Origin of the sequence: uncultured Microbacterium sp., from assembly GCF_964244775.1 — a bacterium.
Lineage (GTDB): Bacteria > Actinomycetota > Actinomycetes > Actinomycetales > Microbacteriaceae > Microbacterium.
This window is the reverse complement of record NZ_CAXTJR010000005.1, coordinates 1-57,036: the sequence shown is the minus strand read 5'-3', so window position 1 is coordinate 57,036 and position 57,036 is coordinate 1. Positions and strand designations below refer to the sequence as shown.

Sequence of the window (57,036 nt, the reverse complement as noted above, 5' to 3'; positions counted from 1 at the left end):
CGATCGCGATGAGCGAGCCGGCCGCGAACCACACCAGCCCGGCGGGCAGCCCGGTCGCGAGCAGGATCGCGCCGACGAGATAGGCCGCAGGCGCCGCGAAGCATACGAGCGACTTCACGAGCTTGAGCCGGTTGTCGGGATGCTGGTTCGCAAAGATCTGCTTCGTGGCCTCCACCGCGAACAACGCGGCCAGCAGCGAGATGACGATCATGGTGATGCCGTAGGCGCTGATCGTGAGGTCGGGGATGAGCCCGATCGCGGACGCGACCAGCGCCAGGACAAGGCCGGCGACGCCGGCCGCGAGGCGTGCGGTCAGCGACTTCTCCTTGACGATGTCGGCGATGTTGACACTCGCCGCGACGATCATGAGGCCCGCGAGGGCCGCCGTTGCTCCTGCCATGGCGACGTTGAACTCCGACCATCTCTCGATCGCTTCGCCCATGGGTCGCACTTTATCGCCCTCACCGGCCGTTGCTGGGTGTCGATGTCGGGAAGATGGTCGGCGTCGACGGACATGTCCGCCTTCTTGCGGACATGCGCATGCCGGGTCCGCCTTCTTGCGGACATGCGCATGCCAGGTCGCTGGCATCGACTCACTGCACGCGTCACATGATCGGCGAGGAATGACGGCGTCCGTAAGATTGAGCGTCGGGCGCAGCATCCGCCCGAGAACCCGATATCTCTCTGGAGTCATCACGTGGCGCTGATCGTGCAGAAGTACGGCGGCTCATCCGTCGCCGACGCGGAGAGCATCAAGCGCGTCGCCAAGCGCGTCGTCGACAACCGCCGGGCCGGGCACGAGGTCGTGGTCGCAGTCAGCGCAATGGGCGACACCACCGACGAGCTGCTCGACCTCGCGAACCAGGTGTCGCCCATCCCGGCGCCGCGCGAACTCGACATGCTCCTGTCCAGCGGCGAGCGCATCTCGATGGCGCTGCTGGCGATGGCCATCCACTCGATGGGCTTCGAGGCGCGCTCGTTCACCGGTAGCCAGGCGGGCATGATCACGGATGCCACGCACGGCGCCGCCCGCATCGTCGATGTCACCCCCATCCGCCTGCGCGAGGCGCTCGATGAGGGCGCGATCGTGATCGTCGCCGGATTCCAGGGGTTCAACCGCGACACCCGCGACATCACCACGCTCGGACGCGGGGGGTCCGACACGACCGCCGTCGCGCTCGCCGCCGCGCTGAACGCCGACGTGTGCGAGATCTACAGTGACGTCGACGGCATCTTCACGGCCGACCCGCGGGTCGTGCCCAAGGCGCGCAAGCTCGACCACGTCTCGAGCGAGGAGATGCTCGAGCTCGCCGCCAACGGCGCCAAGGTCCTGTACATCCGCGCGGTCGAGTACGCACGCCGTCACGGCGTGCTGATCCACGCGCGCTCGTCGTTCAGTTCGGGTGAGGGCACGTTCGTGCTCAACGAGCAGCACCGCGCCCGGTACGTGGAAGAGGGAAAGCCCATGGAAGAGCCCATCGTCGCCGGCGTCGCCACCGATCTCGGCCAGGCCAAGATCACCGTCATCGGCGTTCCCGACGTGCCCGGAAAGGCGGCGGAGATCTTCAAGATCGTCGCCAACTCCGGAGCCAACGTCGACATGATCGTCCAGAACGTGTCGGCCGCCACCACCGGTCGTACCGACATCTCGTTCACGCTGCCCAAGGCGGATGCGGCGACCGCGATCCGTGCCCTCGCCGCCGAGCAGGCGCAGGTCGGGTTCGCGAGCCTCGTCCACGACGACCAGATCGGCAAGCTTTCGGTCGTCGGCGCCGGGATGCGCACGAATTCGGGTGTGTCGGCGACCCTGTTCGAGGCGCTGAGCGCCTCAGGGATCAACATCGAGATGATCTCCACGTCCGAGATCCGCATCTCGGTGGTTGTGCGCGGCGACGACCTCGCCGCCGCTGCCCGAGTGGTGCACACCGCCTACGGGCTCGACGGCGACGACGACGCGGTCGTCCACGCCGGCACCGGCCGCTGATCCTGCACCCCCCGCACAGGCGGGCTCCAGCATCCCGCTCTACCCTCCGAACATCGAGAGGGATGCTGTGACACGCACGAACATGTTGACCCGAGGCCGCTGGCTCTGGGGTGGAGGCGCAGCGGTGGCGGTGATCGCGCTCGCGGTGGGAGCGGTCCTGTTCCAGCCGTGGCTGCTGTTCGTCGACGTCACGGTCGCCGACGCGATCCCCACCACGGTCGCTACCTCCCCATCCGCGTCGCCGGCTGGGCCGGCTCCCGCAGCCACGGTCGAACCGGTCGAGGTGCCCGCGATCGAAGTGCCCGCCCCCGCGGGCCCCGTCGACCTGCTCGCGGGCTCGTTCGTCAGCCACGAACACGGCACGACGGGCAGCGCGCGGGTCATCCAGCATCCCGACGGCCGTCACCAGCTGGCGATCGAGGGACTGGAGACCAGCAACGGACCCGACGTGCACGTGTGGCTGAGCGCCGGTCCGGTGGTCGAAGGAGCGGACGGCTGGTACACCGCCGCCGGGTTCGACCACGTCGACCTCGGGCCGATCAAGGGTAATCTCGGCGACCAGCTCTACGACATCCCCGCCGAGGTCGATCTCGCGGCGTTCCGCACCGTCGACCTGTGGTGCGAGCGGTTCGCTGTGTCGTTCGGAGCCGCGGCGCTCGCATAGCAAGCCCCAGCGTCGAGAAACCACATCGCCGTCGAGACATCGCGCCGCGCGTGGTTTCCCGACGCGGAAGTGGTTTCTCGCGCTGTGGGAGAGGCCGGTGGACCGCGAGGCGCCGGCACCGGCCGGTAGAATCGGGCTTTCACCCACGAACGTCGAGGAATCACCATGACGCACATCTCTGACTCCGGACTCTCCGTCGCCGTCGTCGGCGCCACCGGCCAGGTGGGCAAGGTCATGCGCGAGATCCTCGCCGAACGTGGATTCCCGATCCGCGAGCTGCGCCTGTTCGCGACCGCGCGCTCGGCCGGCACCTCGATCGACTTCGGCGGCCGGTCGGTCATCGTCGAAGACGTCGAGACCGCCGACCCCACAGGGATCGACATCGCCCTCTTCTCCGCGGGCGCGACCGGCAGCCGCGCTCACGCGCCCCGCTTCGCCGCGGCCGGCGCCGTCGTGATCGACAACTCCAGCGCCTGGCGCATGGACCCCGACGTGCCGCTCGTCGTGAGCGAGGTCAACCCGCACGCGATCCGCGAGGCACGCAAGGGCATCATCGCCAACCCGAACTGCACGACCATGGCCGCGATGCCCGTTCTGAAGGTCTTGGATGCCGATGCCGGCCTCGAGCGCCTCATCGTCAGCACCTACCAGGCCGTCAGCGGGTCTGGCATCGCCGGCGCCGAAGAGCTGCTCGGCCAGGTCGAGGGCGTGCTGGCCCAGGGCGACACCCTGCGGCTCGTGCACGACGGATCGTCGATCGACTTCCCGGCGCCGGAGAAGTACATCGCCCCGATCGCGTTCGACGTCATCCCGTTCGCCGGCAACCTCGTCGACGACGGCGACAACGAGACCGACGAGGAGAAGAAGCTCCGCAACGAGAGCCGCAAGATCCTCGAGCTGCCCGACCTGCGTGTCGCGGGCACGTGCGTGCGCGTTCCGGTGTTCACGGGGCACTCGCTCAGTATCCACGCCGAATTCGCGCGCGACATCACCCCCGATCGCGCCCGCGAGATCCTGGCCGAGGCCCCCGGAGTCGCCCTCGAAGAGGTGCCGACGCCGCTGCAGGCCGCGGGAAAAGACCCGAGCTTCGTCGGCCGCATCCGCGCCGACCAGTCCGCTCCCGAGGGCAAGGGTCTCGTCCTGTTCATCAGCAACGACAACCTGCGCAAGGGCGCTGCGCTGAACGCGGTGCAGATCGCCGAGCTGGTCGCCGCCTCGCTCGGCGCAGCCTCGTTGGGCGCCGCCTGAGATTCTTGCCGATTCCGCAAGAACCGCGGAGTTGGATGCCGGTGGGATGCGGCATCCGGAATACCGCCGTCCGTGCGCGAACTAGACTTGACCGGTGACAGAAACGGTCGACGTCGTCCTCATCGGCGGTGGCATCATGAGTGCCACGCTGGGCACCTTCCTCTCCGAACTCCAGCCCGACTGGAAGATCGCCGTCTACGAGCGACTCCACGATGTGGCGCTGGAGAGCTCCAACGCGTGGAACAACGCCGGCACCGGGCACGCGGCGCTCTGCGAGCTGAACTACACGCCCGAGGCGCCGGACGGCACGGTCGACCCGTCCAAGGCGATCTCGATCAACGAGCAGTTCCAGCAGAGCCGCCAGTTCTGGTCGTCGCTCGTGGAGGAGGGCGTGCTGGACGCGCCGTCGACGTTCATCAACTCCACGCCGCACATGACCTTCGTCAAGGGTGAGAAGGATGTCGCGTTCCTCAAGACCCGCTACGAGGCGCTGAAAGATCAGCCGCTGTTCGCCGGCATCGAGTACAGCGAAGACTCCCGCGTCATCAACCAGTGGGCGCCGCTGCTCATGAAGAAGCGCAGGGCGACCGAGCCGTTCGCGGCCACCCGCGTTCCGGCGGGCACCGATGTCGACTTCGGGGCCCTCACGCATCAGCTCTTCGACAACCTGAAGGAGCGCGGAGCAGAGGTCGTGACCAACCGCGAGGTGCGGTCGCTGAAGCGTCAGAAGGACGGCACGTGGCTCATCAAGTGGCGGGGCTCGATCGGCCGCACACCCGGTCAGACGAAGGCGCGGTTCGTGTTCGTCGGGGCCGGCGGCTGGGCGATCAAGCTGCTGCAGAGCTCGGGCATCCCCGAGATCAAGGGCTACGGCGTCTTCCCGATCGGCGGGCAGTGGCTGAAGACCTCCGATCCGGCGCTCGTCGCGCAGCATAAGGCGAAGGTGTATTCGCAGGCATCGGTCGGCGCTCCGCCGATGTCGGTGCCCCACCTCGACACGCGCGTCGTCGACGGCGAGTCGTCGCTGCTGTTCGGCCCGTTCGCCACCTTCAGCCCGAAGTTCCTCAAGAATGGGTCGATGCTCGATCTCGTCGCCCAGGTGCGACCGAGCAACCTGTGGCCGATGCTGAAGGTCGCGATCGACAACCCGTCGCTCATCAGCTACCTCGTGGGGGAGCTGTTGAAGAACCACGAGAAGAAGGTCGAGAGTCTTCGCACCTTCATGCCGACCGCGAAGAGCGAGGACTGGGTGCTGCTCGACGCCGGCCAGCGCGCTCAGGTCATGAAGAAGGATGCGAAGAAGGGCGGCGTGCTGCAGTTCGGCACTGAGGTCGTCACCGCCGAGGACGGCTCGATCGCCGGTCTCCTCGGCGCATCTCCGGGGGCCTCGACCGCGGTGTCGATCATGCTCGGCCTGCTGAAGACATGCTTCCCCGACCGGATCGACGGCTGGGAGCCGCGTCTGCGCGAGCTCATCCCCAGCTACGGCGCGACCCTGAACCCCCGGCCCGAGGTCGCCAAAGAGGTGCTCGGAGAAACCGCCGCCACCCTCGCGCTGACGGCCTGACGCCGGGCGAGCCGCTCATGGCCAAGCTGTACTTCCGCTACGGGGCGATGAACTCCGGCAAGTCGACCTCGCTCCTGCAGGCCGCCTACAACTACGAGGAGCGCGGCCAGCGGGTGCTGCTCACCAAACCCCGCATCGACACCAAGGGCGCTCACCAGATCTCCAGCCGGCTCGGGATGACCCGGCCCGTCGACTTCCTGATCGATGCAGCGGATGACGCACGCGGCCTGTTCGCCGAGTATCAGGCGCGCGTCCGCTACACGCATGACGAGCTGGTGGGCCTCAGCCGCGGTCCTGCGGAGGTCGCATGCCTCCTGGTCGACGAGGCGCAGTTCCTCAGTTCTGACCAGGTGGACGACCTGTTCAAGATCGCCGTACTCGATGACATACCCGTGCTGGCATACGGCATCCGCACCGACTTCCGCACCCAGGCGTTCCCCGGTTCCCGCCGCCTTCTCGAGGTCGCCCACGCCCTCGAAGAGCTCAAGACGATCTGCCGCTGCGGACGCAAGGCGCTCTTCAATGGGCGCCTGATCGACGGCCAGTTCGTGTTCGACGGCGACCAGGTCGCGATCGACGGCCAGGAGGTGACCTACGAGTCGCTCTGCGGCGAATGCTACCTGCGCGAATCGGGCGGGCGGCTGGCCGCGCGCTGAACGGTCGCGTGCTGATCAGGCCGCGCTGATCAGGCCGTGCGGATCAGGCCGTGCGGGGCTGGTCTTCTGTGCGCCGGGGCGGCCACGGCACGAGCATCGACGTGGTGCGCTGGTACTGCGCGTAGGCGGGGTGTCGCCCCGCCGAGATCGACTCGGTGAAGATCGTCGATCCGATGAACAGCACGCTCAGCAGCGCCGCTCCCACGATCGTCCAGTTCAGCGCTCCCCCCCAGACGCCCAGGCCCGACGCGACGGCAGCCGTCGCACCGATCGCGTAGAACGCCCACCACTGCGCCTGCTCGAAGAAGAAGTTGGGGTGCCGGCTATAGCGGAAGAGGCCCGTCGTCACGAACCCGGGCGCCAGGGTGCCGCCTGCGGCCTTCTTGGCCTGATGGAAGTTCCACTGCTGCTGGTCGGCGGTGAACTCGCCGATCAGGAACGCGACGAAGAGCACCGCGAACGCGGCATCCCATCCGTTGATCGCGGCCGGGTTCTGCCAGGCGACGAGCGCCGGCAGCGTGATGAGGACCAGCAGCGCGTTCTGGTAGAGCACGATGAACAGCAGGTTGAAGACCTGGAACTGCCACGGCTTCATCCGCCCGCGCAGGATCGCCCAGCGGTAGTCCTCCATGCCCGTGTATCCGCCCTTGCGGGCGAAGTTGAAGGTCAGGCGCGCACCCCATGCCGTGACGAGAACCGCCATGAGCACGAGCCGGGAGGCGTCTTGGCCCGACCCGATCGCGAAGCCCGCGAAGATCCACACGTAGGCCACCGGCACGACCGACCAGATCCGGTCGACCCACGAGGTGTCTTTCGTGATCAGCGAGGCGATCCAGCAGAATGCGCAGACGACGGCGAAGAGCACGAGAACGACGACGAACGGATCCATGCCCGCCAGCCTACGGCCCTTGCATGGTCAGACCACATGCTCTAGCGTGGTCAGACCACACGTGCCAGAACCGGCCGGAGCTTCGAGGAGGATGCTGTGACCACCGCCGTTGACATTGACACCGACAGCGACATCGCTGTCGACAGTGCAGCCCCTCCTGCTCGCGCCTGGCGGGTAGTGCTCGAGAAGATCGAGACCGACCTTCTCGAGGGCCGCCTCGCACCCGGCGATCGGCTGGCTTCCGAGCGCGACCTGTCGCTGCAGCTCGGCGTCGGCCGCTCCAGCGTGCGCGAGGCGCTGCGGGTCCTCGAGGTCATGGGACTCATCCGCACCGGAACGGGCTCGGGGCCCACTTCCGGCGCGATCATCATCGCGACGCCCACCGGCGGGATGTCGGCACTGCTGCGACTGCAGGTCGCCGCGCACGGCTTCCCGCTCGACGACGTCGTGCGCACCCGTGTGGTGCTGGAATCGGCCGCGATCGAAACCCTCGCAGCCGATCCTGCGCGCTCGACCTCTCCGGCGCACCTAGTGCTCGACGCCATGGACGACGACAGCCTCACCCCCGCCGAGTTCCTGGCGCTCGACGCCCAGCTGCACAGGGCGCTGGCCGAAGCATCCGGAAACGTCGTCATCGCATCGATGATGGCGGGCCTGGGCACCGCGATCGAATCGTACGTGCGGGCCGGCGCCGAACGCATCGAAGACTGGGATGCCACGGCGCAGCGCCTGCGTCACGAGCACCGGGCCATCGTCGCCGCGGTCGACGACGGCCTGCCCGACATCGCGCGCGACCTCGTTCGCGACCACATCACCGGCTACTACGCCGCCGCGGGCCTGGCTCGCGATCTACCCGCCTGAGAAGAGGAACGCCGATGGTCCAGCGTCAGCTGCCCAACCCCGCCGAGCTGCTCGAGCTCATGCGATTCAAGAAGCCCGAACTCGACGGACGCAAGCGCCGCCTCGACGCGGCACTGACGATCGCCGATCTGCGCACGACCGCCAAGCGTCGGACGCCGAAAGCCGCCTTCGACTACACCGACGGCGCTGCCGAGGGCGAACTGTCGCTCGCGCGCGCACGCCAGGCGTTCGAAGACATCGAGTTCCACCCCGGCATCCTCCGCCCAGCGCCCGACGTCGACACGTCGGTGCAGATCCTCGGCGGTCCGAGTGCGCTGCCGTTCGGCATCGCGCCGACCGGCTTCACGCGGCTCATGCAGACCGAGGGCGAGATCGCCGGGGCGTCCGCGGCCGGTGCCGCCGGCATCCCGTTCACGCTGTCGACCCTCGGCACGACCTCCATCGAAGACGTCGAGCGTGCCAATCCGGACGGACGCAACTGGTTCCAGCTGTACGTCATGAAAGATCGCGACATCTCTTACGGGCTCGCCCGGCGTGCGGCGGACGCCGGCTTCGACACGCTCATGTTCACGGTCGACACCCCGGTCGCCGGCGCGCGCCTGCGTGACAAGCGCAACGGGTTCTCGATCCCGCCGCAGCTCACCCTCGGCACGATCATCAACGCGATTCCCCGGCCGTGGTGGTGGTACGACTTCCTGACGACGCCGAAGCTCGAGTTCGCCTCGCTGTCGACGACGGGTGGGACGGTGGGGGAGCTGCTGGATGCCGCGATGGACCCCACCATCAGCTACGACGATCTCGAGGTCATCCGTGCGCTGTGGCCGGGCAAGATCGTGATCAAGGGCGTGCAGAACGTCGAAGACACCAAGAGGCTCGTCGATCTGGGAGTCGACGGAGTGATCCTGTCCAACCACGGCGGCCGGCAGCTGGATCGGGCCCCGATCCCGTTCCACCTGCTTCCGCACGTGGTCCGCGAAGTGGGCGCCGATGCCACGGTCATGATCGACACCGGCATCATGAACGGGGCCGACATCGTGGCGGCTGTGGCACTGGGCGCGAAGTTCACGCTCGTGGGGCGCGCCTACCTGTATGGGCTGATGGCCGGCGGCAGGGAGGGCGTGGATCGGATGATCGCGATCCTGCGGTCCGAGATCGAGCGCACGATGCGCCTTCTCGGCGTCGCCTCGCTCGACGAGCTCGAACCGAAGCACGTCACGCAGCTCGCGCGTCTCGTGCCCGTGGGCGGCGCGAGGGCGTACACCGACGCGGTCGGCTGAGCCCGGCCCGCCCGCCGGTGTCAGCTGACGGGCAGCGTCGGAAGGAGCTCGTCGAGGTACTCGGCGGTCTCGATCCACCCCTGCACTGCGTGGCACCGCACGCCCATGGCGAGCACCGGGTAGTCGTTGCCGTCGGGATCGAGACGGTCGCCGACGAAGAGCATGTCATCGAGCGAGATGCCGGTGACCTCGGCGAGCTTCGTCATGCCGTACGCCTTGTCGATCCCGGCGTGGGTGATGTCCACGGAAGTGGATCCGCCCGAGCGCACTTCGAGGTCGGGGATGCGGACAGCGACCGCTTCGCGCAGCGCGTTCTTGCGCGCGCCGGTCGGGTCCCACGCGATCTTCGCCTCGAGCGGTGCGCGCTGGCCGAGCGCCGAGAAGGTGATCTGCGAGTGTCGATCCTCGAGGATGTCGCCCCACGGCTCCGCCTCCCAGAGGCCCAGTCGGCGGGCCTCCTCTTCCACGGCCGTCAGCGCGCGCTGCTTCTCGTCGTCGGTCAGGCCGTGCGCGTACACGACGGAGAAGCCGGTGCCGTCGAATCGGTAGTACTGGGTTCCGCAGGTCGGCATCAGGTGCACCCGCGAGAGGGCGTCGGGCGCAGCATCCGGAAGGTTCTCGATGACCTGCGCCTGGAACTGGGCGATCTGGCCGCCCGAGATGATCGCCACGTGCACGCGCTCGGCGAGCGCGATGAGCAGGTCGCCGATGCGCGGGTCGATCGCCGATTTGGACGGTGCGAGGGTGTCGTCGAGGTCGAACGCGATGAGGCGGGTCACGGCGTGGGGGGCGGTCTGGGCAGGGATGCTGGTGTGCACGATGCTCCTGTGTCCGGGGGAGGGGGTTTCGACGCGAAAGGCCCCATCCGATCCTTCCGGATTCGTGATGGAGCCCCTCTGCGGTCGGGGTGACAGGATTTGAACCTGCGGCCTCGTCGTCCCGAACGACGCGCGCTACCAAACTGCGCCACACCCCGTGGCAACCCCCCGAGTCTACCCGATCGTGCCGGCTGCGCTGAACCGGGGCGGCGTGCGGGATCACCGGTGCGCGCGCCGCGCGCGTCGACCGAACACCGTCGCCAGGGCCATTCCCAGTGCGACGACGGCAGCTCCTGCTCCCGCCAGCGGGAGGATCGGCATGCTCGAGCCGCCCCCCGTCGCGGCGAGCGTGTCGACGATCGTCGATTCGCGTTCGTCACCGCACGCGCCGCGGTGGATCGTGACCACGGTGCCGTCGTCGCCCCGGTACCGCAGCTCTGCGACCCACTGGACGACCCCCGCCTCGTCGGAGCGTACGTCGGGCGAGACATAGCGTCCGTCGCCGTGCAGGGCTATGGCCGCTGTCTCGGCGATCAGTCGATCCGCGGAGCAGTCCGGCGTCGTGTCGTGGGGATTGCGGTAGGCGAAGAACACGAGCTCCGCCTCGGCATCGGGCGCGAGGCCCGCGACCGTGGCCGTGTCGGTGAACGCCTCGCCGGTCGCGGCGCGTTCGGTCGCCGTGGTGTCCACGGTGGGCGCGGCGACCACGACGGTCTCGTCGGGCAGTCCGCACGCGCCCTCCGCAAGTAGGCGCGCCTCGGTCTCACCGTCGCGCGTGAACCAGAGTCGCTCGATCCAGGTGAAGGTGCCCGCGCTGTGAGGACGCACCTCCGGCGAGGAGTAGTCTCCGGCCGCGGTGACGGCAACCGGCTCGGCTCGCGTGTCGGCGATCAGGTTCTCGGGAGTGCAGGCGGAGGCGGGTGCGCCGGCGTCGACGACACGGTACAGCTCGAAGGTGAGCACCGTGCGGCCGGTGCGTGGCACCGGGCCGGACACTGTGGCGACGTCGGTCAGTCCGCCGCCGAATCCGGTGCTCGCTCCGGCACGGGTCGTCACCGTGGGCAGGGGCGCGTGCGTCGTCTCGCTCTCGAGGCCGCACGCGCCTTCGTGCACGAGCCTTCCCTCCGCATCGACGGCGCGCTCGCGCCAGAAGTAGGTTCCGAAGTCGGGCACGACGGGTGCGGTGACGACGGCCGTTCCGGCTGCGGTGATGTGAACGGGGGCATCGACGCTCGAGAAGACCATGCTCTCGGGCGTGCACGAATCCGCGGGAGCCACTCCGTCGATCGCTCGATACACCGCCGTGGTCAGATTCAGGCCGGAAGAGGGGACGGGGCCGTCCACCACGATCTCGTCGTGCATGCTCGCGCCGACCGCCACGATCGGCTCGGCGCGCGACGTGATCGCGGGCAGCATCATGAGCTGACTCTGCTCGCCGAAGGGCTCGGTCCAGGTGTAGCCGGGTTCGAGCCACCGCTGAGAGTCCGCCGACTGCGACTCGGCGCGGATCTCCCACACCGCGGTGTAGAAGCCGGGGCCCGGCAGCGCCGTCTCCGACTCCACGCGGTACGCAACCGTCGGGCCCGGATCCGGCAAGGTCGTGAGGGCCAGGTGCGCGACCGCTTCGGCGTCGGCGGGAACGGCGCCGAGCACGGGCTCGTTCGCCGTGCGGTACACCGTGCCGGTCGCGGCGATCACGACGTGGCGCCCGTCGGACGATCGCGGCCACACCCCGTGGGCCGCGGCGAACGTCACGTCATCCACGAAGGGTCCGCCCTCGACATACCGGGCGGGCACCTGGGTCGCGATCACCGGAGCGAATGTGGTCACGCGGTCGACAGCATCCTCTCCCGCCACAGTGAACTCGGTCGTGCCGCCCGGTCCTGCGGTGTCCTGGCCGCCGCTGGTGGTGAAGTGCCGCACCGCGGCCAGGTAGCCCCCGTGGAACGTCGCCGCACCGCGCACCCGGAATGCGCCCTGATGCTCGGTGGTGACGATGTCGTACGTCGCACCCGGCTCGGCGCCGTCGCGGCTCGGTGACCCTGAGTCGGCGAACACCGCGCCCTCGAGGGAGAGCGAGCCGCTCACGCCGCCGACATCCGTCACCACGGTGACCGTGCCGCGAGTGTGGTCGGCAGCATCCGTCGTGAACGCGAGCGTGCCCGAGCCGCCGACCGAGCCGGTGCCCGCACCGGTGGCTTCTGCGTAGTACGCGGTCGCGAGCTGCTGCACCGCGGCATTGCTCTCCGGAGCCAGGGCCGAGAAGGTCCAGTTGATCGCGCCCTGCAGCGTATCGCCCGGGTAGCCGAACGCGTGGAGGGTCTCGTTCCAGTCGGCGATCGCCTTGACGGCCCACCCCACGCTCGCGGCCTGCACCGGATCGTCGGTCTGCCCGTACTTGGAGACCAGGAGGTTGATGCCGGTGAGCTGAGTCGGGGTGAGCCCAGCCGCGGATCCGCTCACCCCGTGGTCGGTGCTCTGCCCCGTTGGAGCGGGGAGCCCTGGGCGGATGCAGTACGTGTGCACGCCGTCGATCAGCATCGAGCCGTGCCAGCCGTAGGCCGAGATCGGCGCCCACGTGCCGAAGCCCGAGCCCTGCGACGCGGCCTGCACAGGAGCGAACGTCGCCAGTGCCCCAGCGGCGACGGCGACCACGATGACGAGCGCGGCGACGAGTCGTTTCATACGTTCGATCGTCGAGCGTCACGACACCGGCGACCGGCCGGATCTCAGACTCTGTGGATCGGCCCGATCTATCGCGGGGCTGGGGAGGAGGCGTCAGCGCTGAAAGGTGTCAGCGCGGAAGAAGTGTGAAGAAGGATGCCTCGGGCCGGCACGCGAAGCGCACGGGAGCGTAGATCGAGTGGCCGATGCCGGCGCTGACATTCAGCGGGATTGTGCGGCCGTCGTGCGTCCACTCGCTGAGCCCGCGCGCCTGGCGCAGGGGGATGTCGCAGTTCGCGACGAGGGCCCCGATACCCGGTACCCGCACCTGCCCGCCGTGTGTGTGCCCGCCGAAGATCAGGTCGGCGCCGAGGTCGGTGAACGCGTCCAGCACCCGGCGGTACGGGGCGTGCGTGACGCCGATTCGCAGGTCGGCTTCCGGCAGCGCGGCAACGAGCGGCGGCAGCGACTCGAGGTCGTCCCAGTGGCGGTGGGCGTCGCTGACGCCGAACGCATCGATACGGAGACCATCGGCATCCAGCGCTGTTGCGGAATTGTTGAGATCGCGCCATCCGAGGTCGTCGGTGAGGTACCGGTCGAGCGCGTTGACGTCGAGCGGCTCTTCCTTCGGCCGGGCCTTGGACGGCCCGGTGAAGTACCGCAGTGGATTGCGCGGCGAGGGTGCGGAGTGATCGTTGGAGCCGTGCACGAAGACACCGGGGATGCCGCGGAACGGGTCGAACGCCTCGCGCAGGCCGTCGAGCCCCTGGGCGTGGCCGATGTTGTCACCGGTGTTCACGATCAGATCGGGCTGGAGCTCGGCCAACCCGGCGATCCAGCGCTGCTTGCGGTGCTGCCACGGGGCCATGTGCGCATCCGACACGTGCAGCACGCGCAACGGAGCGGAACCGGGCGGGAGCACGCGGAGGGTGTGGTGCCGGGTCGTGAAGAGGTAGCGCTCGATGCCGATGCCCCATACCGCCGCGCCGACACCGGCCGCCCCCACCACCCCGAGGGTGGTGAGGGCGGCATGGGCGGTGCGTCGCGGCACTACGGGCACGTCTTCGTCGTGTAATTCACGGTGATCGCCGTGTTGCGGTTCGTCAGCGTTCCGGCGGGCGGGTTCGTAGATGTCACGATCTTCTTCCCGTCACCGTTCGCGTCGGCCGTACACGCGCCCGCGGCCGCGCTGCCGAACCCGGCACCGCGCAGATCGGTCAGTGCCTTGTCGACCTCGCGGCCGGTGACATCGGGAACGGATACGCCCTGGCCGTTGCTCGGGCTGAGGGTGACAAGGGTGCCGACCGCAACGCTGCCCGGCCCTGGGCTCTGCGCGGCGACGATGCCTGCGGCGTCGGTCGCGTCGACGGCCGCTCCCTGGGTGACCGAGAAGCCGGCGGCCTCGAGCGTCTTGGTGGCCTGGTCGAGGCTCTGACCGACCACGTTGGGGAGATTGGTGAGCGTCTGACGCGTCAGCGACGAGTCCGGCGGCGGAAAGTCGTCGCCGCCGTACGAGGCGTCCGCGGCCTCCTGAATCCGTGAGGCGATCTCGTAGCGCAGCTGCGACATCTGGGTGCCGTTGTAATACCGGTTGAAGATGTCTCCGTCGCCGTCCGAGTTACCCACCCACGCCGCGGTCGCCACCTTCGTGCTTGACTCGATCATCCAGGTTTGCTTGGACTGATGCGTACCGGTCTTGCCGAGCAAGGGGGTACCGTCGTACGGATTGCCGGGTGAACCGGTGCCGCCGCTGTTCATGACGCCCTGAAGGGCGTACCCCGCGGTCGCAGCGATCTTCGGATCAACGACTTGGGTGCACGTGGTCTGTGGCGGTGCCATCTCGTTGCCGTCCGAGTCGATGACCTTGTCGATTGCCTTCGGTTGGCAGTAGATGCCGTTGTTCGCGATGGTGGCATACGCCCCGGCCATGGCGATCGGTGTGACGTTGTTCGAGCCGATGATCGAGAACTGGTCGTTCATCACGACCGCAGTGTCATCGCCGCGCGTGACGCCCATCTTGGTCGCGACCTTCTGAATGTCGCAGAGATCGAGCTTCTCAGCCATGGCGAAGAAGCCCGAGTTGAGCGAGTCGCGGGTGAACTGCATCGGCGTGCCGACGTAGCCGTTGCCGGAGAAGTTGTTGACCTTGGTATTGTCGGTATTCACCCAGGTGCCGTCGCAGATCTTGAAGCTTTTGAACACCTTATTGACGCCGTTGACCGTCGCGTTGACGGAGTTGCCCTTCTCGAGCCAGTCAACGAGAGTGAAGAGTTTGAAGGTCGATCCGGCTTCGAATCCGGTGGAATCGCCGTACTTCTTGTCTCCGGCGTACACGAGCGAAGAATAGTTGGGGTCGCCCGTGATGCTCTCGCTGAACTTCGTATTCTGCGTGATCGACAGCACCCGGCCCGTTGATGCCTCGATGCTGACGGAGGCCGCTCCGAAGACGCCCGTGTTGGTGTCGACCATTCCCTCGACCGACGTTGGAGTGACCTCGCTCATCGTCGTGACGGCGGTGTTCTGGACGCGCGGATCCAGCGTCGTGTAGATCTTCAGGCCGCCGCGCTGCAGCGTCTTGATCCGGTCGTCATACCCGGCCCCGAAGGCGGGATCGGTCTTGATGATGTTCTTCACGTACTGGCAGAAGTAGGCGTTGCCCTGCGCTGCCTCGCAACCTGTGGTGAGCGGGGTGATGTTGGGTGTGATCGGCGCGATCGCGGCCTCTTGGTACTGCGCCTCAGTGATCTTGCCGTCGCTCAGCATTCGGCTGAGGACGTAGAGCTGGCGGCCCTTGGTTGCGGTGTAGCCGTCGGCCGCAGCGGTGTACTGCTCCTGCGTGATGGTGCCGTCAGCCAACAGGCTGTCGAGGGCGGCGAGCTGGCCGGGGTCGGCCGTCACCGTGCCGTCGGGCGCACCGTTGCTCGCGTTGTCGGTCTGGTCGAGGCGGTAGGTGTTCGGGTTCTGCAGAATGCCGGCGAGCGTGGCTGCCTGTCCGAGGTTCAGATCCTTCGCAGCGGTGCCGAAGTAGTATTTCGCCGCGGCGTCGATGCCGTACGTCTGGCCGCCGAAATTGGCGATGTTGAGGTAGCCGAGCAGGATCTCGTTCTTCGAGTACCGCTGCTCGAGGGCGATCGCGTACCGCATCTCCTGCAGCTTGCGCTGGATGCCGTCGGTGCCGCTGGACTGCGTCGCCTCGTTGAAGCAGGCACCCAGCTCTTCGTCGGTCGCGGCGTTGGACTCGCACCGCTGGATGAGGATGTTCTTGACGTACTGCTGACTTATCGATGAGCCACCCTGGGTCTCTCCGCCGCCCTGCGCGTTGCGGATGAGGGCGCGGCTCGTGCCGATCAGGTCGATGCCGCCGTGCTGGTAGAAGCGCGGGTCTTCGCTGGAGAGAATCGCGTCGTACATGACCGGATTGACCTGGTCGAACTGCACAGGGGAGCGGTTCTGGTCGTAGAACGTCGCGAGCTCGACGTCCGAACCATCGTCAGGGTTTTTGTAGTAGATCGTCGTCGGAAGCATGAGCTTCTCGATGTCGAGCACACTCGGGAGATTGTCGAACATGGTGATCGCACCGGAGGCCGCGGCCCCAGACAGAGCGATGGCAGGCGTGACGGTGGCGGCGATGAGCACACCCGCGACAGCGCTCAAGCCGACGAGGCCGGCGATCCCGCCGAGCACGCCGCTGGCCGTGCGTTTCTTATCAGGCATAGGCTAGATCGTAAGGGAGTTACCTGGGCGAAGCCTTGAGTGGCCTGCCCGTGTGCGGCGTCTTCTCAGAGTCACCCCACGACAGCACGCACAGATCCCCGCACACCGGCCGCCGATAAGAGGAGCACCGATGACGACGTGGGAGTACCTGACCACGCCCCTGCTGATCCACAACACCGCCGCGATCCTCAACAACTGGGGCAAGCAGGGCTGGGAGCTCGTGCAGGTGGTGCCGGGCCCGGAGGGCGGGCTCGTGGCCTACTTCAAGCGCCCCTCGGGTGGCGGCACGTCCAACGCAGGGCTGGATGCTGCGGCCCAGGCCGCCCGCCAGTTCGAGGAGAACTGAGATGACGGTGTCACAGAGGCTTGCCGAGCTCGGCATCCTGCTCCCGCCTGTCGCAGCCCCCGCGGGGGCGTACGTGCCCGCGAAAACCCACGGCGATCTCGTCTACACAGCGGGTCAGCTCCCGTTCACCGCCGGTGCCCTGCCCGCGACGGGCAAGGTCGGCGACGGGCACGGACTCGTTTCCGTCTCTGATGCGAAGGGCTACGCGCGGCAGTCCGCACTCAACGCGATCGCCGCGGCAGCCGACGCGGTCGGCGGCATCGACCGCCTGACCGGTGTCGTCAAGGTCACCGGATTCGTGGCATCCGTCCCCGGGTTCAGCGGTCAGCCCGGAGTGATCAACGGCGCGAGCGAGCTGCTCGGCGAGGTCTTCGGCGACGCCGGTCGCCACGCGCGGTCGGCGGTCGGCGTGGCCGTGCTGCCCCTGGACAGCCCGGTCGAAGTCGAGGTCGTCTTCTCCTACGTGTGATCAGCGCACCTGTGCGGAGATCACCGACATCACGGCCGTGTCGGCGAGCGTGGTCGTGTCGCCGACCTCGCGACCCTCTGCGACGTCGCGGAGCAGCCGCCGCATGATCTTGCCCGAACGCGTCTTGGGGAGCTCCTCGACGATGTACACGTCGCGGGGCCGTGCGATCGGGCCGATCTGCTCGCTGACCCACGCACGCAGCGCCTGCGCCAGGCCGTCGGGGGAGTGCGCGGCCAGGTAGCTCTGCTTGATGATCACGAACGCGGCCACGGCCTGCCCCGTCGTCTCGTCGGAGGCGCCGACCACGGCCGCCTCGGCGACCGCCTCGTTGCCGACGAGCGCCGATTCGATCTCGGCGGTCGACAGCCGGTGCCCCGACACGTTCATCACATCGTCGACGCGGCCGAGCAGCCACACGTCTCCGTCTTCGTCGAGGCGCGCCCCGTCTCCGGCGAAGTAGTAGTTCTGGCTCGCGAACTTCTCCCAGTACGTCTCGACGAAGCGGTCGGGGTCGCCCCAGATCCCGCGCAGCATCGACGGCCAGGGCTCGGTGACGACCAGGAGGCCTCCGTTGCCGTCGCCGACCGGCTCGCCCGACTCGTCGACGACGTCGATCGAGATCCCCGGGACGGGCACCTGGGCGCTACCCGGCTTGGTCTCGGTCACGCCGGGCAGCGCCGAGATCATGATCGCGCCGGTCTCGGTCTGCCACCACGTGTCGACGATCGGGGCCACCTTCCCGCCGATCACCTGGCGGTACCACATCCACGCTTCCGGGTTGATCGGCTCTCCGACCGATCCGAGGAGGCGCAGCGACGACAGATCGAACTTGGCGGGGATCTCGCGTCCCAGCTTCATGAACGAGCGGATCGCGGTGGGGGCGGTGTAGAAGATCGAGACCCCGTACTTCTGGATGATCTCCCACCAGCGGCCGGGATGCGGGGTGTCGGGCGTCCCCTCGTAGACCACCTGCGTCGCGCCGTTGGCGAGGGGGCCGTAGGTGACGTAGGAGTGCCCGGTGATCCAGCCGATGTCGGCGGTGCACCAGAACACGTCGGTCTCGGGGTGGATGTCGTGCACGACCTTGTTCGTGAACATCGCCTGGGTGAGATAGCCGCCGGACGTGTGCAGGATCCCCTTCGGCTTTCCGGTGGTGCCGGAGGTGTACAGGATGAACAGCGGGTTCTCGGCGGGGAAGGCCTGCGCTTCATGATCTTCGGATGCTGCGGGCACGACATCGTGCCACCACAGGTCGCGCCCCTCGGTCCACGCCACGTCGTTGCCGCCCCGCCGCACGACGAGCACGTGCTCGACCGTCTCCTGCACGCCCGAGCCGTTGCGGTCGGCGAGGGCCTGATCGACCGCCGGCTTGAGCGAGGAGACCTTGCCCTTGCGATAGCCGCCGTCGGCGGTGATGACAACCTTCGCGCCGGCGTCATCGATGCGGGATCTCAGGCTGTCGGCCGAGAACCCCCCGAAGACGACGGAATGGATCGCACCGACGCGTGCGACGGCGAGCATCGACGCGATCGCCTCGGGAATCATCGGCAGGTAGATCGCGACGCGGTCGCCCTGCCCGACACCGAACCCCTCCAGCACGTTCGCGACGCGCTTGACCTCTGCGGTCAGCTCGGCATACGTGATGCGGCGCTCGTCGCCGTTCTCGCCCTCCCAGAGGAGCGCGACGCGCTCGCCTGCTCCGGCTTCGACGTGTCGATCGAGGCAGTTGTAGGCGACGTTGAGCTCACCGTCGGCGAACCACTTCGCGAACGGTGGGTTCGACCAGTCCAGCGTCTGAGTGAACGGGGTGTGCCAGTGCAGAAGCTCCGTAGCCTGGTCGCCCCAGAATCCCACCCGGTCGGCGGCCGCCCGCTCGTACAGTTCGGCCGTGCCGACGGCGGCGGCGGCGAACGCTGCCGAAGGCGCGAAGTGTCGCGTCTCGGTCAGGAGGTGGTCGATCTGGCTGCTCATGATGCGGGCTCCTTCGCCGTCGGTCGTGCAGGGTAAATCTATCTGTGGCGCAGGCCGGGTCACCATCTCGACCCGCCCTCGCCACGCTGTCGGGCGCCATGAACGGGGCCTTCGCCGTCCTCCACCGATATATCAGTCGGCGGCCTCCGAACGTGTTTGGAACGTTGCATGAACTTGCGTATGCTTCTCACCGGCCGAACATTCGATTCTGGCATTGCGGCACCGAATCACCCCCCGAAACGGTGTCGCTTGTGGCGGCATCCCATTCCCCCCATGGGATGCCGCCCTTTCTTCTTCATGCTGAGCCCCCGCACGGCGCCCGGCGTCGTCGCCTCCCCACGGGGTGCGCGCCGCATGTAGTGCACCGATCCGCTCTCAGCGCACGAGCGTGCACGAGCGCGCTCGTAGCGTTCTGGCATGCCCGAGCCGTTCGTCGTCCGGCCGCGCCCCACCCAGGGCGCGGCATCCGGCGATTCATCCGGCGCCCCGACCGGCCCTCGCGCGCCGGTGCGCCCTTCGGCGCGCGACGCCGTCGGACCACGTCCGGCTGCGCCGACGGCCTCGCGACACGCTGCCCCGCGACCCGCTGCCCCGCGACCCGCTGCGCTCGACCCCCTCGCTCGATTCCTCGATGAACCAGGCGTGACCGATCTGTTCATCAACGGCTCACGGGGGCTGTTCGTCGATCGGGGCAGCGGGCCCCACCAGGTGACGGGGTGGCGAGCCGCAGAGGAAGAGGTGCGCGAACTCGCGGTCGCGCTCATCGCCCTCGGCGGTCGCCACATCGACGACGCGACGCCGTGCGTCGATGTGCGGCTGGAAGACGGGATGCGGGTGCACGCGGTCCTCCCGCCAGTATCGGCGTCGGGCACCGCGCTGTCGATCCGCGTGCCGATGGCGGACGCGCCGAGCCTCGATCAGCTGCAGGAGTTGAGGATGCTCGATCCGGCGCAGCGACGACGAGTGGACGAGATCGTCATGACGCGTCGCAACGTCTTGATCACCGGCGCGGCCGGCGCGGGAAAGACGACGCTGCTCGCCGCGATGCTCGCGGTCGCGCCGGCCGGCGAGCGGATCGTGACGATCGAGGATGTCGCAGAGCTGCGGATCCGGCATCCGCATCATGTGCGGCTCGAAGCACGCCAGCCCAACCTCGAGGGGATCGGTGCGATCGGTCTCGCGCGGCTGGTGCGCGAAGCGCTCCGGATGCGGCCGGACCGGCTGGTGGTGGGCGAGTGCCGCGGCGATGAGGTGCGTGAACTGCTCTCAGCGCTCAACACGGGTCACGACGGGGGAGCGGGCACCCTGCACGCCAACAGCCTCGAGGACGTACCCGCACGGCTCGAGGCGCTCGGCGCCCTGGCGGGCATGCACGACGCCGCGCTCGCGCGTCAGGTCGCCAGCGCCATCCACGTCGTCCTCCATCTCGAGCGGGGCGCGGATGGTATCCGGCGGCTCGCGGGGATCGGAACGCCGGTCATCGACGGCCGTGGACGTCTCAAGATCGATGTCGAGGCGGGGGTGGACTCGTGATCCGCCTGCCCTGGTCGCGTCGCCGAGCGGGCTCCCGCAGACCGTCCGAGCCGGATGCCGCGGCCACCGCCGACACCGTGCTGCGGGTCGCCGTGCTGCTGCAAGCGGGGATCGCGCCGGCGCGCGCGTGGGCGCACCTCGCCGGCACCGGAGATGCGGTCGCCGTCGCGGTGGACGCCGATGTGGGCAGGGGTGCCTCGGTGCCGCAGGCCATCGTCGCCCGGGGCGGCGGATGGCGCGAGATCGGCGCCGCCTGGCGCGTCGCCGAGGCGGTCGGTGCCCCGCTCGCCGAGAGTCTGCGTGGGATCGCCGCCGCGCTCCGCGACGCCCAGGAATCCGCGGACGAGGTGCGGGTCGCGCTCGCCGAGCCCGCCGGAACGGCGCGGCTCATGGGGTGGCTTCCGCTGGTGGCGGTGCTGCTCGGCGGTGCGCTCGGTTTCGACACGCTCTTCGTGCTCGTGCGCAATCCGATCGGCATCGCGTGCCTGATCGCCGGTATCGGCCTCGTTCTCGCCTCCCGCCGCTGGACCGGCGCCCTGGTGCGATCGGCGCGCTCGGGAACAGCCATCCCGGGCATGCGCGCGGAATTGCTGGCCATCGGCCTGAGCGGTGGCGTCTCGATCGACAGGGCGAAGGCGATCGTGTCCGAAGCGCTGGTGGACGAGCCCGCGGCGACGGACACAGCCGAGGCGACCCCTCAGGCGAAGCCGACGCGCGATGAGGAGGCGAAGGCGGCGCCCGATGAGATCGATACGACTCTCGCCCTTTCGCGCTCAGCCGGCGTGCCGGCGGTCGAGCTGCTCAGGGCCGCAGCATCCCTCGCGCGACATCGCGCGCGCACCGACGGACGACTCCGCGCCGCGCGACTGTCGTCGCGGCTCCTGCTGCCGCTGGGCATCTGCACGCTGCCCGCCTTCCTCCTGCTGGGCGTCGCACCGATGCTGCTCAGCGTGATGTCTTCGACCTCGCTCAGCCTGTGAGGTCGCGATCGTGCCCACCCGTCCATCCCGAATGAAGGAGCCCCCGATGTCACTTCCCGTCCTGCCCACCGACCGTCCCTCACGTCCGGCCCCGCCCTCGCGTCTGGCCCCGCCCCCGCGGCTGACCAACCGCCGCGCTGCGCGCCTCTTCGGCGACGACTCCGGCGCCGCCACCGCCGAATACGCGATCGCCACGATGGCGGCGGTCGCCTTCGCCGGGCTCCTGGTCGTCATCATGCGGTCGGACGAGGTGCGCGGCATCCTCACCGACCTCATCCGCCGCGCCCTCACGGTCGCATGATCCTCCGAGCGACCCGTCGCCCGGCCTCGATCGGCGACGAGGGCGCCGTGGTCGCGGAGTTCGCCGTCGCTCTGCCGGCCGTCGCCGTCGTGCTCCTGCTCGCAGCGGGCGCGCTCGGCGCATGCGCGCAGCAGGTGCGGCTGCAGGATGCTGCGGCCGACGCCGCGCGGCTCGCGGGGCGCGGCGAATCGGAGGCTCGTGTTCTCTCGACGGTCGCCGAGGTCGGCGGCGCGGCGGCGATCGATCACCGCGGCGACCTGGTCTGCGTTACCGCGTCGTCGTCCGGCCTCGTGTCACTGGGTTCGCTCGGCGCCCTTTCCGCCACCAGCTGCGCGCTCGCCGGGGGTGGCTGATGCCGGGCACGATGCTCGCCGTCGGCGTGGTCGTGTGCTCGGCCACCCTCGCCGTCGGCCTCGTGACGGCGGGGGCGGCGGCGGTGTTCAGCCAGCGCCTGGCGGGTGTCGCCGACGCCGCAGCTCTCGCGGCGGCGGACGCAGCATCAGGAGCAGTCCAAGGCGTCCCCTGCGACCGGGCCGCCGAGATCGCGGCCGCGGGAGGAGCGGCCATGCGCAGCTGCGAGCTCGACGGACTGATCGCGACGATCGTGGTGGCGGCCGAGTTCGCCCGGCTCCCCGCCGTCGCCGCCGCGAGGGCGGGGCCGCCGCCGTAGCGCTCCCGCACGGGTCACCGCATGATCGACCGGCCCGCACCGCGTCCGGGCTCACAGCGCTCCTTGCAGTGCACGGTGTGTATGGTGTGCTTCGAAGAAGGGACGATCCGTTGCCACAGGGACAGCCGCACGGCAAGAAGCTCGTCATCGTCGAGTCGCCCACCAAGATGAAGTCCATCCAGGGCTATCTCGGTGACGACTACGAGGTGCTGAGCTCGGTCGGGCACATCCGCGACCTCGCGAGCAAGAAAGATATCCCCGCCGACAAGAAGGCGTCCTACGGCAAGTACTCGATCGATGTCGACAACGACTTCGACCCCTATTACGTGGTCAACGATCGCAAGACCAAGACCGTCGCCGAGCTCAAGCGGGCGGTGAAGGACGCCGACGAGGTCTTGCTCGCCACTGATGAAGACCGCGAGGGCGAGGCGATCGCCTGGCACCTGCTCGAGGTGCTCAAGCCCAAGGTCCCCGTCAAGCGCATGGTCTTCCACGAGATCACCAAAGACGCGATCCGGGCCGCCGCCGAGAACACGCGCGAGCTCGACCTCGCGCTCGTCGATGCGCAGGAGACCCGCCGCGTGCTGGACCGGCTGTACGGGTGGGACGTCTCTCCCGTGCTGTGGCGCAAGGTCGGCAGCGGTCGCGAAGGCGCCGCACTCAGTGCCGGTCGCGTGCAGTCCGCCGCCACCCGCATGGTCGTCGACCGCGAGCGGGAGCGCATCGCGTTCGTCGCGGCATCCTATTGGGACGTCGAGGCACTGGCGGCCCTTCGACAGGCTCAAGGACCGGAAGCGAGCTTCGCCACGCGCCTGGCGCGTGTCGACGGCGCTCCGCTGGCGCGCGGCACCGACTTCGATGACCGCGGCCAGTTGAAGAAGGCCGTGCTCGTGCTCACCGAGGCCGAGGCGCGCGAACTCGCGGCCGCGATCGAGGCTGCGGCCGAGGCATCCGTCTCGAATCTCGAGTCCAAGCCCGGCACCCGCAGCCCCAAGGCGCCCTTCACCACCTCCACGCTGCAGCAGGAAGCCGGCCGGAAGCTCTCGATGAGCGCGAAGCACGCCATGAGCGTCGCCCAGCGTCTGTACGAAAAGGGCTTCATCACCTATATGCGCACCGACTCGACGGCGCTGTCGTCGCAGGCGGTCACGGCCGCCCGCCAGCAGGCCGTCGCGCTGTACGGCGAGAAAGCAGTTCCCCTGAACCCGCGGGTCTACCGCAACAACAGCAAGAACGCGCAGGAGGCCCACGAGGCGATCCGCCCGTCGGGCGAGGACTTCCGCACGCCGGCTTCGGTGACCTCCGAACTCGACCGCGACGAACAGCGCATGTACGACCTCATCTGGAAGCGCACGATCGCCAGCCAGATGTCGGATGCGAAGTACGAGACGACGACCGTGACCATCGCGGTGGATGCCGGGGGCCGGGCTGCGGAATTCACCGCCTCGGGCACGGTATATACGTTCAAGGGCTTCCTGGAGGCGTACGAAGAGGGTCGCGACGAGAAGCGCGGAGACGCAGACAAGGCCGACGACCAGTCGCTTCCGGTGCTCGCCGTCGGAGACGTGCTCGCGATCCGCGAAGTGGAGTCCAAGGGTCACGCGACCACCCCCAAGCCCCGCTACACCGAGGCGAGCCTCGTCAAGGCGCTCGAGGAGAAGGGCATCGGGCGCCCTTCGACGTTCGCGAGCATCATCGACGTCATCCTCGACCGCGGCTATGTGACCAAGCGCGGTCAGGCGCTCGTGCCCAGTTGGCTGGCGTTCAGCGTGGTGCGGCTGCTCGAAGAGCACTTCGCCGATCTCGTCGACTACGACTTCACCGCAGCGCTCGAAGACGACCTCGACGCGATCGCCCGCGGCGAGCAGCAGCGCGGCGAGTGGCTGCGCTCCTTCTACTTCGGGTCGAACGACCGGGTGGGACTTCGCAACATCGTCGAGAATCTCGGCGAGATCGATGCGCGCGAGCTCAATGCCACGCGTATCTCGGACACCACGACGCTGCGCTTCGGCAAGTACGGCCCCTACCTCGATGTCGTGGATGCCGACCAGCCCGACGCCGAGCCGCGGCGCGTGAACATCCCCGAAGACCTCGCACCGGACGAACTCACACCCGAGCGGGCGCAGGAGCTCATCGACGCCCCGGTCGCCGGCAACCGGGTGCTCGGCGAGAACCCCGAGAACGGGCGTCTCATCGTGGTCAAGGACGGACGATTCGGCCCCTACGTCGAAGAGACGATCCCCGAGGAGCCAGTTGCCGTCGACGAGGCGACGGGCGAGGTGATCGAGGCGCCCAAGAAGCGTGGCGTGAAAAAAGAGGTCGCTCCCAAGCCCCGCACCGCATCGCTGTTCAAATCGATGTCGGTCGACACGATCGATCTCGACACGGCGCTGCAGCTGCTCGAGCTCCCGCGCACCGTGGGAACCGACCCCGAGTCGGGCGAGGTCATCACTGCCCAGAACGGCCGCTACGGCCCGTACCTGAAGAAGGGCACCGATTCGCGGTCGCTCGACTCCGAGGCGCAGATCTTCGACATCACGCTCGATCAGGCCCTCGCCGTCTACGCGCTGCCGAAGTACGGCGCCCGCCGGGCATCCAGCGCGCTCGCCGAGTTCGACAACGATCCCGTGAGCGGCAAGCCGATCCGCATTCGCGACGGCCGGTTCGGCGCCTACGTCACCGACGGTGAGACGAACGTCACGATCCCGCGCGGCCAGACCGTCGCCGACATCACCCACGAGGTCGCGGTGCAGATGATCGCCGACAAGCGTGCGAAGGGCCCCGCCCCCAAGCGGACGCCTGCGCGCCGGACGACGGCGGCGGCCAAGACGGCGACCAAGACGGCGGCCGCGAAGACGACGACGGCCAAGACGACAGCGGCCAAGACGACAGCGGCCAAGACGACGGCGGCCAAAGCGACGGCCGCGAAGGCTCCCGCGAAGAAGGCTCCTGTCAAGAAGGCTCCCGCCAAGGCGCCGGCGACCGCTGCCGCCGAGAAGTGACCGGCCGGAACGCATGACGGGGCTCTTCGTCACCTTCGAGGGCGGCGACGGCGCCGGCAAGACCACGCAGGCGCGCCTGCTCCAGGAGTGGGCCCTCGACCAGGGGCGCACGGTGGTGCGCACGCGCGAACCCGGCGGCAGCGAGGTCGGTGTGCTGATCCGCGACATCGTCCTGCACCATCGCGGCGAGGTCGCTCCGCGCGCCGAGGCGCTCCTCTACGCGGCCGACCGCGCCCACCACATCGCGACGGTGGTCCGCCCGGCCCTGGAACGCGGCGACATCGTCATCCAGGACCGCTACCTCGACTCGTCCGTCGCATACCAGGGGGCCGGGCGCGTGCTGGGTGCTCACGAGGTGCGCGAGCTGTCGCTGTGGGCGGCCGAAGGCCTCCTTCCCGACGTCACGGTGCTGCTGGACCTCGATCCCGCCGCTGCGCGGACGCGCATCGATGCCGACGACAAGCCCTTCGACCGACTCGAGGCCGAACACGCGTCGTTCCACGCTCGGGTGCGCGACGCCTTCCTCGACCTCGCCGCCGCCGAACCCGGCCGCTTCCTCGTGCTGGACGCCGCGCGCCCCGCCGACGCGCTGGCGGTCGAGGTGCAGGCCCGGGTGGGCGCACTTCTCGGCCGAGCCGGGGACGTCGGCACCCGCGGTTAGGCTGGGCGAATGGATGCTGCCGCCTCGCCCGCCCTCGCGGCGCGTGCGACCGGCGCGCCGTGGGGCGATGTGTGGGGGCAGGACGACGCCGTCGCGCAACTGCGGGCCGCGGCATCCGATCCTGCCAGCATGACCCATGCGTGGCTGATCACCGGCCCTCCGGGCTCGGGTCGATCCACGCTCGCCTACGCGTTCGCGGCCGCGCTGATCGCCGAGCCCGGCGATGAGGCCGCGATGCGGCAGGTGCTGGCCGGCACGCACCCCGACCTGACCGCGCTGCGGACCGAGGGCGTGATCATCACGATCAAAGACGCACGCGCGATGGTCGAGCGCTCGTACTTCGCACCGTCGCTCGGGCGTCATCGCGTGATCGTGATGGAAGACGCCGACCGCATGACCGAGCGCACCTCGAACGTGCTGCTGAAGGCGCTCGAAGAGCCGCCCGAGCGCACGGTCTGGGTGCTGTGCGCCCCGAGCGACGCCGATCTGCTCCCCACCATCCGCTCGCGCGTGCGCACGCTCCGGCTGCACGAGCCCGATATCGATGCGGTCGCGCGACTCATCGCCGAGCGCACCGGTGTCGAGATCGCGATCGCCGAGCAGTCGGCGCGGCACGCGCAGCGGCACATCGGCATGGCCCAGCGGCTGGCGACGGATGCTGCGGCGCGCGCACGCCGCGACGACACGCTCCGCGGCGTGCTGGGCGTCCGAAGCGTCGGCGACGCGGTAGAGGTCGCCGGGCGGATCGTGCAGGCCGCGACCGACGATGCCAAGGCCCTCACAGCCGAGCGCGACGAGGCCGAGAGATCGGGCCTGCTGCGCACGATCGGCGTCGCCGAAGGCGCGGCGGTGCCGCCCGCGGTTCGCTCCCAGCTGTCCGCGCTCGAAGACGACCAGAAGCGCCGCGCCACCCGCAGTCTGCGCGACGGCATCGACCGGGTGCTCACCGACCTGCAGTCGATGTTCCGCGACGTCGTGCTGCTGCAGTTCGGCCGCGGCGCCGCGCCGGGCGATGAGCTCATCAACCGCGAGCTCGAGCCCGCGCTGCGCGACCTCGCCGCCGCGTGGACGACCGAGCGCACCCTCGTCGTCCTCGATCAGATCGCCGCGACGCGGCGCAACCTCGAACAGAACGTCGCGCCCACACTCGCCCTCGAGAGCATGCTCGTCACCGTCGCGAGCGGGAGGATCCCTTGAACCCCACACGCACCCCGCGCACCGCATCGCACCCTCGACTGCACCGCCGCCTGACTCGTCGGCTGGTGGCGATCACGGCGGGCCTGGTGACAGCATCCCTGGCTCTGTCGGGATGCCTGTACTCGATGATCCCCGACACGACCGCGGCGCCGTCGCCCACAACCAGCCTTACCCCCGACACGACCGGCATCGCGGCCGACCTGCTGCCCTACTACGACCAGACCCTCACCTGGACCTCGTGCAACGGCGACTTCGACTGCACGAACGTGAACGCGCCGCTGGATTGGAGCGACCCCTCCAAGGGCGACATCTCGCTCGCTGTCATCCGGCATCGCGCCACCGACACGATCGCGCTGGGGTCGCTTCTGACCAACCCCGGCGGCCCCGGCGCGAGCGGCATCGGGTTGATCCGCGACTCGCTGTCGTTCGCGGTCGGCGATGCGCTGCAGCAGAGCTACGACGTCATCGGGTTCGACCCGCGCGGCGTGGGCGAGTCGACCGCAGTGCGGTGCCTCGACTCATCCGCCATGGACAGCTATCTGTACGGCATCCCGCAGGGCACCCGCGGGTCGGATGCCTGGACCGCCGGCCTGCTGGCCGGTCACAAGAACTTCGCCGATGCGTGCGACGCGAACAGCGACGGCATCCTGCCCTACATCACCACCGAGAATTCCGCACGGGACATGGACCTGCTGCGCGGCGTGCTCGGCGATGAGCAGCTGAACTACCTCGGCTACTCGTACGGGACGTTCCTGGGCGCGACTTACGCCAAGCTCTTCCCCGAGCGGGTCGGCCGGATGGTGCTGGACGGCGCCCTTGACCCGTCGAGCTCGTCGACCGACGTCAGCACCGTGCAGGCGATCGGCTTCGAATCCGCCCTGCGCGCATACATGGCCGATTGCCTGACCACCTCGGACTGCCCGTTCACCGGAACGGTCGACGAGGCGATGGCCGACCTCGGCACCCTGCTCGCGAGCTACGACCGCACTCCGGTCGCCACTTCGGATGGGCGCATGGTCGGCGCTGACACGCTCACCACGGCGATCGTCGCCGCCCTGTATTCCCAAGACAGCTGGCCGTACCTGACCACCGCGCTGACCGATGCCCTCCAGGGCGACGCGGAGGTGGCGCTGCAGCTGGCCGACTTCTACAACTCGCGCGACAACGGCGTCTACACCGACAACTCGACCGAGGCGTTCCGTGCTTACAACTGCATGGACTACCCGAGAGACGCGACGCAGGCCGAGAAGGACGCCTCGAACGCGAAGATCGCCGCCGTGGCGCCGACCATCGCGCCGTACTGGGCCGGGCCGGACCCCTGCGACGTGTGGCCGTACCCGCCGACCGGTGTACGCGGGAAGATCTCCGCGGACGGTGCCGCGCCGATCGTGGTCATCGGCACGACGAACGACCCTGCGACGCCCTACGAGTGGTCGGTGGCGCTCGCCGATCAGCTCTCTTCGGGCGTGCTCATCACCCGCGTCGGCGAGGGCCACACCGGGTACAACAAGGGCAACTCGTGCGTCGACTCGGCGGTCGAGTCGTACTTCATCGATGACACGGTCCCGCAGGACGGGCTGCGCTGCGAGTGACCCGCGGGTTCGCGGGTGCTGTGGCGACACTGTAAGATCGATGATCGTGCATCGCGCAAGCGGGGCGCGCCGCCTTAGCTCAGTTGGTAGAGCAATTCACTCGTAATGAATAGGTCTGGGGTTCGAGTCCCCAAGGTGGCTCGAAGGTCGAAGGGGTCGCACGCTGCGACCCCTTCGCTGTATCCGGAGGCGGGGTGAACGGTCGTGCACGCGGTCATCGACGCGCTTCTGGAGATCTTCACCTGGGCCGGGCTCGGCCTGGGTGCCATGGTCGCCGGCATCGCCTTCGTGCTCTTCCTGCTCGACGGCACCTGGATTCCGGTGCGCGCCGTTGTCGAGACGATTCTCGAGCCGGCGGAACCTGCCGACACGGCACCCGCACGGCCGCCACGTCGCGTCGTGCGGTGGTTCGACGAGACCGGCGGGGTGAACGAGGCGCCGCTGTCCGAGGCCCAGTACGCCCAACTCGGCGCGCACGACATGGCAGACGTCTACTACCGCAGGGGCTGGACGAATCGGATGCGCCTGACCCCCGGTTCCCCCGCCGTGCGCGGCGCCGCGCGGCTGGCCGTGGGCCTCGCCGGTGTAGGCGTCGTATCGCTCGTGGTCTCCGGGATCCTGCTCTTCGTCCGCGGCTGATCAGCGCGGCACGGGGACTCAGCGCTCAGGCGACCGCCAGCATCCCTCCCGCTGCCAGCGCCAGCGCGAGGCCCACCCACTGCACGGCGGCGATCCGTTCGCGCAGCACCACTGCCGCGAGCAGGATCGTGCCGGCCGGGTACATGGCGGTGAGGGCCGAGACGATCGTCAGATCGCCGGCGCGCAGCGCGAGCAGGAGCACGGTGTTGGCGACGGCATCCACGACTCCGCACGCGATCGCGAACGCCCACGCCCGGGAGCGGCTCATCGCGGCGCGGTCTTCCGCCCCGCCGACCGCCTCGGCATGCGCGAGGTCGGCGCGACCCGAGACGGATGCGCCGATCACGACGCCGTCGTTGTCGATGACGGATGCTGCGCGCCGGCCCCGCCGCACCGCCACGAGTGCGATCACCCCCACGATGCCGAAGGTGATCGCGGCGTTGGTCGCACGGCTGACGACGAGGGGGACCAATCCGCTGTCGACGGAGGTCTGATCGATGACGATGAGGAAGGCGCCGATCGCCGCCCCTGCCCCGATCGCCATGAGAAGGCCGCGCACAGTGGGGCGCACCGAGCCTGCTCCGGGGATGAAGCCCACCAGCACGACCGCGACGAGCGCGACCCCCAGGCCCGCGTATCCGATAGCCGACAGCGTCTCACCTCCGACCAGCAGCCCCCACAGCATCGGCGCGATCGCCGAGACCACCGCGGTCAGCGGCGACAGGATGCTCATCGGCCCGACCGCCAGGCACGCGTACAGCAGGGCCAGCGCGATCACGCCGAACACCCCGGCGAGCACCCCCCACGCCACGTCGATCGGGTGCCACACCCCGCCCGTGAACGGCATCACGACGCACAGCAGGACGAGGCCGGAGGTCGCCGATACCGCTGTCACCAGGATCGATCGAAGCCGCTTCGCCGCCAGGCCCCCGAGGAAGTCCGCGGCGCCGTAGACGAGGGCGCCCGTGAGCGCGAGAATTGCGGCCAGCATCGCGCTCCAGCATAGAGCGCCAGTCCGCCACCGACTCGCGATGATCGCTATCGCTAGATAAGCTAACGATATGTCCTCGCCGAAACAGTCACGCGTCTCACCGTCCCGCTGGCTGCGGATCGGCATCCCCGTGGTCCTCGTCCTCGTCTGGCTCGTGGGGGGATCGATCGGCGGGCCCTATTTCGGCAAGGTCGATCAGGTCGCGACCAACAACCAGTCGTCCTTCCTGCCGCAGAGCGCCGATGCGACGCAGGTCAGCGAGCGGCTCCCGGACTTCGTGGGCAGCGACAGCATCCCCGCCGTGGTGGTGATCGCGTCAGACGCCGCGCTCACGCCGGAACAGCTCGACGAGACCCAGACGCTCGCGACCGACATCGCCGGGATCGACGGAGTGCTGGACGGCGTCTCGCCGCCGGTTGCCTCCGAGGACGGTCAGGCGGTGCAGATCTTCGTGCCTATCGACGCGTCGGGCCAGGTGCGGGTCACCGTCGAGTCCATTCGCACCATGGTCGGCTCCGAGCTCTCGAGCGGACTGCAGGGCTGGGTGACGGGGCCGGCGGGATTCACGGCCGACCTGGTGAAGGGCTTCCTCGGCATCGATGGGCTGCTCCTGCTCGTCGCCCTCCTCGCGGTGTTCATCATCCTGATAATCGTCTACCGGTCGCCGCTGCTGCCGATCCTCGTGCTGATGACCTCGCTGTTCGCGCTGTGCGTCGCGCTGCTGACCGTCTGGTGGCTGGCCTACGCCGGCATAGTCGTGCTCAACGGGCAGGTGCAGGGAATCCTCTTCATCCTGGTGATCGGCGCCGCGACCGACTACGCGCTTTTGTACGTCGCCCGGTTCCGAGAGGCGATCGGGGCGGGGGCGCGGCGATGGGATGCCACGACCCAGGCGTGGCGAGGAGCGTTCGAGCCGATCCTCGCATCGGGTGGAACCGTGATCGCGGGCCTCCTGTGCCTGCTGCTCTCCGACCTCGCGACCAACCGTGCCCTGGGGCCGATCGCCTCGATCGGGATCGCGTTCTCCGTGCTGTCGGCACTGACGTTCCTGCCTGCCCTCCTCGCCCTCGTGGGCAAGGCGGCGTTCTGGCCGTTCATCCCGAAGCACGCCTCGGTGTCGATTCCCGACGATCTGACGCAGCCGGTGAAGGGCTTCTGGCCGCGGCAGGCGCGATTCATCGCCCGCCGGGCGCGCCCGATCTGGATTGTCAGCACGATCGTCCTGCTCGTCGCCGCGGCCGGCGTCATCCAGCTGAAGGCCGACGGCGTCCCGTCGAGTGACCTCGTCCTCGGGGCTTCGGAGGCGCGGGACGGGCAAGCGGTGCTCGGCGAGCACTTCCCCGCAGGATCGGGCAGCCCGGTCTACGTGATCGTCCCCGAGTCGGATGTCGCCGCTGCCGCCGACGTGCTGAGCGCCGATGCCGGCGTGCAGGCGGTGGCCGCAGCATCCGGAGACTCGCCCACCGGGCAGGCGACCGTGACGATCGAGAACGGCGCACCCGTGTACGCCGCCGTCGGGCCGCCCGGAACGGCGGCGCCGACCCCCACGGTCTCGGACGGCGACGTGCTGCTGATCGGCACGCTGACGGATGCTGCCGACTCGCCCGCGGCCGAACAGACCGTGCGCGATCTGCGCGTGAGCCTCGACGATTCGCTGGGCACCGGCACCGCGCTCGTCGGCGGCGTGACCGCGACCGACATCGATTCGAACGACACGTCGATCCGTGACCGTACGATCATCATCCCGGTCGTGCTGCTGGTGATCCTCCTCATCCTGATGCTCCTGCTCCGGGCGATCCTGGCGCCGGTGCTGCTGATCCTCAGCGTGATCCTGTCGTTCGGCGCGGCGCTGGGGGTGAGCGCCGTCGTGTTCGACACGGTCTTCGGTTTCCCCGGTGCCGATCCGTCCGTGCCGCTCTACGGATTCGTCTTCCTCGTGGCGCTCGGCGTCGACTACAACATCTTCCTGATGTCACGCGTGCGCGAAGAATCGCTCGGCCACGGCACCCGGCGAGGGATCCTGCGCGGGCTGGTCGCCACCGGGGGAGTGATCACGTCTGCCGGCCTGGTGCTGGCCGCGACGTTCGCGGCTCTGGGCGTCATCCCGATCCTGTTCCTCGCCCAGATCGCGTTCATCGTGGCGTTCGGCGTGCTGCTCGACACCTTCGTCGTGCGGTCGCTGCTCGTGCCCGCGCTGACCTACGACATCGGGCGCGCGATCTGGTGGCCGTCGAAGCTGTGGCGTCGGGAAGAGGCGGTCGTCGGGCGAGCAGAGACGCCGCCGTTGGCCGCCAGCGCCGGCGACGCCGGCGACGGCGACGACCTCGTCGCCGGGGACGGCCACCCGCTCACCCGCGAGGAGTACCGGCGTACGCTCGAACCATGACCAAGGCGCTGTTCATCGTCGATGTCCAGAACGATTTCACTGAGCGCGGTGCGCTGGGGGTGGCCGGCGGTGACGAGGTCGCCGCTCGCATCACGACGTTCCTGCACGACCACGCGGGCGACTACGAGATCATCGTCGCATCGCGCGACTGGCACGACGCCGAAGGCGACAACGGCGGTCACTTCGCCGCCGAGCCCGACTTCATCGACACCTGGCCGGTGCACTGCGTCGCGGGGTCGTTCGGCGCCGAGTACGACGAGGGATTCGACACGGCGACGGTGACGCATCAGCTCAAGAAGGGTCAGGGCAAGCCCGCCTATTCGCTGTTCGAGGGTGTCGCCGATGACGGTGCCACGGCCGCACAATTGCTCGATGAACACGGCATCATCGACATCGACGTGGTCGGTTTGGCCACCGACTACTGCGTCCGCGCGTCGGCGCTGGACGCGATCGAGCACGGCCGCCGCGTTCGGATCTTCACCGACCTCGTCGCGGGCGTGCATCCCGAATCGAGCGAGCGGGCACTCGCCGAAGCCGCTCACGCCGGCGCAGAGCTGGTCGAGTCGGGCGCCTGAGACCGCACCCGCGACCGCCGGACACGCGGAGAAGTGTCCCTGGCGGAGCCAGCGCCGTAGCCGCGGTGATCGAGTTGGCGCGCCAGCGCCGTGTCGCGAGATCCGGACCGGCGTACTACGTCGGCCCGAGGGATCTCGATACGCTCGCAAGCTCGCTACTCGATCCCCGCATCACGCGGTTGCGGGAGCGGAGCTCGACCTGACGTCGCACGACTTCGGGGATCTGCAGTTCTTCGGGCTTCCCACGCGGCGGACTGCGCCGAAACTGCGCAGATCACCGAAGTTGCGCAGTGAGGCCGCGCAGGCCCGCATCACGTCGGTGCGAGGGATCTCCATACACTCGCACGTCGCGACTCAGGTGAGACCGGAGACACGACCTCACGTAGTGGGCCCGGAGGGGCTCGAACCCTCGACCCGCGGATTAAAAGTCCGATGCTCTACCGACTGAGCTACAGGCCCGACCGCACAAGCCTACTTCGGCGCGTGGCGCCTGCACGAACGACGTCGCGACCGCCGGTGCCCCCTCGCCGAGGCACCGGCGGTCGCGACCGCCTTTGACCGGCTGGATCAGCCGGAGGTTCTTGCTACTTGGCCGGGGGCGTCAGCACCGTGTCGATGAGGTAGACGACGGCGTTGGCCGTCTGGACTCCACCACAGATGACGGCGGTTGAGCCATTGACCGTGAGGTTGTCGCCGCTTCCGGCCACCTCAAGGGTTCCGCCTTCCACGGTCGTGTGCGTGCCGACGATCGCGTCGGGCTGGATCATGCCGGGAACGACGTGGTACGTCAGGATCGACGTGAGGGTCGCGGTGTCGGTCTTGAGCGCCTCGATCGTGGCGGGATCGATCTTGGCGAAGGCGTCATCGACCGGGGCGAACACCGTGAACTCGCTGCCGTTCAGCGTGTCGACGAGGTTCACGTCGGGGTTGAGCTTGCCGCTGACCGCCGCGGTGAGCGTGGTCAGGATCGGGTTATTCGAGGCGGCGACGGCCACCGGGTCGACAGCCATTCCCGCGACCGAGCCCGAGCCCGAGGGCACGGCGTCGGCGTAAGCGGCGCAACCGGAGCCGACGAGGTTCGCGGTGACGTCCATGGCCGAAGGGCTGGGCGCGGCGGACGACATCGAGGGCTCGGTGGTCGGGGCCATGGTCTCGGCCGAGGTGGTTGCGGTACCCGAGCTGCACGCGCTTAGGGCGAGCACTGCGGCGAAGGCCAGCGCCGCTCCGGCGCCGATACGAGTGGTGCGTGACATGAGGTTCCTCCTCTGAAACGGTCCGAGAGGGCCGTGGCTGACAGTTCCCCGGTGCGGGGACCGCTCGTCGAGCGGCTACGGGAACTCTTCGGAGCGGTGTCGGGATCGGATGGCGACGATCGCGAATGCGCCGAATAGTCCGGATGCCGGAGGCACCGGCATCCGTCAATCCCTCCGCGCATTTCGGCGGAACGAGGGCGACTAAGGCATGCTGGTGAAGTGGTGATCGACGGAGTAGAGGTGCCTGAGGATGGCGCCCCCTCGGTCGACCATGCCGGGGAACTGCTGGTACGCGCTGCGGGCGGAGACCAGGGAGCGTTCGCGCGCCTCTACGACATGCTCTCGCCCCGCGTGTTCGGATTGATTCTGCGCGTCCTCGTCGACCGCTCGCAGAGTGAAGAAGTGCTGCAGGAAGTCTTCCTCGAGGTGTGGCAATCCGCTGGTCGATTCGTTCCGAACAAGGGGCAGGGAAGATCGTGGATACTCACGATCGCGCATCGCAGGGCCGTCGATCGTGTGCGGTCGGCGCAGGCGAGCGCGGATCGTGACGTGCGAGCGGGCTTCCGTGACCTCGATGTCGCCCACGACGGCGTCGCGGAGGAAGTCGAGCTGAGAATCGAGGGAAAGCGTGTGGCACAGGCCGTCGCTGCCCTCCCCGAGGCTCAGCGCGAGGCTCTCACCCTCGCGTACTACGGGGGTTACAGTCAGAGCGAAATCGCGGCGCTCGTGGGCGCGCCGCTCGGCACGATCAAGACGAGGATGAGAGACGGACTGTCTCGACTTCGCACGGAGATGGGGGTGACATCGTGAACGTACAGGACTTCGCCGAGCTGGCAGCCGGCCATGCGTTGGGCGCGCTGTCTCCCGATGACGAGCTGGCCTACCAGACTGCGCTCGCCGAGCATCCGGAGTGGGAAGCGATTGCGACGGCGGATGCTGCGACCGCCGCGTCGCTGGCTGATACGGCCCTCGCGGTCACGCCGCCCGCCGCGCTCCGCGCCGAGCTGCTGGCTCGTATCGCGACGATCCCGCAGGACGGTGCCCGCTCGAGCACCGCTGACTCGAACGCCGCCGACTCGGACACAGTCGAGTCGAAAACGGTGCGACCGGACGCGTCGACCGAGCCGCCTCTGGACACCGCCGAGCTGCAGACCATCTCGCGTCGCAGCTGGACGCGGGGCATCTTCGCGCTCGCCGCGTCGCTGGTGCTCCTGGTGGCGCTCGGATTCGGTGCGGCGACCATCGGCCAGCAGCTCAACCGCCCGGCATCGGTCGTGGCGCTCTCGCAGATCACCGATGCCCCCGACGCGCAGGTCGCGAGCGTCGCGCTCGAGACCGGCGGAACGGCGAGCGCCCACTGGTCCGACTCCCTCGGCAAGGCCGTTCTCGTCTCGGAGGGCATGCCCGCCATCGCCGCCGATCAGAGCTACGAGCTGTGGTTCGTCCGCGACGGCAACCCCGTCTCGGCCGGTGTCGTGGACGCGTCCAACGGCGGCAGCGTGACGGCACTGCTGGACGGACCGGTGCAGGCCGGTGACGTGATCGCCGTGACGGTCGAGCAGGCCGGGGGCTCGCCGACGAGGCAGCCGACCACGACGCCGATCGTCGCGATCCCGACCGCCTGAGCCGCAACGACGGCGGACGTCGCAATGCACCCTCGATCGTCGCAATGCACCCTCGCGCTAGCGTTGAGCCGTGGCATCCGTCATTCAGAGTCCGCAGACTCTCGTGCACCTGCGGCGCGCGCGAGACCTCATGGACCGCGCCTACGCCGAGCCGCTCGATGTGCCCACCATGGCGCAGCGCGCCCTGATGTCTCCGGCGCACTTCTCCCGCGAGTTCAAGATCGCCTACGGCGAGACCCCCTACGCGTATCTGATGACGCGCCGCATCGAGCGCGCCATGGCGTTGCTGCGAGCGGGATGGTCGGTGACGGATGCCTGCACCGCCGTGGGAGCGACATCGCTGGGGTCGTTCAGTTCGAAGTTCAGTGAGATCGCGGGCGAGACGCCCAGTGCCTACCGGGCCCGGACGCATGCGGTGGACGAGGCGATGCCCGCGTGCATCGCGAAGATCCTCACCCGGCCGACTCGCTACGTCTGAAGGCCATCGAGCAGTTTTCGAGAAGCGCGACTGCCGATCCGATCTCTACCGTGGAGACATGCCGAACATCTCACTCGCGTACTGCCCCATCACCGTCGACGACGTCGAGGCGGCGATCCCCTTCTACCGTGACGGTCTCGGGCTCGAGATCGTGAACGACGTCGCGTACGACGGTCACCGCTGGGTGAGCTTCGGCTTCCCCGGGCAGTCGGGGCTCGCGGTCGTCCTCTCCGATCCTGGTGCCGGGCGCTCACCCGAAGACGGCGAGGCGCTCACCCGTCTCGTGGTGAAGGGTTCGGGCCCCGGGCCGTACGTTTTCACCACGGACGACCTGGATGCCACGTTCGCGCGTCTGCAGTCGTCCGGCGCCGAGGTGCTCCAGGAGCCCATCGCGCAGGACTGGGGTCCGAAGGACTGCGCCTTCCGCGACCCCGCGGGCAACCACGTGCGGATCAACCAGGCCGCGTGAGGTAGCGTTCGCGGAGGGCTGAGTCGGGCGGCGGCCGCAGCATCCGCGGGTAGCCTGGAGCGCGTGAGCGACGAACCCAGGGACTTCCACAAGCCCGTGCGGCGACCGGCCGAGCTGTTCGACCGGCGGTTCGCTGCGAGTGACCCCGCAGAGGTCTCGCGCGTCGCGCACAGCACGGCGCAGGCGCTGATGGCGCGAGTGCGCGATGAGCCGGATGCGCAGATCGTCGATCGGCTCGTCTCGTTCACCGATCAGCACGGCATCGACGACATCGCCGAGCTGTGGTCGCGTTCGCCCGCGAAGTCGCTGCCCGGCGCGCTGTGGCGGCTGTATCTGCTGCAGCTGATGATCCACGACGATCCGCAGACGGCGGCGCTGCTGTACGAGCGGGGGCGTCTCGCGCTCGAGTCGCCGGATCCGGTGATCGCAGGCGCTCCGGTGCCGGCAGGCCCCGACGAGCTGGTCGCGCTGATCGACGCGATACTCAGAGGGCTCTTCCAGGGCGACTTCGCCGTCGCGCTGGAGCGTGCGGCCGCGTTCAGCCGGGTGCAGGCGTCGGGCGCGACGCACGTCGCCGATGACTACGATGCGACCGAGCCCGAGCGGGCATCGGCCCTGACGACACGGGCGCTGCGCCTCTCGACGTACGCGGGAGATCTGACTGCATGCGCCGCGCTCTGGCGCCGCGACGCGCTGGCCTGACGCGGGATACCGCGACAGCGCAGCGCGCAGGCCGACAAAGATAAGTGCCGGGCCGCAGAACGCCTCTCGGCGCGAGGCCGCTCTCGGCGGCAAAAGATGGAGCCCGGGGTTACTGCGGCCCGGCTGATCCAGTGTAACCGAGCACCGCTTCGGCGCATTCCCGGACATAGGCTCGGAGCATGGCCTGGCGTTACGCACTCACGATCGACCCCGTAGTATCCGACGACACCCGCGATGACTTCGCCGATACCTTCACGGTGATCGACCCGGCAGCCCCGGCCCTGAGCGTGGGCGAGCTGAGCACGCAGCGCGGCGACGGCATCTTCGAGTCGATCGGCGTGATCGACGGGCACCCGCAGGAGGTGTCGGCGCACCTGGAGCGCCTCGCGCACTCCGCGCGGCTGTGCGATCTGCCGGCCCCGCACACCGGCCAGTGGCGCCAAGCGGTCGAGGTCGCCGCGGCGAACTGCGAGCTGGGGGAGTATGTCATCAAGCTGATCCTCAGCAGGGGCGTCGAGCACTGCCCCGCGCCTACTGCGTGGGTGACGGCGGCGCCGGCGGCCGACTTCGCCGAGTCGCGCACGCGCGGCATCCGCGTCGTCACGCTCGATCGCGGGTTCGACAGCGCGGCGGCCGCCCGCGCGCCGTGGCTGCTGCTGGGCGCCAAGACCCTGTCGTACGCCGTGAACATGGCCGCGATCCGCGAGGCGAAGCGAAGGGGGGCCGACGACGCCCTGTTCATCTCGTCCGACGGCATCGTTCTCGAGGCCCCGACGGCATCCGTGATCCTGCGCATCGACGGCACATACATCACCCCCGCCCCGACCGGGCAGATCCTCCACGGCACCACCCAGCTCAGCGCGTTCGAGTGGCTCCGCTCGCGGGGGCTCGCCACCGAGTACCGCGAGGTTCCGGCATCCGATCTTCTGAAAACGGATGCCGCGTGGCTGGTCTCGAGCATCCGCCTCGCCGCCCCGATCACGGCGATCGACGCCGTGCCCCTCGCGAACGACGTCGAATTCACCGCGGCGCTCAACGCCTATCTGCTCTCGCCCCGCGACTGACCGGTCCGTCGCCCGCAAGACAGCAGTGCCCGCAAGACAGCAGTGCCCGCAACAGACAGAAGAGCGGATGCCTCGACCCGAGGCATCCGCTCGTGTGCTGCAGTGCGGTCTATCCGAAGCGACCCGAGACGTAGTCCTCGGTCGCCTGAACGTTCGGCGTCGTGAAGATCGCCTTGGTGTCGTTGTACTCGATGAGCTTGCCCGGCTTGCCGGTGCCCGCGATGTTGAAGAAGGCGGTGCGGTCGGAGACCCGCGAGGCCTGCTGCATATTGTGCGTCACGATCACGATCGTGTAGTCGCTCTTGAGCTCTTCGATCAGCTCCTCGATCGCGTACGTCGAGATGGGGTCGAGGGCCGAGCACGGCTCGTCCATCAGCAGCACCTGCGGCGAGACTGCGATCGCGCGCGCGATGCACAGACGCTGCTGCTGGCCACCGGACAGACCCGCACCGGGCTTGTCGAGACGGTCGCGCACTTCGTTCCACAGGTTCGCGCCCTTGAGCGACTTCTCCACGAGCCCGTCGGCGTCCGACTTCGAGATGCGCTTGTTGTTCAGGCGCACGCCAGCCAGCACGTTGTCCTTGATCGACATCGTGGGGAAGGGGTTCGGGCGCTGGAAGACCATGCCGACCTGGCGACGCACGAGCACGGGGTCAACGCCCGGGCCGTACAGGTTGTCGCCGTCCATCAGCACATCACCGTCGACGTGGGCGCCGGGGATGACCTCGTGCATACGGTTGAGGGTGCGGAGGAAGGTCGACTTGCCGCAGCCCGACGGGCCGATGAACGCCGTCACCGAACGCGGGGCGATCTCCATCGAGACGCCCTCGACGGCGAGGAAGTTGCCGTAGTAGACGTTGAGGTTGTTGACTTCGATGCTCTTGGACACGCGTGGCGCCTTTCTGGCTAACGGGTCTTCGGCGCGAACACGGTCGCGACGATACGGGCGATGAGGTTGAAGATCACGACGAGGATGACGAGCAGGAGCGCTGCTCCCCATGCCTGTGCCTGGCTGGCGGTGATGTCGGTCGTCGGAAAGCTGTAGTTGGTGTAGGCCATGACAGCGAGGGTCTGCATCGGGTCTTGGAACGGGTTGAAGTTCAGCGCGTCGGTGAAGCTGGCCGCGATGAAGATCGGCGCCGTCTCGCCGACGATGCGGGCGATCGCCAGCACCACACCCGTGACGATGCCGCTCGCCGCGGTGCGCAGCACGATCTTCAAGATCGTCGTCGACCTCGGCACACCGAGGGCGAAGGAGGCCTCGCGCAGCTCGTTGGGCACGAGGCGCAGCATCTCCTCGGTCGAACGCACCACGATCGGGATCATCAGCACGCACAAGGCGATCGACGCCGAGAACCCGCTGAAGGCCTTCGGCCCCACGATCAGCGAGAAGAGTGAGAACGCGAACAGACCCGCGACGATCGAGGGGATGCCGGTCATGACGTCCACCAGGAACGTGATCGCGCGTCGCAGCGGGTTGTTGGGCTGCGCGTACTCCACCAGGTAGATGGCCGTCAGGATGCCGATCGGCACCGAGATGAGCGTCGCGATGCCCGTGATGATGAGCGTTCCGACGACTGCCTGGAACGCGCCGGGGGTGTAGGTGACCTCGAGCGTGTCGGCGTTGAACGACGTTCCGCCGACGCTCCAGATGAAGTTCCAGTTGAGCACCGCCGCGCCCTGGATGAAGACCGTGACGAGAGTGGACACGAGCGGGATCAGGGCGAGGATGAACGCGCTCACGACCAAGCCCCGCACGACGCGGTCGGTCGCCTTGCGGCGGTTCTCGACGACGCTCGAACCGATGCCGATGGCGACCAGGTAGAGGATCGCCGTGAAGAACAGCCAGACGCCCGCGTTGAAGCTCTGCGTGAACACGAAGAAGATCGCGGCGACGACGATCGCCGAGCCGGCGAGCACCGCCGGTTCGATCCAGCGAGGCAGCTGGCCGCTGGTCAGGGTGACAGGAGCCGAGCTGCGCGGAACCGGCGGCGCAGCGTTGGTCGTGGAGGCGCTCACGCGCTCTTTCCCTTCGAACGGCGCTTCTCCTTCTTCGGCCCGGAGGCGGAGACGAGATAGCGGGCGAGGATGTTCACACCGAACGAGACCACGAAGAGCATGAGACCCGTGCCGATGAGCGCGGAGCGCTGCATCTCATCGGAGATCGGGAAGTTGAGCGCGATGTTGGCCGCGATCGTCTGGGAGTTGTAGCCGTCCGTCAGCACCTTGACCGAGTAGATGAGCGACGGCGAGATGATGAGCGCGATCGCCATCGTCTCTCCGAGCGCGCGGCCGAGGCCGAGGAGTGTGGCCGAGACCATGCCGCTGCGGGCGTAGGGCAGCACCGAGAGCCGGATCATCTCCCACCGGGTCGCGCCGAGGGCCAGCGCCGCCTCCTCGTGCAGACGCGGGGTCTGCAGGAAGATCTCACGGGTGATCGAGGTGACGATCGGCAGGATCATCACGGCGAGCACGACGCCACCGGCGAGGATCGTCGAACCGGTGGAGGAGACGGGGCCCTCGAAGAACGGGAGCCAGCCGAAGTACTCGTTGAGGAAATGCGAGAGCGGCAGCAGCAGCGGGCGGATCACCATGATGCCCCAGAGGCCGAAGACGATCGAGGGAACCGCGGCCAGCAGATCGACGACGTAGCCGAGGGCGCCGGCGACGCGACGCGGTGCGTAGTGCGAGATGAACAGCGCGATGCCGATGGCCACAGGGGCGCCGAGCAGCATCGCGATGAATGCCGACCAGATGCTTCCGAAGAGGAGCGGTCCGACGTACTCCCAGAAGCTGCCCCACGGCACCTGCGCGGGGTTCTGGATCACGCTGAGCGAGGGGTTCTCCGCCCAGTTGGCCGTGATGGCCGGCCATCCCTGGATGATGAGGAAGATCGCGACGCCGGCCAGGATCACCAGGATCGAGATGGCGGATGCTGTCGACAGGCCGAGGAAGGCGGTGTCGCCCGCCCGGCGCTTCGTCGAGGGGCGCTTGAGGATCGGCGGCGAGGGGGCGATCGTGTCAGTCATCGCAATCCCATGGGTGTCGGATCGGCACGGGGGCTCCTAGATCAGCGTCGGGCGGTCGGGTTCTGGGGAATTCAGCCGGATGACTCGGCCACGCCTCCGACACGGATGTTCGGAGGCCGGGCCCAGTCTGCCCCGCCCGAGAGTGTCCTCGGACGGGGCAGCTGATGGGGATGCGGCTGACTACTTGACGGTTGCCAGCGTGGTCTGAGCCTGCTCGAGGATCGAGTCGGGCAGTGGAGCCGAACCTGCGTTCTTCGCAGCGACGGCCTGGCCGGCGGTGCTGCTGATGAACGACAGATAGTTGACCGCGAGCTTGGCCTGCGCGGCGGTCTTGAACGTCGAGCACAGAATGCCGTACGACACCAGCGGGATCGGGTAGGTCTCGGTCGTCAACTTCGTGTAATCGAACTTCTGCGACAGGTCTCCGGGGACGCCGTTCGAGGCGGGGACCGCAGCGACGGCGAACGTCTCGGTGACGGCCTCCGGGCTGAACGGGATGGCCGTTCCGTCCTGGATGACTGCAACCGAGTTGAGCGTGCCGACGGCCGAGTGGTCGGCGTAGCCGATTGTGCCGGCGCCGGACTGCACGGTATTGACGACGCCCGAGCCGCCCTTTTGGGCCGAGACGTTGCCGGTGACGGGCCAGGCGTTGGCGGCCGGGTAGGGCCAGTCGGTGGGCTGCGTCGCGGCGAGGTAGTTCGTGAAGTTCTGCGTCGTGCCGGAGCCGTCCGAGCGAACCACCGTCGTGATCGGGCCGGCGGGGAGCGCCGTTCCGTTGTCCTTGGTGATCGCCGGGTCGGACCAGTCGGTGATCTTCAGGTTGAAGATCTGCGCGATGGTCGCGCCGCTGAGCTTCAGGCTCGTGACGCCCGAGATGTTGAAGATGATCGCGACACCGTCGAGGTAGATCGGGATGTTCAGGCCACCGGCGGTGCAGAGCGCCTTCGACTGGTCGGTCTGGTCTGCCTTGAGCGGCGAGTCGGAGCCGGCGAAGTCGTAGGCGCCGCTGAGGAAGTTCGTGACGCCGCCGCCCGAGCCCTGCGACTTGTCGTAGTTGATGGTGACGCCCTTGACCTGGGCGTTGTATGCCGCGGTCCACGCGGCCTGCGCGTTCGCTTGGGCGCTCGAGCCACCGGCGGTGATCGTGCCCGTCAGGCTCGGGTCGACGGTCGAGGTGACGGCGGCCTTGGTCGGGGTCGAAGAGGCCGAGCTGCCGGGCGTGCTGCTGCCGGATGAACATCCGGCGAGTGCGACCGCGCCGATGGCGATCACGGCGCCGATGAGGGCGAATCGAGTCTTCTTCACTGTGGATCCTTCACATTCAGGGTTTGCGGCCCGGTGCGGGGCTCGCTCTGAACGTAGACACGGACTCTTAAGGGAGTGGGCTCGCAGGGTGAACGGGAGGTGAACGCAGGCCCAGCACTCGAAGCCGGGCGCCGGGCCCGTTCACCCGTGCACTCGACGGATCAGGGCTTGGCTTCGTGCGTCTCGATGGCGACGATGCCCGAGCCTGGGTTCGAAGACGAGAGGTGCACGACCGAGAACGATCCGGTCTCGAGGGCAGACGCGCTGCCCAGATACGAGCCGCGCAGGGTGCCGGTCGCGAGCGCGATCTCGTTGAGGATGTCGGGCAAGACGGGGCCGTGACTGCACAGCACGGCGGGCTTGCGCGAGCGGACACGCCGGCCCACGACGCTGCGGGCATCCGACTCGCCCGCCTCCCAGGCATCCTGGCTGATGAGCGGGGTGCGCACGATCTTGCGTCCGAGCGACGCCGCGAGGGGTGTGACCGTGGCGACGCAGCGGAGGGCGTCGCTGGTGACGATCTTGCGCGCGCCGAACGCGGCGAGCGTCCCGACGATCGCGGACGCCTGGCGCGCGCCCCGATCTGTCAGCGGTCGTGCCGCATCCTCGCCCTTCCACCCCTCTCGGGGGGTCGCCTTCCCGTGGCGCAGCACGATGAGGGGGAAGGTCTGGAGGATGCCGTCATCGACGAATCCGAGGAAGTTCTCGAGGATCTCGACGTCGACGGGATAGCTGAGGTAGCCGAGTGCGCGCTTGGGGGTGACCCACTCCAGCGCCGCGATCTCGCGGTTCGGTACGAACGCCGATGCGCGGATCGCGTCGTCGGTCGCCTCCGCGGCCCAGTAATGCACGATCTTCTGCCGTTTGCTCGGCATCCCATACCGCGAGACTCCGACCGGGATGCCGAGGCGGACGCGGATGCCGGTCTCTTCGAAGATCTCGCGCACCGCGGTCTCGGCGAGCGTCTCACCCGGATCGACCTTGCCCTTGGGTAGGGTGACGTCGGCGTATGCCGTGCGGTGGATGACGAGCACCATGAGCTTGCCGTCCACGAGGCGCCAGATCACTCCGCCGGCCGCGTAGACAGCGGTGTCGGTCACCGCACCGCCCGTGCGCGGCGGCGGCGAGGCACGTTGGCCATCGTGTAGTCCTGCAGATCCACGAGCGGCCGGCCATCGTCGTCGACGCTGTGCCTGGTCCACTCGCCCTCCGACCCGAGCCACCACGAACTGGTCTCATCGCTCATCGCGCGATCGAACAGCGCGGTGAGCTCGGCGAGGTGGGCCGGCGCGATGATCCGCACGAGGGCTTCGACCCGGCGATCGAGGTTGCGGTGCATCATGTCGGCGCTGCCGATGTAGATCTCGGGGTCGCCGTCGTTGTGGAACGCGAAGATGCGCGAATGCTCGAGGTAGCGGCCCAGGATGCTGCGCACCGTGATGTTCTCGCTCACGCCCTCCACGCCCGGCTTGATCGAGCAGATCCCGCGCACCCAGATATCGACCTTCACCCCGGCCTGGCTGGCGCGGTACAGCGCGTCGATGATCTGTTCGTCGACCATCGAGTTCACTTTGAGTCGGATGCTGGCGGGTCGGTCCTCCAGGGCGTTGCGGCGCTCCTGGTCGATCTGGCGCAGGAGCCCCTTGCGCAGGTGCAGCGGGGCGACCAGCAGGCGCTTGAACTTCTTCTCGATCGCGTAGCCGCTGAGCTCGTTGAACAGGCGCGTCAGGTCTTTGCCGACCTGACCGTCGGTGGTGAACAGGCCGAAGTCCTCGTAGATGCGGCTGGTCTTCGGGTTGTAGTTGCCCGTGCCGATGTGGCTGTAGTGACGCAGGACCCCGTCTTCCTCGCGGATGACGAGGGCGAGCTTGCAGTGGGTCTTCAGACCCACCAGGCCGTAGACGACGTGGACGCCGGCCTTTTCGAGCTTGCGCGCCCACACGATGTTGGCGGCCTCGTCGAAGCGCGCCTTGACCTCGACCAGGGCGAGCACCTGCTTGCCCGACTCGGCGGCGTCGATGAGCGACTGCACGATGGGGCTGTCACCGGAGGTGCGGTAGAGGGTCTGCTTGATCGCGAGGACGTGCGGGTCGCGTGCCGCCTGCTCGAGGAAGGCCTGCACGCTCGTCGCGAACGACTCGTAGGGGTGGTGCACCAGCACGTCGCCCTTGCGGATCGCGGAGAACAGGTCTGCCCGCCCGTTCTGCTCCGCCGGCTGGAACGCGACGGCGGTCGTGGGCACGTGCGGCGGGTAGCGCAGTTCGGGCCGATCGACGCCGCCGAGCTCGAACAGGCCGCGGAGGTCGAGGAGCCCCGGAAGGCGATAGACCTCCTGCTCGGTGATCGACAGCTCGCTGATCAGCAGAGCCAGCGTGACGTCGTCCATGTCGTCGGTGACCTCGAGCCGGATCGGCGGGCCGAACCGCCGGCGCAGCAGCTCGGCTTCGAGCGCTTGGATGAGGTTCTCGGTCTCGTCCTCTTCGATCACGACGTCTTCGTTGCGGGTGAGCCGGAACGTGTGGTGGTCGAGGATCTCCATGCCGGGGAAGAGATCTCCCAGGTGGTTGGAGATGAGGTCTTCGAGGGGGAGGAATCGGATCGACTCGCCGTCGTGCGGCACCTCGATGAGCCGCGGCATCATCGGCGGGACTTTGAGGCGCGCGAACTCCTGGCGGCCGGTCTTGGCGTTGCGGATGCGGATCGCGAGGTTCAGCGAGAGCCCGGAGATGTAGGGGAAAGGGTGCGCGGGGTCGACCGCGAGCGGCATCAGCACCGGGAAGACCTGCGCCTGGAAGTAGTCGCCCAGCCGGTCGCGCTCGGCGTCCGTGATCTCGTCCCAGCGCAAGACCTCGATGCCGGATTCGTGGAGCTTCGGCCGCACGAGACTCTTCCAGGCATCCGCATGACGAAGCTGCAGGCGGTGGGCCTCGGCCGAGATGTCGGAGAGCACGTCCTGCGGCGAGCGGCCGACGTTGGTCGGCACCGCCAGCCCCGTCACGATGCGGCGCTTGAGGCCGGCGACGCGCACCATGAAGAACTCGTCGAGGTTGCTCGCGAAGATCGCGAGGAAGTTGGCGCGCTCCAGGATCGGGAGCCGATCGTCCTCGGCCAGCTCGAGAACGCGCTGGTTGAACGCGAGCCAGCTGATCTCGCGATCGAGGTACCGGTTCTCGGGCAGCTGCGAGTCGAAGGCCTCGACGGCCTCATCGAAGTCGTCGTCGTCCGCATCGCCGAGGCCTGCGTCGAGCACGTCGTGTTCGATCATCCACTCATCATTGCAGGACGAGGTGACCGACGTGTGAACGGTGCGTCGACCGCGGTCAGGACCGCGTGGAGGGGCTGGGCAGCTGGTCGTCCTCGTACACGTTGAAGCGGTAGCCGACGTTGCGGACGGTGCCGATCAGCTGCTCGAGGTCGCCGAGTTTGGCGCGCAGACGGCGGACGTGCACATCGACCGTGCGGGTGCCGCCGAAGTAGTCGTAGCCCCACACTTCGCTCAGCAACTGCTCACGGGTGAACACGCGCGACGGGTGGGTCGCGAAGAAATGGAGGAGCTGGAACTCCTTGTAGGTGAGATCCAGCGGCTTGCCGTGGACCTTCGCCGAGTACGACGACTCGTCGATCGAGATGCCGGAGGTCTGGATTCGGGTCGAGACCTGCTCCTTCGACATGCGCCCGATCGCGAGTCGCACGCGGGCGTCGACTTCGGCAGGCCCCGCGCTGACCAGGATGACGTCGTCCACGCCCCAGTCGGTCGAGACCGCGGTGAGGCCGCCCTCGGTGACGACGAGGACGAGCGGTGCGTCCAGGCCCGTCGTGTTGAGGATCTTGCACAGCGACTTCGCGCCGACCAGGTCGATGCGCGCATCCACGAAGATGACATCCGCACTCGGCGCGTTCACCAGCTGGGCGGGTTCGGCGGGAATCTGGCGCACTCGGTGGCTCAGCAACTCCAGCGAGGGCAGGACAGGACCGCCTCCGTGTGTGGAGCTCAGAACCAGAAGCTGTGCCAAGAACGTCGCCCTCCCGGCGCACTGCGCACGCCGTACCCCTCAGTTTAGGGTGAACCGGCCGCCCCCCGCGCGGGCGGCTGCTCGCGCGGGTGCGCGCCGAGCGCGAGTAGGCGAGAATGAGTCCGTGGCCACGCCAGAACTCGCTCCCCGCCGAACGATCGGCGGCATCGTCGCCGCCTGGATCGCCGCGGCCGTGATCGGGCTCTCGATCGGCATCTTCGTCGCGCCGGAATGGCGCGCGGCCTGGCTGATGGTGGGACTGGGGGGATGCCTCATCCTCTCGTTCGCCGTCCAGCTCGGCTACGGACGGTCGCAGGGGTTCACACAGCGCGTGGCGGTGAGCGTGCTGGGATCGCTGCTGGTGCTCGGGGTCGTCAGCGCGGGATTCGGGCTCGCGACCGTCATCCCCGCGTAGGCTTCGCGTCCGGTCCGTCCAGCCGGTTTCGGGATAGGCTCGGGGTATGGATCTCGTCGCGCTCGAACTGTTCTTCGTCGGACTGCTCGGACTCGCCTCGCTCGCGATCGTCTTCGTCTCGGGTGTCGTGCTGAAGAACCTCTATCGCGGCCAGCGCTGACGGTCGCGTCGTGTTCGATCTGCCGACCGACCTTCCCGCCGACCTGGTGCCGATCTCGTGGCTGCTGGGTGTGTGGGAGGGCACCGGGGTCATCGAGTACGAGGCGGACGACTCACGGTTCGCGGGAGAATTCGCGCATCGCGTGAGCTTCAGTCATGACGGCGGCCCGTACCTCAACTACGCCGCGAACGCGTGGCTGATCGAGGGTGACGGCGAAGGCGACGAGCAGGCCCGTCGCCCGCTGGTCTCGGAGGTCGGGTTCTGGCGACTCTCGCGTCCCGCGACGCCCGCCGACGCCGGCCCCGGACTGCTTCCCCCGCTGGAACGCGCCGCGCCCCGCACCGCGGACGACGTCGAGGCACTCCGCAACGCGGAGAGCGGCTTCGACATCGAGGTCCTCCTCGCGCACGCCGACGGCGTGAGCGAGCTGTATCTCGGGCAGGTGCGCGGCCCGCGCATCGACATCGCGACCGACTACGTCGTGCGCACGGCCGGGTCGAAGGCGTACGCCGCGGCCTCCCGTATGTACGGACTCGTCGATGGGCACCTGCTGTGGGCGTGGGACATCGCCGCGCTCGGCCAGGAGCTCGGCTCGCACGCCTCGGCGAGACTCGCGAGGGCCGACTGATGAGCGATCTGTTCGCGCGTGTGCCGGGTGCCGTGATCGTCGGCCCGGGCCTGGAGCATCTGGGCAACCCGCTGGGCGAACAACGGGCGCTCGCCGACGGCTCGGCGGTGGTTCCCCTCGAAGACCGCCGCGTGCTCGCGATCCCGGGCGAAGACCGGCTGACCTGGCTCGACTCGCTCGCCTCGCAGAGTGTTGCGACACTGCGCCCCGGCGAATCCACCGAACTGCTGATCCTGGACCCGAACGGCCGGATCGAGCACGCCGCCTCGGTCGTGGACGACGGCGAGACCGCGTGGCTCATCGCCGACGGGGGCGACGCCGATGCGCTCCTCGGCTGGCTGCTGAAGATGCGGTTCCGCCTGCGGGTCGCCCCGCGCGATGCGAGCGGCCAGTACGCCGTGATCGGCGGCACGTCTGCAGCCGTCGCGGGCGTGGGCGCAGCATCCCCCTTCGGACTCGCCCTGATCTGGCGTGATCCGTGGCCCGACGTGGCCATCGGCGGCTACGGCTACGCCCCCGCCCACCCGCACCCTGGTGAGGACCGCGATTGGGCGGAGGCCATCGTCGAGCGGAGCACGCTGGAGGCCCTCGCGGATGCCGCGGCTCGCGGTGAGCGCAAGCTCGCGGGGCTCTCGGCCGCCGAGGCCCTGCGCGTCGCGTCGTGGCGGCCGCGCTGGGCGAACGAGGTCGACGAGCGCGCGATCCCGCACGAGCTGGACTGGATGCGCACTGCCGTGCACCTGAGCAAGGGCTGCTATCGCGGCCAGGAGACCGTCGCGAAGGTGCACAACCTCGGGCACCCGCCGCGCCGGATCGTCGCGCTCCAGCTGGACGGGAGCGGCAGCCGCCTCCCCGTCCGCGGAGCGGACGTGCGCCTCGGTGAAGATGTGGTGGGCACCGTGACCTCCGTCGCCCTGCACTTCGAAGAGGGCCCGGTGGCGCTGGCTGTCATCAAACGCAGCGTGCCCGTCGAAGCTGAACTGACCGTCGACGGCGAGGACGCGCCGATCGCAGCGGCGCAAGAGGTCATCGTGCCCCCCGACGCGGGCGCCACCGCCAACATCCCGCGGATGCCGCGGATCGGCCGCCGCGCGCCGGCCAGGTGACCGCACCGCGCGAGCCCGCACCCACGACCACCGCGGTGGCCGTATCGGGCTGGCGTTCGCGCATCGCCCCGCGCCGCGGCATCCTGCGGGTCTGGAACTCGGCGAACGCGATACTGCAGATCGTCGTCGCCGCGACCGGGGCCTACGTTTTCTGCTTCTACGTCCTGGGGCATTCGACGCCGCTCCTGGCCGCCACGGTCACCGTGTCGAGCCTCGGGCTCGTCCGCGACGCACGGCCGCGCCGCGTGCTCGAGACGGTGCTCGCGATGCTGGTGGGCATCCTGGTCGCCGAGCTGCTGCTGCTCGTCTTCGGGTCGGGATGGTGGCAGCTCGCGCTGGCTCTGACGCTCAGCCTCGTGGTAGCCCGATTCCTCGCACCGCAGGCGAGCTTCGCGATCGCCGCCGGCATCCAGTCGCTCATCGTGATGGTCCTGCCCACAGGCGCGCCCTTCCTGCGCCTGATCGACGGCATCGTCGGCGGCGTCGCCGCGCTGCTGGTCACCGCGCTCATTCCGCGCAATCCCCGGCGCGCCGCGATGCGCGACGGTGCCGCGCTGTTCCGCGCGGTCGACGGCACGTTCAGCACCCTGACCCAGGCGCTGCGCCGAGGCGACCGGCTGCGGGCGGAGCGCGGGCTCGAGAAGGCCCGAGCGCTCCAGCCCGTCGTCGACGACTGGCGCTCGTCGCTCGAGTCGGGGCTGGCGATCGCGCGGATCTCGCCGGTGCTCCGGCGCCAGCGGTTCGATCTGCAGCGCTTCGAGAACATCCGGCAGTCGATGGACCTCGTCACCCGCAATCTCCGGGTGGTCGCGCGACGGGTCGTGTACCAGAGCGACGACGGTCAGGCCCGACCGGTCATCGCCGACGTGCTGGCCGAGCTCGCACGCGGCGCCGAGCTCGTCGGGCGTTCCCTCGCAGACATCTCCCTCGTCCCCGTCGCGCAGTCGCTCCTCACGGCGGTCGCCGAACGGCTCGATCCTGCGGCGCTCGTGCCCGACGCTTCGCTCGGCGACCAGAACCTCATCGTCGCGATGCGCCCGCTCGCCGTGGATCTGCTGACCGCGACGGGAATGACGGGAGCGGATGCTCGCGCCCGCGTCCCGCGCATCTGAGCAGCACTCCTCGCCTCAGCGCGGGGCGACGGCCGACCACGGCACGGTGAGTTCGCCGAGGCGCCAGCGTGACCTGTCGCCGATCGGCCACCCGAAGGCGGCCAACGCCCCGACCGCGCTCCGCCACCGCTGCACCGCGCCGAACGCCGACATCCTCGCCGCACGCTCCCACTCCCGGTCGAGATCGGCGAACAGGGCGTGCACGCGCTCGCCGGGCACGTTGCGGTGGATCAGCGCTTTGGGGAGCCGCTCGGCGGCAATCGAAGGGCTGATCGGTGGGCTGATCGTCGTGCTCTCCAGCGACGACAGGCGCAGCGACAGCGAGAGCGTCTGCGGCGCACCGTCGGGGCCGACCGCCACCCACGTGCACACGCGTCCGATCTCATCGCACGTGCCCTCCACGAGGAGTCCGCCCGGCGCGAGTCGCGACGCCATGCGCGCCCAGGCGCCCGCCACCTCGGCCTCGTCGTACTGGCGCAGGACGTTCATGGCCCGGATGACGGCGGGGCGCCGGCCGCCGGGCAACGGCACCTCGAACCCGCCGCGGGCGAACGACACCGCCGCGTCCGGGCGGAACGGCGTGCTTCCCGACCGCACCGACTCCAGCTGAGCTCGAGCGCTCGCGACGCGCGCCGGATCGATCTCGAGGCCGCGCACCTCGACGTCGGGGCGGGTGCGCGCCAGGCGCGCCTGCAGCTCGAACGCCGTCACGCCGCTCGCGCCGTAGCCGAGATCCACGACGAGGGGATCATCGGCGTGGCGCAGCGCCGGCTGGCGCGCGATCCAGCGGTCGACGCGGCGAAGCCGGTTCGTGCCGGTCGTCCCGCGCGTGATCTGCCCCACGGGCGACTCGGCGGAGGGCATGCCCACATCCTCCCAGACGCCGTGCGGAGCATCCCGATCCGACCGGCCAGACCGGCCCGACACGAGGCCTCGCTATCATGGCGGCATGACCGGACCCCACACCCTGATCCTGCTCCGCCACGGCCAGAGCGAATGGAACAAGACCAACCAGTTCACCGGATGGGTGGACGTCCGCCTGACCGAGCAGGGCACGGCCGAGGCCGCGCGCGGCGGAGAGCTGCTCGCCGAGTCGGGCATCCTCCCCGATGTGCTGCACACCTCCGTACTGAGCCGCGCCATCCAGACCGCGAACATCGCGTTGGACACCGCCGATCGGCTGTGGATCCCCGTGAAGCGGTCGTGGCGTCTGAACGAGCGCCACTACGGTGCGCTGCAGGGCAAGGACAAGGCGCAGACGCTCGAAGAGTTCGGCAACGAGCAGTTCATGCTCTGGCGTCGCTCGTTCGACGTGCCGCCGCCGCCCCTGCCCGCCGACGACCAGTACAGCCAGGTGGGCGACCCGCGCTACGCGGGCATCGACGGCCAGGTGCCCGACACCGAGTCGCTCGCGCTCGTGATCGAGCGCATGCTCCCGTATTGGCAGAGCGACATCGTGCCCGACCTCCAGGCGGGCAAGACCGTACTCGTGACCGCCCACGGCAATTCTCTCCGCGGCCTCGTCAAGCACCTCGAGGGCATCAGCGACGGCGACATCGCCGAGCTGAACATCCCCACCGGCATCCCGCTCGTCTACCACCTCGACGAGAACCTGGTTCCCACCGGTCCGGGGGAGTACCTCGACCCCGCTGCCGCTGCCGCCGGTGCCGCCGCGGTCGCCGCGCAGGGTAAGAAGTAGCGGCCCGACCCGCAGGAACAGAGAAGGAGCGGATGCCTCACCCGAGGCATCCGCTCCTTCTCTGTGTACGTGGCTAGATGCCGACGGTCTCCGACCGGCTCGCGCTGTCGTCCTCGCCCGTCCAGTCGCCGGTCGCGAGGTAGACGACCTTCTTCGAGATCGAGACCGCGTGGTCGGCGAAGCGCTCGTGATAGCGGCTCGCGAGCGTGGCGTCCACCGTCGCGGACGGCTCGCCCCGCCAGCTGTCGCTCAGCACCTTCTCGAAGACGCTGACGTGCAGCTTGTCGATCGCGTCGTCGGCGTTGCGGATCTCGTCGGCGATCTCGAGGTCTTCGGTCCGCAGCAGGATGGCGAGGCGGCGCGCGATCTCCACATCGAGCTCGCCCATCCGGGTGAACGTGCTCTTGAGGCCCTTCGGAATGGCCCGCTCGGGGAAACGCATGCGAGTCAGCTGCGCGATGTGCTCGGCGATGTCGCCCATCCGCTCGAGCGACGCGCTCACTCGCAGCGCCGTGACGACGATGCGGAGGTCGCGCGCAACCGGCTGCTGACGGGCGAGGATCTCGATCGCGAGCTCGTCCAGCGCGGCGGACTTGTCGTCGATGACGGTGTCATCGGCGATGACCTCTTCAGCCAGCGCGACGTCGCTCGAACCGAACGCCGTCGTGGCCTTCTCGATCGCCACGCCCACCAGGTCGGCGATCTCAACCAGCCGGGACTGCACGTCCTCCAGCGACTGATGGAACACTTCGCGCATCGCAACACCTCTCCTGGTCATACGGTCGGGCATCCGCCCAATCACCGCTCACGGGCACTGCCGCCCGATGGATCCGACGGTCGCCGAGGCGATCATCCTCATCCAAGGTTAACGAACGGTGCTGAGAGAGTGAATACTGACAGGCCGACAGATCGGACGCGAGCGCGTGGCCGAGTCGCGCTCGACGGGGCGACGTACGCTGATGCCATGGATACGACGCAGCTCACGCTGCTCGCCCTCGTGGTCGGGGCGGTCATCGGGGGCTCGATGTCTCTCCTGGCGGTCGCGTCGGTGCGTGCGCGCAGGCGCGTGCGGGAGGAGACCTCGCTCGAGGTCCCCGACGGGGTGCGCGACGTGATCCATGCGATGGACGACGCCGCGATCGTGGTGGACACGTCATCGACCGTGCTGGCTGCATCCGGCCCGGCAGGGCCGTTCGGGCTCATCGAGGGCCAGGTGCTGCGCAGCGACGAGCTGCGCTCGCTCGCGCGACGCGCACGCGCCGCACTGGCATCCGCCCCGTCGTCCGGTTCCACCTCCGCCGCGGCGATCGCCGGCTCTGCGTCTTCCGGCACGGCGTCTTCCGGCACGGCGTCTTCCGGCACGGCGACTTCCGGCGCTGCGTCCTTCGGCACAGGATCTTTCGGCATAGTGACTTCCGGCACCGCGACGGCGACGATGCGCCTGCGCCGCGGCGCGGCGCCCGCCGAGCTGCGCCTGGTCGCCGCGCGGGCGACGGTGATCTCACCCCGTCTCGCCCTCGTCGTCTTCCGCGACATCACCGAGCGCGAGCGCGTCGAAGAGATGCGCCGTGACTTCGTCGCCAACACCAGTCATGAGCTGAAGACGCCGGTCGGAGCAGTCAGTCTTCTCGCCGAGGCGATCGAATCCGCCGCCGACGATCCCGACCAGGTGCGCATCTTCGCGACCCGGATCGGCGCCGAGGCGGCGCGCCTGGCGAGCCTCACCTCCCGCATCATGAATCTCTCGCGCCTGCAGGCCTCCGACGAGCTCGACAACGTCCGCGAGGTCTCGGTCGACGAGATCGTCGCCTCCGCAGTCGACGCGCACGTGATCCAGGCCTCGTCGGCCGGGGTCGAGGTCATCCGCGGCGGCGACCGCGGCCTCTACGTCCGCGGCGATTCACAGGTGCTCAGCGAGGCCGTCGGAAACCTCGTCGCCAATGCCATCGTCTACTCGCCGACCGGCTCGAGCGTCGGAGTCGGGGTCAAAGCGGTGGGCGATATCGTCGAGATCGTCGTGACCGACCGCGGCATCGGCATCGAGGAAAGCGATCAGCAGCGCATCTTCGAGCGCTTCTATCGCGCCGACCAGGCCCGGTCGCGCCGTACCGGCGGCACGGGCCTGGGCCTGTCGATCGTCAAGCACGCGGTGCAGCGCCACGGCGGCGAGGTGCGGCTGTGGTCGCGACCCGGCCGCGGGTCCACTTTCACGATCCGGCTCCCTCTCGTCGAGGGACCGGCTGAGATCCCGCCACGCAAGAAGCGTGCGCGAAAGAAGAAGCTCGCACCGGGGGCGACAGCATCCCGGTCTGCCCGCAGGAATGGAGAATCCGTATGACTCGCGTACTTCTCGTCGAAGACGAACCCGACCTCGCCGATCCGCTCGCCTACCTGCTGCGCCGCGAGGGGTACGAGGTCGAGATCACGGAAGACGGCGCGGCCGCCCTCGCGACCTTCCATGAGCGGGGCGCCGATATCGTGCTGCTGGACCTCATGCTTCCCGGGATGCCGGGCACCGAGGTGTGCCGTCAGCTGCGGAGCACTTCGAACGTGCCCATCATCATGCTCACCGCGAAAGACTCCGAGGTCGACATCGTGGTGGGCCTCGAGCTCGGCGCCGACGACTACGTGACGAAGCCGTACTCCGCCCGGGAGCTGCTCGCCCGCATGCGCGCGGTCATGCGTCGCCAGACTCAGCTCGACGCCGATCTCGATGACCGCGTGCTCTCGGGCGGGCGCGTCACCCTCGACATCGACCGGCACACCGTGGCGGTCGAGGGCGGCGAGATCAGCATGCCGCTCAAGGAATTCGAGCTGCTCGAGGTGCTGATGCGCAACGCCGGGCGCGTACTGACCCGGGGGCAGTTGATCGACCGGGTGTGGGGCACGGACTACTTCGGCGACACCAAGACGCTCGACGTGCACATCAAGCGGATCCGCTCGCGGATCGAGCAGAACCCGGGCGAGCCCTCGATGCTCGTGACGGTGCGAGGACTCGGCTACCGCTTCGAGAGCTGAGTCGGCACCGCTTCGGTGCGTGGGGCTTTTGCCCTATCGCGTCGGCCGCTTCCGCCCGACCTACCGCGGTGCGAGTTCGGTGAGGTAGTCCAGCGAGCCGTTCAGCACCGGGACGGTCGCGAGCACGCCTCCGGCGTCGCCCGACTGGAAGTACATGTCCAGGTTGGCGCCGGGCTTGGTGTCGATGCCTTCGAGGCGCAGCGGCCGCGTGTCTTCGGCGCCGAGGCTCACGGTGCTGTTGGCGGGTACCCGGACGGTCTTGCGGATCTGGCCGTCGCCCACCTCGATATTGAGCTCGTGCGCGTCGGAGGTCTGGTTGACGATCGCAGCGACGAAGTTGCCGACGGTGCCGGCGTCGTTGGCCACGATCAGGGCGTTGCGCACCTCGAGCGGACCGGAAGCGGTCACGGTCACGCCGTCGGCGGGCGAGTAGGGGATCGTCGTGGCCTGCGTCGAGAGCATGCTGCAGCCGGTTGTCCCGAGGACGATGGCGGCGCCTACGGCGAGGGACGCGATGAGGCGCGATTTCACGGATCCTCCAAGGGAAGCTTCGGCTGTCCCTTGCATTCTATGGGTTCGCGGGTGCGCGCGCAGGGTCGCGGAGCGGGTGCGGGCGAACCTTAGCGCATCGGTGCCTGTGGTATCCTTGAGGTTGCCGAAAGGACATAACTGCATGCTTTTTGAGGTTGGCGAGACGGTCGTTTACCCCCATCACGGGGCAGCCACCATCGCGGAAGTCAAGACCCGGACCATCAAAGGTGAAGAGAAGGTCTATCTCAAGCTCCGCGTCACTCAGGGTGATCTGACGATCGAGGTACCGGCCGACAACGTCGACCTGGTCGGGGTGCGCGACGTGATCGGCAAAGAGGGTCTCGAGCGCGTGTTCGAGGTGCTCCGTGCCCCGTTCACCGAAGAGCCCACGAACTGGTCGCGCCGATACAAGGCGAACCTCGAGAAGCTCGCGTCCGGTGATGTGATCAAGGTGAGCGAGGTCGTGCGCGACCTGTGGCGCCGCGATCAGGATCGCGGACTCTCGGCCGGAGAGAAGCGGATGCTCGCCAAGGCGCGCCAGATCCTCATCTCCGAGCTCGCACTCGCCGAGAAGACCGACGAAGAGAAGGCCGGCGTCGTCCTCGACGAGGTCCTGGCTTCCTGACCCGCCCCCGCGGACGAGCGGCGGGCGTCCCGCGGTGTTGGTCGAGTAGCTGTCGTCCGGCGGCGGTGGTCGAGTAGGCGCGCCAGCGCCGTATCGAGACAGTGAGGATGGTGTTGTGGATCTTCGGTGTTGGTTCTGACTTTTATCGA

54 protein-coding genes and 3 tRNA genes (1 of these 57 only partly in view) are annotated in these 57,036 nt (G+C 68.8%); 36 read left to right on the top strand and 21 right to left on the bottom strand.

Annotation, left to right across the window (positions count from 1 at the left end; genetic code table 11):
* Positions 1-442, bottom strand: the 5' portion of a protein-coding gene (locus tag ACFE6Z_RS10370; RefSeq protein WP_375385615.1) for a hypothetical protein. Its footprint begins 50 nt before the window's first position; only the first 442 of its 492 coding nucleotides appear in the window; its start codon is at positions 440-442; its stop codon lies beyond the left edge, outside the window.
* 255 nt (positions 443-697) lie between these two features.
* Here ACFE6Z_RS10370 and ACFE6Z_RS10365 point away from each other — a divergent pair, with 255 nt between their 5' ends.
* The 5 genes from ACFE6Z_RS10365 (at position 698) to ACFE6Z_RS10345 (ending at position 6,119) form a co-directional block, all read left to right on the top strand.
* Positions 698-1,984, top strand: coding sequence for an aspartate kinase (locus tag ACFE6Z_RS10365; RefSeq protein ID WP_375385614.1), 1,287 nt, complete (start codon positions 698-700; stop codon positions 1,982-1,984).
* Positions 1,985-2,051: 67 nt separating this feature from the next.
* Complete coding sequence (locus ACFE6Z_RS10360; RefSeq protein ID WP_375385613.1) at positions 2,052-2,648, top strand: DM13 domain-containing protein; 597 nt, start codon at positions 2,052-2,054, stop codon at positions 2,646-2,648.
* A gap of 165 nt (positions 2,649-2,813) precedes the next feature.
* A complete protein-coding gene (locus ACFE6Z_RS10355) occupies positions 2,814-3,896 on the top strand; it encodes an aspartate-semialdehyde dehydrogenase (RefSeq protein ID WP_375385612.1) in 1,083 nt (360 codons plus the stop codon).
* Between the two features lie 94 nt (positions 3,897-3,990).
* The gene (locus tag ACFE6Z_RS10350) at positions 3,991-5,463 is read left to right on the top strand and encodes a malate:quinone oxidoreductase (RefSeq protein ID WP_375385611.1); all 1,473 of its coding nucleotides are present in this window, start codon (positions 3,991-3,993) and stop codon (positions 5,461-5,463) included.
* Between the two features lie 17 nt (positions 5,464-5,480).
* Positions 5,481-6,119, top strand: coding sequence for a thymidine kinase (locus tag ACFE6Z_RS10345; protein WP_375385610.1), 639 nt, complete (start codon positions 5,481-5,483; stop codon positions 6,117-6,119).
* Between the two features lie 43 nt (positions 6,120-6,162).
* Here the strand turns inward: ACFE6Z_RS10345 and ACFE6Z_RS10340 are convergent, their stop codons facing one another.
* Entirely contained in the window at positions 6,163-7,008 is an 846-nt protein-coding gene (locus ACFE6Z_RS10340; RefSeq protein WP_375385609.1) for a DUF1295 domain-containing protein, read from the bottom strand.
* 96 nt (positions 7,009-7,104) lie between these two features.
* On the opposite strand from ACFE6Z_RS10340, the gene ACFE6Z_RS10335 reads away from it, so the two are divergent.
* Positions 7,105-7,869, top strand: coding sequence for a FadR/GntR family transcriptional regulator (locus tag ACFE6Z_RS10335; RefSeq protein ID WP_375385608.1), 765 nt, complete (start codon positions 7,105-7,107; stop codon positions 7,867-7,869).
* A 14-nt stretch (positions 7,870-7,883) separates the two neighbouring features.
* Positions 7,884-9,146, top strand: a complete 1,263-nt coding sequence (locus tag ACFE6Z_RS10330; RefSeq protein ID WP_375385607.1) for an alpha-hydroxy-acid oxidizing protein — start codon at positions 7,884-7,886, stop codon at positions 9,144-9,146.
* Positions 9,147-9,166: 20 nt separating this feature from the next.
* Here the strand turns inward: ACFE6Z_RS10330 and ACFE6Z_RS10325 are convergent, their stop codons facing one another.
* From ACFE6Z_RS10325 to ACFE6Z_RS10305, 5 genes are all read right to left on the bottom strand, one after another.
* Entirely contained in the window at positions 9,167-9,964 is a 798-nt protein-coding gene (locus tag ACFE6Z_RS10325) for an HAD-IIB family hydrolase (protein WP_375385606.1), read from the bottom strand.
* A gap of 84 nt (positions 9,965-10,048) precedes the next feature.
* A tRNA-Pro gene (locus ACFE6Z_RS10320) sits at positions 10,049-10,122 on the bottom strand.
* A gap of 61 nt (positions 10,123-10,183) precedes the next feature.
* Positions 10,184-12,649 (bottom strand): hypothetical protein, encoded by a 2,466-nt coding sequence (locus ACFE6Z_RS10315; RefSeq protein WP_375385605.1) that lies wholly within the window; start codon positions 12,647-12,649, stop codon positions 10,184-10,186.
* 109 nt (positions 12,650-12,758) lie between these two features.
* The gene (locus tag ACFE6Z_RS10310) at positions 12,759-13,679 is read right to left on the bottom strand and encodes a metallophosphoesterase (protein WP_375385604.1); all 921 of its coding nucleotides are present in this window, start codon (positions 13,677-13,679) and stop codon (positions 12,759-12,761) included.
* A complete protein-coding gene (locus ACFE6Z_RS10305; protein ID WP_375385603.1) occupies positions 13,679-16,342 on the bottom strand; it encodes a transglycosylase domain-containing protein in 2,664 nt (887 codons plus the stop codon). Before ACFE6Z_RS10305 ends, ACFE6Z_RS10310 begins: the two co-directional genes overlap by 1 nt.
* Positions 16,343-16,472: 130 nt before the next feature.
* Here ACFE6Z_RS10305 and ACFE6Z_RS10300 point away from each other — a divergent pair, with 130 nt between their 5' ends.
* Entirely contained in the window at positions 16,473-16,688 is a 216-nt protein-coding gene (locus ACFE6Z_RS10300) for a hypothetical protein (RefSeq protein ID WP_375385602.1), read from the top strand.
* Position 16,689: 1 nt separating this feature from the next.
* Positions 16,690-17,157: a RidA family protein gene (locus ACFE6Z_RS10295; protein ID WP_375385601.1), complete on the top strand. Its 468-nt coding sequence runs from the start codon at positions 16,690-16,692 to the stop codon at positions 17,155-17,157.
* Here the strand turns inward: ACFE6Z_RS10295 and acs are convergent, their stop codons facing one another.
* Positions 17,158-19,128 (bottom strand): acetate--CoA ligase, encoded by a 1,971-nt coding sequence (acs, locus tag ACFE6Z_RS10290; protein WP_375385600.1) that lies wholly within the window; start codon positions 19,126-19,128, stop codon positions 17,158-17,160.
* 417 nt (positions 19,129-19,545) lie between these two features.
* On the opposite strand from acs, the gene ACFE6Z_RS10285 reads away from it, so the two are divergent.
* From ACFE6Z_RS10285 to ACFE6Z_RS10235, 11 genes are all read left to right on the top strand, one after another.
* Positions 19,546-20,661, top strand: coding sequence for a TadA family conjugal transfer-associated ATPase (locus tag ACFE6Z_RS10285; protein WP_375385599.1), 1,116 nt, complete (start codon positions 19,546-19,548; stop codon positions 20,659-20,661).
* The gene (locus tag ACFE6Z_RS10280) at positions 20,661-21,641 is read left to right on the top strand and encodes a type II secretion system F family protein (protein ID WP_375385784.1); all 981 of its coding nucleotides are present in this window, start codon (positions 20,661-20,663) and stop codon (positions 21,639-21,641) included. The genes ACFE6Z_RS10285 and ACFE6Z_RS10280 overlap by 1 nt, the downstream gene beginning before the upstream one ends.
* Positions 21,642-21,687: 46 nt before the next feature.
* Positions 21,688-21,942: a DUF4244 domain-containing protein gene (locus ACFE6Z_RS10275; protein ID WP_375385598.1), complete on the top strand. Its 255-nt coding sequence runs from the start codon at positions 21,688-21,690 to the stop codon at positions 21,940-21,942.
* A complete protein-coding gene (locus tag ACFE6Z_RS10270) occupies positions 21,939-22,295 on the top strand; it encodes a TadE family type IV pilus minor pilin (protein WP_375385597.1) in 357 nt (118 codons plus the stop codon). The genes ACFE6Z_RS10275 and ACFE6Z_RS10270 overlap by 4 nt, the downstream gene beginning before the upstream one ends.
* Positions 22,295-22,612: a helicase gene (locus ACFE6Z_RS10265; RefSeq protein WP_375385596.1), complete on the top strand. Its 318-nt coding sequence runs from the start codon at positions 22,295-22,297 to the stop codon at positions 22,610-22,612. The genes ACFE6Z_RS10270 and ACFE6Z_RS10265 overlap by 1 nt, the downstream gene beginning before the upstream one ends.
* A 110-nt stretch (positions 22,613-22,722) precedes the next feature.
* Complete coding sequence (gene topA, locus ACFE6Z_RS10260) at positions 22,723-25,614, top strand: type I DNA topoisomerase (protein ID WP_375385595.1); 2,892 nt, start codon at positions 22,723-22,725, stop codon at positions 25,612-25,614.
* 13 nt (positions 25,615-25,627) lie between these two features.
* On the top strand, positions 25,628-26,275 hold the full coding sequence (gene tmk / locus ACFE6Z_RS10255; protein WP_375385594.1) for a dTMP kinase: 648 nt from the start codon (positions 25,628-25,630) through the stop codon (positions 26,273-26,275).
* Positions 26,276-26,284: 9 nt separating this feature from the next.
* Positions 26,285-27,472 (top strand): DNA polymerase III subunit delta', encoded by a 1,188-nt coding sequence (locus ACFE6Z_RS10250; protein WP_375385593.1) that lies wholly within the window; start codon positions 26,285-26,287, stop codon positions 27,470-27,472.
* A complete protein-coding gene (locus ACFE6Z_RS10245; protein WP_375385592.1) occupies positions 27,469-29,064 on the top strand; it encodes an alpha/beta hydrolase in 1,596 nt (531 codons plus the stop codon). The genes ACFE6Z_RS10250 and ACFE6Z_RS10245 overlap by 4 nt, the downstream gene beginning before the upstream one ends.
* A gap of 68 nt (positions 29,065-29,132) precedes the next feature.
* A tRNA-Thr gene (locus ACFE6Z_RS10240) sits at positions 29,133-29,205 on the top strand.
* Between the two features lie 63 nt (positions 29,206-29,268).
* Positions 29,269-29,703: a hypothetical protein gene (locus ACFE6Z_RS10235; protein ID WP_375385591.1), complete on the top strand. Its 435-nt coding sequence runs from the start codon at positions 29,269-29,271 to the stop codon at positions 29,701-29,703.
* A 25-nt stretch (positions 29,704-29,728) separates the two neighbouring features.
* Here the strand turns inward: ACFE6Z_RS10235 and ACFE6Z_RS10230 are convergent, their stop codons facing one another.
* Complete coding sequence (locus ACFE6Z_RS10230; protein ID WP_375385590.1) at positions 29,729-30,694, bottom strand: EamA family transporter; 966 nt, start codon at positions 30,692-30,694, stop codon at positions 29,729-29,731.
* A gap of 70 nt (positions 30,695-30,764) precedes the next feature.
* Here ACFE6Z_RS10230 and ACFE6Z_RS10225 point away from each other — a divergent pair, with 70 nt between their 5' ends.
* Both ACFE6Z_RS10225 and ACFE6Z_RS10220 read left to right on the top strand, forming a co-directional pair.
* On the top strand, positions 30,765-33,080 hold the full coding sequence (locus tag ACFE6Z_RS10225) for an MMPL family transporter (RefSeq protein WP_375385589.1): 2,316 nt from the start codon (positions 30,765-30,767) through the stop codon (positions 33,078-33,080).
* Positions 33,077-33,655 (top strand): isochorismatase family protein, encoded by a 579-nt coding sequence (locus ACFE6Z_RS10220; RefSeq protein WP_375385588.1) that lies wholly within the window; start codon positions 33,077-33,079, stop codon positions 33,653-33,655. The genes ACFE6Z_RS10225 and ACFE6Z_RS10220 overlap by 4 nt, the downstream gene beginning before the upstream one ends.
* A gap of 386 nt (positions 33,656-34,041) precedes the next feature.
* Here the strand turns inward: ACFE6Z_RS10220 and ACFE6Z_RS10215 are convergent.
* Positions 34,042-34,114, bottom strand: a tRNA-Lys gene (locus ACFE6Z_RS10215).
* 125 nt (positions 34,115-34,239) lie between these two features.
* Positions 34,240-34,908: a fasciclin domain-containing protein gene (locus tag ACFE6Z_RS10210; protein WP_375385587.1), complete on the bottom strand. Its 669-nt coding sequence runs from the start codon at positions 34,906-34,908 to the stop codon at positions 34,240-34,242.
* Between the two features lie 219 nt (positions 34,909-35,127).
* Here ACFE6Z_RS10210 and sigK point away from each other — a divergent pair, with 219 nt between their 5' ends.
* The 6 genes from sigK (at position 35,128) to ACFE6Z_RS10180 (ending at position 39,246) form a co-directional block, all read left to right on the top strand.
* Complete coding sequence (gene sigK / locus ACFE6Z_RS10205; RefSeq protein WP_375385586.1) at positions 35,128-35,718, top strand: ECF RNA polymerase sigma factor SigK; 591 nt, start codon at positions 35,128-35,130, stop codon at positions 35,716-35,718.
* Entirely contained in the window at positions 35,715-36,533 is an 819-nt protein-coding gene (locus ACFE6Z_RS10200; protein ID WP_375385585.1) for an anti-sigma factor domain-containing protein, read from the top strand. The genes sigK and ACFE6Z_RS10200 overlap by 4 nt, the downstream gene beginning before the upstream one ends.
* A gap of 130 nt (positions 36,534-36,663) precedes the next feature.
* On the top strand, positions 36,664-37,011 hold the full coding sequence (locus ACFE6Z_RS10195) for a helix-turn-helix transcriptional regulator (protein WP_375385783.1): 348 nt from the start codon (positions 36,664-36,666) through the stop codon (positions 37,009-37,011).
* Between the two features lie 58 nt (positions 37,012-37,069).
* The gene (locus ACFE6Z_RS10190) at positions 37,070-37,480 is read left to right on the top strand and encodes a VOC family protein (RefSeq protein ID WP_375385584.1); all 411 of its coding nucleotides are present in this window, start codon (positions 37,070-37,072) and stop codon (positions 37,478-37,480) included.
* A gap of 63 nt (positions 37,481-37,543) precedes the next feature.
* Positions 37,544-38,182, top strand: a complete 639-nt coding sequence (locus ACFE6Z_RS10185; protein WP_375385583.1) for a DNA-directed RNA polymerase subunit beta — start codon at positions 37,544-37,546, stop codon at positions 38,180-38,182.
* Between the two features lie 179 nt (positions 38,183-38,361).
* A complete protein-coding gene (locus tag ACFE6Z_RS10180; protein ID WP_375385582.1) occupies positions 38,362-39,246 on the top strand; it encodes an aminotransferase class IV in 885 nt (294 codons plus the stop codon).
* 109 nt (positions 39,247-39,355) lie between these two features.
* On the opposite strand, the gene pstB is transcribed toward ACFE6Z_RS10180, so the two are convergent.
* The 7 genes from pstB to ACFE6Z_RS10145 all read right to left on the bottom strand — a co-directional run bounded on the left by pstB (position 39,356) and on the right by ACFE6Z_RS10145 (position 47,593).
* Complete coding sequence (pstB, locus tag ACFE6Z_RS10175; protein ID WP_375385581.1) at positions 39,356-40,135, bottom strand: phosphate ABC transporter ATP-binding protein PstB; 780 nt, start codon at positions 40,133-40,135, stop codon at positions 39,356-39,358.
* Between the two features lie 17 nt (positions 40,136-40,152).
* Positions 40,153-41,265: a phosphate ABC transporter permease PstA gene (gene pstA / locus ACFE6Z_RS10170; RefSeq protein ID WP_375385580.1), complete on the bottom strand. Its 1,113-nt coding sequence runs from the start codon at positions 41,263-41,265 to the stop codon at positions 40,153-40,155.
* Positions 41,262-42,275, bottom strand: coding sequence for a phosphate ABC transporter permease subunit PstC (gene pstC, locus ACFE6Z_RS10165; protein ID WP_375385579.1), 1,014 nt, complete (start codon positions 42,273-42,275; stop codon positions 41,262-41,264). Before pstC ends, pstA begins: the two co-directional genes overlap by 4 nt.
* A 180-nt stretch (positions 42,276-42,455) precedes the next feature.
* Positions 42,456-43,580: a phosphate ABC transporter substrate-binding protein PstS gene (locus ACFE6Z_RS10160; protein ID WP_375385578.1), complete on the bottom strand. Its 1,125-nt coding sequence runs from the start codon at positions 43,578-43,580 to the stop codon at positions 42,456-42,458.
* 161 nt (positions 43,581-43,741) lie between these two features.
* Positions 43,742-44,680: an NUDIX domain-containing protein gene (locus ACFE6Z_RS10155; protein ID WP_375385577.1), complete on the bottom strand. Its 939-nt coding sequence runs from the start codon at positions 44,678-44,680 to the stop codon at positions 43,742-43,744.
* On the bottom strand, positions 44,677-46,845 hold the full coding sequence (locus ACFE6Z_RS10150; protein ID WP_375385576.1) for an RNA degradosome polyphosphate kinase: 2,169 nt from the start codon (positions 46,843-46,845) through the stop codon (positions 44,677-44,679). The genes ACFE6Z_RS10155 and ACFE6Z_RS10150 overlap by 4 nt, the downstream gene beginning before the upstream one ends.
* 55 nt (positions 46,846-46,900) lie before the next feature.
* On the bottom strand, positions 46,901-47,593 hold the full coding sequence (locus ACFE6Z_RS10145; RefSeq protein WP_375385575.1) for a winged helix-turn-helix domain-containing protein: 693 nt from the start codon (positions 47,591-47,593) through the stop codon (positions 46,901-46,903).
* Between the two features lie 124 nt (positions 47,594-47,717).
* Here ACFE6Z_RS10145 and ACFE6Z_RS10140 point away from each other — a divergent pair, with 124 nt between their 5' ends.
* From ACFE6Z_RS10140 to ACFE6Z_RS10125, 4 genes are all read left to right on the top strand, one after another.
* A complete protein-coding gene (locus tag ACFE6Z_RS10140; protein ID WP_375385574.1) occupies positions 47,718-48,008 on the top strand; it encodes a hypothetical protein in 291 nt (96 codons plus the stop codon).
* A 170-nt stretch (positions 48,009-48,178) separates the two neighbouring features.
* The gene (locus ACFE6Z_RS10135; RefSeq protein WP_375385573.1) at positions 48,179-48,796 is read left to right on the top strand and encodes an FABP family protein; all 618 of its coding nucleotides are present in this window, start codon (positions 48,179-48,181) and stop codon (positions 48,794-48,796) included.
* On the top strand, positions 48,796-49,902 hold the full coding sequence (locus tag ACFE6Z_RS10130; RefSeq protein WP_375385572.1) for a YgfZ/GcvT domain-containing protein: 1,107 nt from the start codon (positions 48,796-48,798) through the stop codon (positions 49,900-49,902). Before ACFE6Z_RS10135 ends, ACFE6Z_RS10130 begins: the two co-directional genes overlap by 1 nt.
* Entirely contained in the window at positions 49,899-51,014 is a 1,116-nt protein-coding gene (locus ACFE6Z_RS10125) for an aromatic acid exporter family protein (RefSeq protein WP_375385571.1), read from the top strand. Before ACFE6Z_RS10130 ends, ACFE6Z_RS10125 begins: the two co-directional genes overlap by 4 nt.
* A gap of 15 nt (positions 51,015-51,029) precedes the next feature.
* Here the strand turns inward: ACFE6Z_RS10125 and ACFE6Z_RS10120 are convergent, their stop codons facing one another.
* Positions 51,030-51,878 (bottom strand): class I SAM-dependent methyltransferase, encoded by an 849-nt coding sequence (locus ACFE6Z_RS10120; RefSeq protein WP_375385570.1) that lies wholly within the window; start codon positions 51,876-51,878, stop codon positions 51,030-51,032.
* Between the two features lie 85 nt (positions 51,879-51,963).
* On the opposite strand from ACFE6Z_RS10120, the gene ACFE6Z_RS10115 reads away from it, so the two are divergent.
* Positions 51,964-52,713: a phosphoglyceromutase gene (locus ACFE6Z_RS10115; RefSeq protein WP_375385569.1), complete on the top strand. Its 750-nt coding sequence runs from the start codon at positions 51,964-51,966 to the stop codon at positions 52,711-52,713.
* 73 nt (positions 52,714-52,786) lie between these two features.
* Here ACFE6Z_RS10115 and phoU read toward each other — a convergent pair whose 3' ends face one another.
* Positions 52,787-53,470 (bottom strand): phosphate signaling complex protein PhoU, encoded by a 684-nt coding sequence (phoU, locus tag ACFE6Z_RS10110; RefSeq protein WP_375385568.1) that lies wholly within the window; start codon positions 53,468-53,470, stop codon positions 52,787-52,789.
* A gap of 207 nt (positions 53,471-53,677) precedes the next feature.
* Between phoU and ACFE6Z_RS10105 the strand changes: the two genes are divergently transcribed.
* Both ACFE6Z_RS10105 and ACFE6Z_RS10100 read left to right on the top strand, forming a co-directional pair.
* The gene (locus ACFE6Z_RS10105) at positions 53,678-55,051 is read left to right on the top strand and encodes a sensor histidine kinase (RefSeq protein WP_375385567.1); all 1,374 of its coding nucleotides are present in this window, start codon (positions 53,678-53,680) and stop codon (positions 55,049-55,051) included.
* Positions 55,048-55,731, top strand: coding sequence for a response regulator (locus ACFE6Z_RS10100; RefSeq protein WP_375385566.1), 684 nt, complete (start codon positions 55,048-55,050; stop codon positions 55,729-55,731). Before ACFE6Z_RS10105 ends, ACFE6Z_RS10100 begins: the two co-directional genes overlap by 4 nt.
* A 60-nt stretch (positions 55,732-55,791) precedes the next feature.
* Here ACFE6Z_RS10100 and ACFE6Z_RS10095 read toward each other — a convergent pair whose 3' ends face one another.
* Entirely contained in the window at positions 55,792-56,262 is a 471-nt protein-coding gene (locus ACFE6Z_RS10095; RefSeq protein ID WP_375385565.1) for a DNA modification methylase, read from the bottom strand.
* A gap of 142 nt (positions 56,263-56,404) precedes the next feature.
* On the opposite strand from ACFE6Z_RS10095, the gene ACFE6Z_RS10090 reads away from it, so the two are divergent.
* Complete coding sequence (locus ACFE6Z_RS10090; RefSeq protein ID WP_375385564.1) at positions 56,405-56,887, top strand: CarD family transcriptional regulator; 483 nt, start codon at positions 56,405-56,407, stop codon at positions 56,885-56,887.
* The last annotated feature ends 149 nt before the right edge of the window (positions 56,888-57,036 follow it).

Coding starts and splice junctions, on each gene's coding strand:
- ACFE6Z_RS10340 (WP_375385609.1), bottom strand. CDS start 7,008: ATGGATCCGTTCGTCGTCGTTCTCGTGCTCTTCGCCGTCGTCTGCGCA.
- ACFE6Z_RS10295 (WP_375385601.1), top strand. CDS start 16,690: ATGACGGTGTCACAGAGGCTTGCCGAGCTCGGCATCCTGCTCCCGCCT.
- ACFE6Z_RS10265 (WP_375385596.1), top strand. CDS start 22,295: ATGCCGGGCACGATGCTCGCCGTCGGCGTGGTCGTGTGCTCGGCCACC.
- ACFE6Z_RS10230 (WP_375385590.1), bottom strand. CDS start 30,694: ATGCTGGCCGCAATTCTCGCGCTCACGGGCGCCCTCGTCTACGGCGCC.
- ACFE6Z_RS10305 (WP_375385603.1), bottom strand. CDS start 16,342: ATGCCTGATAAGAAACGCACGGCCAGCGGCGTGCTCGGCGGGATCGCC.
- ACFE6Z_RS10300 (WP_375385602.1), top strand. CDS start 16,473: ATGACGACGTGGGAGTACCTGACCACGCCCCTGCTGATCCACAACACC.
- ACFE6Z_RS10315 (WP_375385605.1), bottom strand. CDS start 12,649: ATGAAACGACTCGTCGCCGCGCTCGTCATCGTGGTCGCCGTCGCCGCT.
- ACFE6Z_RS10130 (WP_375385572.1), top strand. CDS start 48,796: ATGAGCGATCTGTTCGCGCGTGTGCCGGGTGCCGTGATCGTCGGCCCG.
- pstC (WP_375385579.1), bottom strand. CDS start 42,275: ATGACTGACACGATCGCCCCCTCGCCGCCGATCCTCAAGCGCCCCTCG.
- ACFE6Z_RS10090 (WP_375385564.1), top strand. CDS start 56,405: ATGCTTTTTGAGGTTGGCGAGACGGTCGTTTACCCCCATCACGGGGCA.
- ACFE6Z_RS10270 (WP_375385597.1), top strand. CDS start 21,939: ATGATCCTCCGAGCGACCCGTCGCCCGGCCTCGATCGGCGACGAGGGC.
- ACFE6Z_RS10355 (WP_375385612.1), top strand. CDS start 2,814: ATGACGCACATCTCTGACTCCGGACTCTCCGTCGCCGTCGTCGGCGCC.
- ACFE6Z_RS10285 (WP_375385599.1), top strand. CDS start 19,546: ATGCCCGAGCCGTTCGTCGTCCGGCCGCGCCCCACCCAGGGCGCGGCA.
- tmk (WP_375385594.1), top strand. CDS start 25,628: ATGACGGGGCTCTTCGTCACCTTCGAGGGCGGCGACGGCGCCGGCAAG.
- ACFE6Z_RS10115 (WP_375385569.1), top strand. CDS start 51,964: ATGACCGGACCCCACACCCTGATCCTGCTCCGCCACGGCCAGAGCGAA.
- ACFE6Z_RS10105 (WP_375385567.1), top strand. CDS start 53,678: ATGGATACGACGCAGCTCACGCTGCTCGCCCTCGTGGTCGGGGCGGTC.
- ACFE6Z_RS10180 (WP_375385582.1), top strand. CDS start 38,362: ATGGCCTGGCGTTACGCACTCACGATCGACCCCGTAGTATCCGACGAC.
- ACFE6Z_RS10250 (WP_375385593.1), top strand. CDS start 26,285: ATGGATGCTGCCGCCTCGCCCGCCCTCGCGGCGCGTGCGACCGGCGCG.
- ACFE6Z_RS10120 (WP_375385570.1), bottom strand. CDS start 51,878: ATGCCCTCCGCCGAGTCGCCCGTGGGGCAGATCACGCGCGGGACGACC.
- ACFE6Z_RS10345 (WP_375385610.1), top strand. CDS start 5,481: ATGGCCAAGCTGTACTTCCGCTACGGGGCGATGAACTCCGGCAAGTCG.
- ACFE6Z_RS10190 (WP_375385584.1), top strand. CDS start 37,070: ATGCCGAACATCTCACTCGCGTACTGCCCCATCACCGTCGACGACGTC.
- ACFE6Z_RS10100 (WP_375385566.1), top strand. CDS start 55,048: ATGACTCGCGTACTTCTCGTCGAAGACGAACCCGACCTCGCCGATCCG.
- ACFE6Z_RS10220 (WP_375385588.1), top strand. CDS start 33,077: ATGACCAAGGCGCTGTTCATCGTCGATGTCCAGAACGATTTCACTGAG.
- phoU (WP_375385568.1), bottom strand. CDS start 53,470: ATGCGCGAAGTGTTCCATCAGTCGCTGGAGGACGTGCAGTCCCGGCTG.
- acs (WP_375385600.1), bottom strand. CDS start 19,128: ATGAGCAGCCAGATCGACCACCTCCTGACCGAGACGCGACACTTCGCG.
- ACFE6Z_RS10210 (WP_375385587.1), bottom strand. CDS start 34,908: ATGTCACGCACCACTCGTATCGGCGCCGGAGCGGCGCTGGCCTTCGCC.
- ACFE6Z_RS10330 (WP_375385607.1), top strand. CDS start 7,884: ATGGTCCAGCGTCAGCTGCCCAACCCCGCCGAGCTGCTCGAGCTCATG.
- ACFE6Z_RS10195 (WP_375385783.1), top strand. CDS start 36,664: ATGGACCGCGCCTACGCCGAGCCGCTCGATGTGCCCACCATGGCGCAG.
- ACFE6Z_RS10150 (WP_375385576.1), bottom strand. CDS start 46,845: ATGATCGAACACGACGTGCTCGACGCAGGCCTCGGCGATGCGGACGAC.
- ACFE6Z_RS10275 (WP_375385598.1), top strand. CDS start 21,688: ATGTCACTTCCCGTCCTGCCCACCGACCGTCCCTCACGTCCGGCCCCG.
- ACFE6Z_RS10225 (WP_375385589.1), top strand. CDS start 30,765: ATGTCCTCGCCGAAACAGTCACGCGTCTCACCGTCCCGCTGGCTGCGG.